This window comes from Spongiactinospora sp. TRM90649 (genome assembly GCF_029382225.1).
Lineage (GTDB): Bacteria > Actinomycetota > Actinomycetes > Streptosporangiales > Streptosporangiaceae > Spongiactinospora.
Genome location: NZ_JARLTC010000008.1, coordinates 1 through 57671, shown reverse-complemented (window position 1 = coordinate 57671; position 57671 = coordinate 1). Strand labels below are relative to the sequence as shown.

Sequence of the window (57671 nt, the reverse complement as noted above, 5' to 3'; positions counted from 1 at the left end):
TGATCTCGGCGATGTGGGCCAGGAACCGGTCGCTGATCCCGACGGGCACGCCCAGCAGCCAGCCGAAGCGGGTGACGGCGTAGACGACGGGGACGGCGACGGCGACGGCGGTCGCGTACTGCCCGACCCGTAGCGCGCCGGCGGCGCCACCGGGCCGCCCGGGCTCCGCGATCAGCGCGCGCGTCCCCAGGACCATCAGGCTGATGCCGGCCGCCACCAGGATGAGCAGGTTGACGCTCGGCCACGTGAGCATGGTCGCGATCATCGAGAACTCGGCCTGGCCGGCGAGCGCGGCGACCAGCATCACCGGCAGATACCCGGCGGTCATCATGATGCGCACGTCAGGCAGGAGCACCGCCAGGCCTGCGCCGACCGCGACGGCCACGACGGCGGGGGCCCGGCTGAGCGGACCTCTGACGGCGAGCACGGCGACGACGCCGGCCACCAGCGCCGACACCGCGAGCGTGACGCCGCCGGCCGCCGCTGGAAGAGGGTCGAGCAGGGTGTTGCCCACGCCCCCACGGCCGGCGTCGAAGGGATATGCGGGCCCGCCGATGGCCCAGAGCAGGCTGAGGGGCAGGTAGCCCACCGACCAGGCGGCGATGATCAGGGTCGGCGCGATCGCGGGGCGGTTCCGTGGGGGAGAGGTGTTCACCTGGCCCAATCTGCCGCCGCCGCGGTGCCCCGCACATCGTCACCGGGTCTCGCCAGGCTCCTCCGTAGGTCGCGACGGCGTCGTCCCGGAGGATGACGCTCGACCGTCCGGGACACCCCGGGGCCGCCCGGCCTCAGCATTGACATCTGATATATTAGAGTTTACGTTGCACATGCAAGGAGAGGGGCAGGCATGGGTCAAAGTCGAGTTGTCGTCATCGGCGGCGGTAACGCCGGCTTGTGTAGCGCGCTGGCCGCTCTCGACGGCGGGGCCGAGGTGACAGTGCTCGAAGCCGCGCCGGAGCCCGAGCGCGGTGGGAACTCCGGATTCACCGCGGGGGCCATGCGCTTCGCCTACGACGGCCGGGAGGACATCCTCCAGCTCGTCCCCGACCTGTCAGAGGGGCAGCTGGCGAACACCGACTTCGGCAGTTACCCGAAGGAGCAGTTCTTCGACGACATGGCACGGGTCACGCAGTACCGCTGCGACCCCGACCTGGTCGATCTGATGGTGAACAGCAGCTTCGACACGTTGAAGTGGATGCGCGACAAGGGCGTGCGGTTCCTGCCGATCTACGGCCGCCAGGCGTTCCAGGTGGACGGGAAGTTCACCTTCTGGGGAGGCCTGACGCTGGAGGTCAACGGCGGCGGCCCCGGGCTCGTCGACTCGCTGTTCGACGCGTTCGAGCTGGCGGGCGGCAAGGTCTTCTACGGCCACCGCGCCATCGGCCTCACCGAGGACGGCGGCAAGGTGACCGGCGTCGTGGTCAGGGCCGGCGGGGAGATCCGCACGATCTCCGCTGACGCCGTCATCCTGGCCTGCGGCGGATTCCAGGCCAACACCGAGTGGCGCACCCGCTACCTGGGACCGGGGTGGGAGTTCGCCAAGGTCCGCGGCACCCAGTTCGACGTGGGCGACGGGCACCGCATGGCGATGGACATCGGCGCCATGTCGTGGGGTAACTGGTCGGGCGCCCACGCGGTGGGCTGGGACAGCAACGCGCCCGCGTTCGGCGACCGTGTGGTCGGTGACGGCTTCCAGAAGCACAGCTATCCCTTCGGGATCATCGTCAACAGCCGCGGCGAGCGGTTCGTCGACGAGGGCGCGGACTTCCGGAACTACACCTACGCCAAGTACGGCCAGGAGGTCCTGCGCCAGCCGGGGCAGATCGCCTGGCAGGTCTTCGACAGCAAGGTGACCCATCTGCTGCGCGACGAGTACCGGATCCGGCAGGTCACGAAGATCGTGGCGCCGACTCTGGAAGAACTCGTCCAGCGGATGGACGGCATCGACGCGGAGCAGTTCCTGCGGACGGCCCGCGAGTACAACGCGGCGGTCGACCAGTCGGTCCCGTTCAACCCCAACGTCAAGGACGGCCGGGGCACCTCCGGGCTGGCGGTGCCGAAGTCGAACTGGGCCAACACGCTCGACTCGCCGCCGTACGAGGCCTACGCGGTGACGTGTGGAATCACATTCACCTTCGGCGGCCTGAAGATCGACACGTCGGCGCGCGTGATCGACGTCACCGGGCAGCCCATTCCCGGGCTGTACGCGTGCGGCGAGATCGTCGGCGGGATCTTCTACTTCAACTACCCGGGGGGCAGCGGGCTCACGGCGGGCTCGGTGTTCGGGCGGATCGCGGGTTCGGCGGCCTCGGGCGCGCTCGGCCGCTCCGCCGCGTCCTCAGTGAGCGCGTGAGGTGGCCGTGCCGGGCGGAGTGATCGTTACTGGTGCGGGTGGGGGCATCGGAGCCGCGGTGGCCGAGTGCGTCGCCGCCGCGGGCTACGGCGTCGTCGTGAGCGACCTGGGCGTGTCCGTAGACGGCCACGACCCGGACCGGCAGGTGGCGGAGTCCGTGGTCGAGCGGATCCGCTCCCGAGGCGGCCGCGCCGTGGCCCACCAGCACGACGTCGTCTCCTTCGACGCGGCGGCCGACCTGGTGCGGCGCGCGGTCGAGGAGTTCGGCTCGCTCGACGGCCTGGTCACCTGCCACGGCATCCTGCGCGAGCGCATGATCTTCAACATGACCGAGGACGAGTGGGACTCGGTCATCGCCGTGCACCTCAAGGGCACCTTCAACTGCGTGCGCTTCGCCACTGAGCAGATGCGCCGCCAGCGCGCCGGAAGCATCGTGCTGCTGAGCTCGGCGGCGGGCATGGAGGGCAGCCCGGCGCAGGCCAACTACGCGGCGGCCAAGGCGGGCGTCGTGGGCCTCGCCCAGAGCACGGCGCTGGCGATGGGACGCTACGGCGTCAACGTCAACTGCGTCGTCCCCTCCGCGGCGACGCGCATGACCTCGCGCCTCAACGACCGCATGCAGGGCAGCAGGCCGGACGGCGAGCGGCAGGGCCCCGAACTGATCGCCGCGCTCATCCGCGCGCTGCTCGACCCGGCCAACCAGCACATCACCGGGCAGACCTTCACGGCGGCCGGCCGCCGGCTCGCCCGGTGGGAGCCTCCTGCGGAACAGGAGAGCGTGCGCCTCGCCGACGAGTTCACCTACTCCGACGTGACCAGTGCGATCCAGGAGCGGCTCGGAGCCACGCCGCTCCGCCGGTTCGCGGCGCTCGGACTGCCGATGCCGGAGGCGTCCGACCACCAGGCCACGGAGATCCTCGGATTGGGAGACGGAACATGACAGCTCGGCCGACAGCGAGCTCCCCGCACGGTCCGCACGATTCAGCCGTCACGCGAGCCGAGGAGATGTCGCGGTGAGCGGGCGCAGCGTGCCGCTGGAGATCGGCACCGCGGTGGGAGCGGCGGACGAACACCACGTACAGGTACGTGGACTGGATCTCGTCGACGACCTGATCGGCGAGCTGACCTATACCGAGGTCACGCTGCTCGCGGTGACCGGCCGCAGGCCGACCCCCGCCGAGGCCAAGGTGGTCGACGCGGTGCTGGTGAGCCTGCTCGACCACGGGCTGACGCCCAGCGCGCTCGCCGCGCGGCTGACGTTCTGGGTGGCCCCGGAGGCGATCCAGGGCGCCGTCGCGGCCGGCCTGCTCGGCGCGGGAAGCGTGCTGCTCGGTTCGATGGAGGGCTGTGGGCGCCTGCTCTCGGACATCGCCGGCGACGTCGCCGCAGGCGCCGAGGCCCGCGACGCGGCGGACACGCGGCTGCGCGCCCTCGTGGACGCGGGCGAGCGGATCCCCGGTCTCGGCCACAGCCTGCACCGTGACGGTGACCCGCGCGCCGGGAAACTGCTCGCCGTCGCGCGCGACCAGAAGGTCGCCGGACAGCACATCGAGCACCTCGAACTCGTCGTCGAACGGGCCGCCGCGCTCACCGGCAAGGCGCTCCCGCTCAACGCGACGGGCGCGGCCGCGGCGCTGCTGCTCGAAGCGGGCGTGCCCTGGCGACTGCACCGCGGGTTCGCCCTGATGAGCCGTACGGCCGGCCTGGTCGCGCACGTCGGTGAAGAACTCGAATCGCCCATCACCCCCGCGGTGCGCGCTGCCCTCCGGGCCGCGAGCCGCATCGAACCGGAGGTGTGAGCGGTGTCGGACGCCGTGGAGCCGGAACCGGGGTGGGAGATCTTCGTCTGTGACGAGTGGCGGGCGCGGGTGCTGCAGGAGATCACCGGCCTGCAGGGCCCGCCGTACACCGACGGTCACGTGCCCTGCCCCACGTTGCTGCCCCCGACGTTCCTGGTCGCCCACCGGACGGACCCGGCGGCCATGGGCGTCCCGGACGCGCCGGTCCGGCTCAACGCCGGCAACTGGTGCCGGTGGGAGGCGCCCGTGACACCGGGCGAGATCCTGGAGCGGCGCACGGTGGTCGAGTCGGTCACCACGAAGCAGGGCCGGGACAGCGACCTGACGTTCTACGAGCTCGCGACGACGTACCGGCGCCGCATGACGCACGACGTGGTGGCGCGCACGTCCACGACGACGATCCGCACGGGCGCGCGGCAGGGGGGCGGCGGCGGATCCGGGCATCACATGGAGTCGCCCGCCGACGCCGTGCCGGTCATCGAGGTGACCCCGAGCAGCCGCGAGGTCGTGCGGTACGCCGCGGCCACCGACGACTTCTACGAAGTGCACTACGACCACGCGTTCGCGCAGGCGAGGGGCCTGCCGGGGACGATCACCCACGGCCTGCTCAAGCTCGCCTACCTGGCGCGCGCCGCCGTCCAGTGGGGCGGCAGCGGGACGTTCGTGCGCGAGCTGAGCGCCTCCTACCGGGGGATGGACCGGGTCGGCGCGCCGTTCCGCGTGCTCGCCCGGGCGGACGACGGCGCCGGGGACGGGTCCTCGCGCCATCTCACGTTGTACGGCGTCTCCGCCGACGGCGCGGTCAGCACCGTCGGCCGTGCGGTGATCGAGAAAAGCGAAGGAGAAGACGGGCAGTGGCTGAGGGACTGACGGTCCAGACCGTACGCGGACCGGTCGCGGTGTCCGAACTCGGACGCGTGCTGCCGCACGAGCACGTGGCGTGCGACCTGTTCCGGGTGACCCGGCAGATGGGTCTCGCCGCGTTGAACGACCCGGACGAGGCGGTCCGGGACCTGAAGGTCTTCAAGGAGCTCGGCGGCGGCTCCGTCGTGGAGGCCACCAGTGGTGGGCTCGGCCGTAAGCCCGGCGTGCTCCGCTCGGTGTCCGAACGCGCCGACGTGCACATCGTCATGGGCTGCGGGTGGTACCGGGAGCCCTACTACGAAGAGGACATGAACAAGGCGAAGACCGCCGAGCTGACCGAGCGCCTGCTGATCGACATCGCCGAGGGCGAGGACGGCGTGCGGCCGGGAGTGATCGGCGAGATCGGTGCCGACCGCGAGTGGGTGTCCGGGGTCGAGGAGCGGGTGCTCCGCGCCGCCGCCCGCGCCCAGCGGGAGACCGGGCTCGGGCTGATCCTGCACGCCGTCAAGAGCGAGGTCGGCGCCTGGCAGCTCGACGTGCTGGAGGACGAGGGCTGCGACCTGAGCCGGGTCGCGGTCGGTCACTGCGACACGTATCCGGACGTCGACTATCACGAGCGCCTCGCCGAGCGCGGCGCGATGGTGATGTACGACGGCAACGGCCCGGGTGACCGGCTGCTCCAGGAGCAGCGGATCGCGAACGCGGCCGAGCTGGTCCGCCGCGGATGGGGCAAGAGCCTGCTGATGTCCCACGACGTATGCGTGCTGGGAATGCGCGAGCGCCGTGGTGGCCCGGGCTATTCGTACGTGCTGCGACAGGTCGGGCCGGACCTGATCGCGGCCGGGGTTCCAGAGGACGTCGTGGAGACGATCTTCAGCGAGAACCCCCTGCAACTGCTCGTCGGGCAACGTCCTGGCGGCAACTGAAGAACGCCTATTCTCCCGGCTCGAACGTGTGGGGACGACCGCTGCCGGATGCATTGGCTTCTGTTCTGTCAAGTTCGAGAAAGTGTGAGGAAGCGATGAACGACAGGACCGGTCGTACCTTGAATCGACGCAACATACTCGCCGGGGTGGCGGGGGCGAGCGTCGCCGCGCTCGCGCCGTCGGCCGCGTTCGCGGCGGTGGAGCAGGCCGGCGGCCCGAAGGGCGGGCGCGAGAAGGTGCTGCCCGCGCAGACCTCGTGGGACCCGCTGCCCGCGATGACAGGCCGCAAGCTGGTGCAGATCCCGGACGTGCGTCTGGCGGTCTGGGACACCGGCGAGGGCCGCAGGGGTCCGGGTAAGGGCCAGACCGTGGTGCTCATGCACCCGCACACCGGCAACGGCGGCTCGTGGGGCTACCAGCAGGCCGTGTTCGCCGCCGAGGGCTACCGGGTGATCAGCTACTCGCGGCGGGGATACCACGGGTCGGATGCCGGGCCGTCGGACCGCCCCGGCACGATGGTCGGCGACCTGCTCGCGCTGATGGACGCGCTCGGCGTCGGGAAGTTCCACCTGGTCGGCCTGGCCGCGGGCGCGTTCGCGGCGTTCGACGCCGGCCTGTCGGCCCCGGACCGGCTGCTGAGCTGCACGGTCGGCGCGACGCTGGCGGGAATCCAGGAGCCGTCGTGGAACGCGGTCACCACGGAGCTCCTGCCGGAGGGCTGGTTCAACCTGCCCGAGACGTTCCGCGAGCTCGGCCCGTCCTACCGGGCCGCGAAGCCGAAGGCCATGGCGACGTGGATCGAGCACACGGAACTGCCGGTCACGACCGTGACGCAGCCCCCGCAGAACAAGCTGCTGTGGCCGGCGATCGAGTCGATCAGGACGCCGATGCTCCTCCTCACCGGGGACTGCGACCTGTACCTCCCGCCGACGCGTCTGCGCGAGCTGGCGCGCCATGTCCGTAACTCCGAAGTGGTGATCTTCAGCGAGGCGGGGCACGCCCCGCACTGGGAGTCTCACCGCGAGTTCAACTCGACGCTGCTGTCGTTCATCCGGAAGCACCGGCGGTAGACCATGGAGACGGCAGGCACCGGGGCCGACGAGCCCGTGGACCTGAGCATCGAGGGTCACGTCGCGTACGTGACCCTCGACCGGCCCGACGTGCTCAACGCGGTCAACTCGCCGATGTACCGGTGCCTGCTCGGGGTCTTCGCGAAGATCGAGGACGCGGCCGACGTCCGGTGCGTCGTGGTGCGCGGGCGGGGCAGGGCCTTCTGCGTCGGCGCGGATCAGACCGAACGCGCCAAGATGTCGGTCGAGGACCTGCAGCGGCGGCGCAGGCTCGTGCCCCGGGTGTTCTCGGCGATGTACCACTGCTCGCGCCCCGTGGTCGCACAGGTGCACGGGTACGCCCTGGGCGGCGGCCTTGAGCTGGCGCTCAGTTGCGACATCGTGGTCGCCGCCGAGGACACCGTCATGGGGCTCATCGAGACGACCCTCGGCAGCATGCCGGGGGGCGGCGGCACGCAACTGCTCCCGAGGCTCGTGGGCATTCCCAGGGCGAAGGAGCTGATCTTCACCGGCCGCCGGTTCACCGGCGTCGATGCCCGGCAGTGGGGGCTGGTGAGCCACGCGGTGCCCGCCGCCGACGTCGAGGCCAGGGTGGACGCGCTCGCCGCCGAGATCAGCGCGGCGGCGCCACTGGCCGTCGTGCAGGCTAAGCGCGCCATCGACCTGTCCACCCAGTTGGAGATCGACAGCGGGGTCGAGCTGGAGGCCGAGCTGTACAAGCGGCTTCTCACGAGCACGGACCGGCTCGAAGGACTCGCCGCGGCGCGCGAGGGCAGGCCGCCCCGCTTCCGCGGCGAATGACGTGGCAAGCGACGAGGCCGGTAACGGGGCCAGAGACGAAAGGAATGCATGGTGATCAACAGGTTGGGATGCGCCATCGGCGGGCTGGCCGACCCGGAACACCCGGGGGACGTGGCCGCGACGGTGCGGGCGATCGAAGGCGCGGGCTACGAGTCGGCGTGGTCCTATGAGGCGTTCGGCGCCGACTGCTTCACGCCGCTGGCCTGGTGGGGCTCGCACACGACCACGATGCGGCTCGGCACCGACATCGCCCAGATGGCCGCGCGCCCCCCGACAGGGATGGCGATGGCCGCGATGAGCCTCGACCAGCTCTCCGAAGGGCGGGCCGTGATCGGGCTCGGGCTCTCCGGCCCGCAGGTCGTCGAGGGGTGGTACGGGATGCCCTTCGAACGCCCGCTGGGCTGGACCCGGGAGTACGTCGCGATCATGCGCGCGACCATCGCCGGGGAGCGCGTCGCGTACGAGGGCAAGACGTACCGGTTGCCGGCGGAGGGAGGCTCGGGAATGGGCCGCCCGATCCGCTCCACGCTGCGCGGCGGCCGTACCGACATCCCGATCTACCTGGGCGCGGAAGGGCCGAAGAACGTCTCGTTGTCGGCCGAGATCGCCGACGGCTGGCTGCCGACGAACTTCTCGCCCAGCGCGGACGAGTGGTACCGGGAGCGGCTGGAGCTGGGCTTCGCCGCCAGGCCCGGCGGCCGGCCGGAGAACTTCGAGATCGCGCCCGCGGTGTCGGTGGCGTTCGGCCCGGACCTGGAGACCGCCGCCGACCGGATCCGCCCGTTCATCGCCTACCAGATCGGGGCGAACGGGGCGGCGAACATGAACTTCCACCTCAACGCCGTCGCGCGGCTCGGGTTCGAGGAGGCCTGCCGCGAGATCCAGGCCAAGTGGCTCGAACGGGACCGCGAAGGCATGGTGGCCGCGGTGCCGACCGAGATGGTCGAGGCGGTCGCGCTGGTCGGGCCGCCGGAGAAGATCCGGCACGACCTGGAGACGAAGTGGAACAAGTGCGTCGCGACCAGCCTGATCGCCCGGGCGCGCCTGGACGACCTGCTCAAGCTGGCCGAGGTGTTCCGCACGACCGCGGGGGCCGGGCAACCGCAGCCCGCCTGATTCGTACGACTGGTTTGATCGGGGAGGAGTTCGCAAATGGTGGTTAGGTACGAACATTGGATCAACGGCGAGCCGACGCCGTCGACGGGTGGCGAGCGGTTCACGTCGACCAGGCCCGGCACGGACGAGGCCGTGTGCGAGATCCCGCTGGGCAACAAGGAGGACGCCGACCGGGCGGTGGCCGCCGCGAACGCCGCCTACGCCGAGTGGGCGGCGGCGAAGCCGATCCGCCGCGGCCGGGTCCTGATGGCCATCGCCGCCGGGTTGCGTCGTGAGCGGCAGCGGCTCGCCGAGTTGGAGGCCGGTGAGACCGGCAAGCCGCTGCGGCAGGCGGACGTCGAGATCCGGGGCGCGGCGGCGTTCTTCGAGTTTTACGCGGGCCTGGTCAACCTGCCGGCGGGGGAGATCCTCGATCTCGGCGAGGGCTACCACGGCTACACGCGGCACGAGCCGTTCGGCGTGGTCGGGGTCATCACCCCGTGGAACGTCCCGATCAACCAGGCGGCCAGGTCGGTGGCGCCGGCGCTGGCGGTCGGCAACGCCGTGGTCTGCAAGCCGTCGGAGTTCACGTCCTCGACCACGCTGGAGCTCGGGCGGATCGCCGCCGAGGCCGGGCTGCCGCCGGGCGTGCTCAATGTGGTCACCGGCGTTGGCGACGTCGTGGGCAGCGCGATCGTCGAGCACCCGCATGTCCGGAAGGTCGCGTTCACCGGTTCGGTGCGCGCCGGCCGCATCGTCGGCAGGGCCGCCGCCGAGAAGATCATCCCGATCACGCTCGAACTGGGCGGGAAGTCGCCGAACATCGTGTTCGCCGACGCCGACCTCGACGCCGCCGTCGCGGGCGCGACGAGGGCGTTCGTCGGGAACGCCGGGCAGGTCTGCTCGAACGGCACCCGTCTGCTGCTGGCCCGCGAGATCCACGACGAGTTCGTGGCGCGGATGGTCGAACGGGTGAAGACCCTGAAGCCGGGCGAGGACTACGGGTCGCAGACGACGAAGGCCCAGTTCGAGAAGGTGTTGTCCTACTTCGAGGTCGCGCGCGAGGAGGGCGCCACGCTGGTCGTCGGCGGTGGGGCCACCGGCGACGGGTGGCTGATCGAACCGACGATCTACACCGGCGTGACGAACGACATGCGGATCGCCCGCGAGGAGATCTTCGGCCCGGTCCTGTCGGTCATCCCCTTCGACGACGAGGACGACGCCGTCGCCAAGGCCAACGACTCCGACTACGGTCTCGTGGCGGGCCTCTGGACGGCGGATCTCGGCCGGGCTCACCGCGTCGCGGCAGCCCTTCAGGTGGGACAGGTCCACATCAACGAGTGGACGGCCGGCCTGATCGAGGGCCCGTTCGGCGGCTTCAAGAACAGCGGCCACGGCCGGGAGAAGGGCGTCGAGGCCCTGCGGCACTACACCCAGGCGAAGTTCGTGTCGGTCCGGATCGGGAAGTAGCGCCGGGTAGGCGCCATTGGCAGGCGGCGGGGCTTCGCGAACGATGGATGCGGGGGCCCGCACCGCCTGACGCGGATCTACATCATGACGCGGGGTCTACAACGAGGTCGAAGACGAGCGCTTCCTGGGCGCTCGCTTCGGCCTCTGCGTTCCACGGCGGCCCGCCGCGAGCTGGGCGATCGACGGCGTGTCGCTGTCGGTCCCCGGCATCAGCGCCTGGACCTTCGCGGTCGATTGCGCCATGTGGGCCTGCATCGCGTTGTACGCCGCCTGCGGGTCGCCGGAGGCGATCGCTTCGGCGACCGCGCGGTGCCCCGCGACGGATTCGGCGAGACTGCCGGGCTGGTGGAGGTCGCGGAACCGCAGCAGGCGCACGCGGCCGTCGAGAACGCCGAGCGCGTCGCGCAGCCCGCCGCTCCCGGCCATCGTCAGCATCTCCTCGTACCGTTCCTCGATCATGCGCGCGTACGTGGGGACGTCCTCGGCCGCGGCCGCCCGCTCCAGATCGGCCACCGACCGCAGCAGGGCGCTCCGCTGCTCCGGGGTGCCGCGCACGGCGGCCCACGCGGCCATCATCGGTTCCAGCGCGGTCTTGATCTGGTAGACGTCGTTGATCTCCTGCGGGCTGATCTCCCGGACGAAGACGCCGACGCGCGGGGTGATGGTGACCAGCCCCTCCACGCTCAACTGCTGCAGGGCGTCGCGCACCGGGGTCCGGGACACGCCGAACCGCTCGGCGAGTTCGTCGGTCGAGATCCGCTCACCAGAGGTGATCGTGCCGTTGTGGATCAGCGCGCGGATCTCCTCGGTGACCACATCTTTGGCCGAGAGGATCCGGAACTGTGAATCCAACGATGTCACCTACTCCATTAGCGCTGATGTACAGAGCCCCGAGGTAATCGTAGCCGCACGACAGGGCCGTACAGGTGTGATCGGGGCGGCATCATCGAGCGGCGCTGAGATGCTGATCCTTGACATGTAGTATATCAGCGCTCATACTTGAGCGCGTGGGCACTTCCCTGAGACTCCGTGTTCTCTCGGCGAAGGACGTCGTCATCGAAGAGATCCGTGCACTGATCCACAACGGCACGGTGGCCTCCGGTGAGCGGATCTCGACCGACGAACTCGCCGAGCGGTTCGGCGTGTCCCGGACACCGGTTCGCGATGCCCTCCAGCAGTTGAGCGTGGAGGGTCTCGTGACCATTACCCCGCGCGTCGGCGTCTTCGTCCGGGAGATCAGCCCGCAGGAGATCACCGACGTCTACCAGATCAAGACCGCGCTGGAACCGATGATGGCCGCGTGGGCCGCCCAGCGCGGCACCCCCGAACAACGTGCCGCGTTTCACGGGACCTTCGACGAGCTCGAACGGCTGGCTCGCGCCAACGACGTACAGGGGTACGTACGGGCGCTGGAAGAACGCCGTGAGGCCCTGCTCGCGATGGCCGGGAGCGACGGGTTACGCGACTCGTTCGCGGTGCTCGACGGGCGGGTGCGCCTGCTGCGGTTCCGCAACCTCAGCCAGCCCGGCCGGCTCACCGTGTCCGCGTCTCAGCATCGTCCCATCGCGGAGGCGATCGAGGCCGGTGACGCCGAGGCCGCCTACACCGCCATGCAGAAGCACATGCTGGACGCCACCGCACGGGTGCGCCTCCTCGTGGTGACGGCGCAGCCGAACGGCAACCCGACGCCCATCACGTACGCAAAGTCGTCCAAACGCACGGAAGGTGACTGATGATCAATAAGGTCGTGGAGTCGGCGGCCGAGGCCGTCGCCGACATCGAGAGCGGTGCCATGATCGCTTTCGGCGGCTTCGTCGGCGTGCCCGGTGTCCCGAGCACGCTGATCAAGGCAATCGCCGATCGCGGCCTGCGCGACCTGACGATCATCGCGTGCGAGGCCGGCCGCGGTCGCGCCGGCGCGCAGACGTACGGGATCGTCCGCGGTGACCAGCCGTTCATCCCGGAGCCGGAGGGCGGCGTCTACCCCGTCGGGTACCTCGCCGAGCTCGGCCAGGTGCGCAAGGCGATCACCACCTTCTCGTCGATCAACAACCCGAACATGGACGGGCCGCTGGAGGCGGGCGTCCGGCGGGGCGACGTGGAGATCGAGCTGATCGGGCAGGGCAGCCTGTGCGAGCGGCTGCGCTGCGGGCGCGCGGGACTCGGCGGCGTCTACACTCCGGTCGGCGCGGGCACCAAGATCGGCCAGGGCAAGGACGTCCGCTACTTCGACGGCGTGCCGCACATCCTGGAGACGGCGATTCGCTCTGATTTCGCCATCATCTCCGCATACCAGGCCGACCGGTTCGGCAACCTCATCTACCGGCACGGCGCCCGTACGACGAACCCCGTCGTGGCCGGCAGCGCCAAGGTGACGATCGTGGAGGTCGAGGAAGTCGTCGACTATCTGGACCCGCAGCACATCGTCACCCCCGGTCCGTACGTGGACCGGATCGTACTGAGCGACAGACGTCTCATGGTGAAGTGATCAGCGGTCAGGCGAGTTCCAGGACCGGGGCGGTCGGGCAGCCTCGGGTGAATCCATCCTCGGAAAGGAGTTCGGGGGACACTGCGCCCGGGCCCCCGGCCAGGCTATGACGCCAGCTCAAAACCCCTCCGTGCCAACCCTGAGCAGGGTCGGAATCGCGCGACGCATCTCACAGGACTTCCGTGAGGGAGAGGTCATCAACCTGGGCGTCGGCGTGCCCCTGATGTGCAGCCTGTTCATCGAGGAGGATGACGACATCCTGCTGCACAGCGAGCACGGCGTCCTCGGACACGGCAGGACGGCCCGCACCCAGGACGAGGTCGACGCCTCGCTGGCCTCGGCGGGCCGGCAGCCGCTCATCCCGCGTCCCGGAATGGTCGTCATGGATCACGCGGAGTCCTTCGCCCTGATCCGGGGCGGCCACCTCGACGCGACGATCCTGGGCGCGTTCCAGGTGAGCGTGCAGGGCGACATCGCCAACTTCTGGCTGCCCGGCGCGGTGGCGGGCGCCGTCGGCGGCGCCCAGGACCTCGCGTTCTGCGCCCGGCGGGTGGTCGTCGCCCTGCAGCTACTGCCGCGCCCGCGGCGGCTCGTCAACCGGCTCGACCTGGAGATGACCGCCCCGCGGTGCGTCGACCGGCTGGTCACCGACATCGGCGTGATCGACCTGGAGGACGGCAAGGCGATCGTGCGCGAGCTCGTGCCCGGCTGGACCCTGGAGGACGCCCAGCGGCTCACCGAGGTGGAGCTCTTGGCCGCGCCGGAGGGCATCGCCGAGGTGACGCTCAAGAGCGACAGGAATGATCTGTGGAAAGCGGCGTAGCGGGCGGCCGGACCGTCGAGACCGTGCGCGGCCCGGTCCCGGTGTCCGAGCTGGGCCGGATCCTGCCGCACGAACACGTGGTCTGCGACCTCATCAAGGACCGGCCGCGGCCCGATCCCACCCTGGACGAGTCCGAGGACGCCGTGGCCGACCTCAAGGAGTTCAAGGCGGCGGGCGGCAGCACGATCATCGACTGCACGAACAACGGCCTGGGGAGGAACCCGGGTCTGCTGCGTTCGGTGTCGGAGCAGACCGGCGTGCACATCGTGATGGGCTGCGGCTGGTACCGCGAGTCCTTCTACGAGGAGGACATGAACAAGGTCAGCGTCGCGGAGCTGACCGAGGTCCTGCTCGAAGACGTCAAGACCGGGGTGCACGGCATCCGGCCGGGCGTGATCGGGGAGATCGGGGCCGACCACGGCTACCTGTCCGCGGTCGAGGAGCGGGTGCTCCGCGCCGCGGCCAGGGTGCAGAAGGAGACCGATCTCGGGCTCGTCCTGCACGCGGTGAAGAGCGACGTCGGGAGATGGCAGCTCGACGTGCTCGAAGAGGAGGGCTGCGACCTGCGGCGGGTCGCGGTGGCCCACTGCGACATGTATCCCTACCTCGACTACCACGAACAGCTCGCGAAACGCGGCGCGCTGGTGAGCTACGACCGCAACGGCCCCCGCAATCCCCACCAGCAGGAACGGCGCATCCGCAACATGGTGGAGTTCATCCGCCGGGGCTGGGCGTCGCATCTGCTGATCTCTCATGACGTGTGCATCCCAGGGGACCGCGCCAGTGCGGGCGGACCCGGATACGCCTACGTGCCGAAGCAGGTCGTACCCGATCTGCGTGAGGCCGGCGTGCCCGACGAGGTCGTCGAATCCATCATGGTGGACAACCCCGTGCGCCTTCTCGTCGGCTCCTGACCGCATCTGTCCATCCGATTCCCGATTCCAGCCGTGTCCCATCGACGTCAGGAGAAAGCGAGTGGCTGACAACGCCGAAGCAGCGGTGCTGTGCCGGACCGACGGCCGGGTGCGCGTCATCACGCTCAACCGTCCCAAGGTCCGCAACGCGATGAACAGCGAGTTGAGGCGGCTCTTCCACCAGGCGGTGGACGACGCCGTCGCCGACCCGGAGATCGGCGCGATCGTCCTCACCGGTAGCGGCCCCGCGTTCTCTTCGGGCCAGGACCTCAAGGAGGCCGGGTCGGGCACCCCGCCGGAGGACCTGTGGGGCCGGTACTTGCAGGCGATCGACCACGACCGGATCTACGAGCAGATGTCGCGGTTGCCGAAGCCGGTGATCGCCGCGGTCAACGGGTTCGCCGTGGGCGGCGGCTGCGCGCTCGCGGTGTCGTGCGACGTCGTCATCGCGGCCGACACGGCGCGGTTCGGCTATCCCGAGACCAACCACGGGATCGCGCCGGTCACGGTGGCGGTCGGCCTGAGCCGCCTGGTCGGGCGCCTCCAGGCCCTCGACCTGCTGCTGTCCGGCCGGTTCATCGACGCGGCCGAGGCGCACGCGATGGGCATGGTCACCCGGATCGTTCCCGCCGACGACCTGATGAAGGAGGCCATCGGCTACGCGCAGGCTCTGGCGGAGAAGTCGCCGACCGCGATCCGCCTCACCAAGCGTGTCTTCCGTGCCGTCCAGGAGCTCGATTACGACCACGCCTTCGAGTACGCCCGTGACATCAGTTTGATGACCCGCGAGGCGATGTCCCGGCCCTGAGGCATTGCATATGTGATATTTCAGGTGTAACATCCAACGTTAAATTGCAGTTATTGCAGGCGAAATCAGCCCAGCGCGATTTCCATCATTCGGGGACGGGATCGCAGCCGTCTCGGCACGGCCCTTATCGGCAATTCCTTGAAGAACTTTCGAACATCGGGTCAGTGCCCGGGACATGGGAGCGAACGATGAAGATATGTGGGATCCAGGCCCGCATGGTGGCTCCGGCCGCGCTAGTCGTGGTTTTGGCGGCCACCGGCTGTGGCAGTGGCGACAGTGGCGGTAGTGGCGGCGGCGCGGCGACGAGCGAGCGGCCGACCATCCGATGGGGCGTGGCCACCGAGGGCATCACGTCGATGGACCCGGTCCGTGCCGTACAGCCGACCGACCGCACCCTTTCGATGATGTTGTTCGACGGCCTCGTCCGGTATGTGCCGGGGAACTCGACGGCCCCCTTCGAGCCGGGGATCGCCAAGGAGATCCCCCAGTCCGCGACGGAGGACGGCAAGCAGGTCTGGACGATCCCGCTCCGGCCGGGCGTGAAGTGCCCCGCCGGCCAGAAGACCCCGGCGTACGACCTGACGTCCGACGACGTGGTGTTCTCGCTGAAGCGGGCGGCCAACCCCGACTCGTCGACCTTCGCCTCGGTGTTCGGCGCCTATGACAAGGTCGAGGCGGTGGACGCCGGGACCGTGAAGGTGACGATGAAGCACCCGGTGTCGCCCGCCGCGTTCCTGCCGACGATCTCGAACTGGCAGGGCGGGCTCGTGGTGTGCAAGAAGGCCGCCGAAGCGGAGGGCGAGGACTTCGGCAAGCGTCCGGTGGGACCGGGTCCGTTCAAGTTCGAGAACTGGACCCCGGGCCAGCGCGTCACGCTGAAGGCGAACGACGACTACTACCTGGGCAAGCCGCTGGCCGCCGGGTGGGAGATCCGGTTCATGGCGGACGACACGGCCCGCCAGGCCGCCTTGTTCGGGGGTGACCTGGACATCGCGTCGCCCACCGCGACCGGCGACAAGGGCCTTGAGGTCATCGACTCCCGGCCGGGGTTCAAGGTCGTCGAGACCCCGCTCTTCGGCACCTGGTACCTGCTGTTCAACGCGAAGAACGGCCCGACCGCCAAGCCGGAGGTGCGCAAGGCGCTGGCGTACGCGGTGAACCGCGCCGACTACGTGGCCTCGGCCGGGCAGCGGACCGCGAAGCCGACGCTCAGCGTGTGGGGCGCCCAGCTGCCGGGCGGCATTCCCGACGCGCACGTGCAGGAGGCCGGCCTGGCGTACGACTTCGACGTGGCGAAGGCCCGTCAGATGCTCGCGGACGCGGGATACCCCAACGGCTTCGACGTCACCATCACCACGCCCAGCAACGCGACCTCCTCCCAGATCCTGCAGGCCCAGATGAAGGAGATCGGCGTCAACGTCAAGATCAAGAGTGTGGACGTGCCCACCTGGCAGACGGCGATGATGACCGGCCAGGAGCCGCTCATGCTCACTCTGATCTCGTACCGGCCCACGCCGCAGATTCCGTTCACGGACTTCTTCTACGGACCCTCGTACGTTCGGGGCGGCAAGAGCCCGGTGCAGAACTTCGGCGGATACGACGGGGCCGACGACCTGATCGAGAAGGCATCCCTGGCGTCCGACTCCAAGGAGCAGGCGCAGCTGTGGCAGCAGATCAACGACAAGATCCTTGAGGACGCCGCCGCGAAGCCGCTCTACGTGTCCTACCAGGCGTACGGCGCGGTCTGCGGGTTCACCATGGGCGGCGTCGAGCCGATGGTCGCGATTCCCGGCAACTTCCAGCCGAGCTACCAGGCCACCGTCGATCCCAACGCGAAGGACTGCTGATCCCGTGCTGTGCGAAGGAGAGGTGCTGTAGTGGCAGAGGTCGAGTTCAAGGTCGTGTCCGATGGCGTCGGCGTCATCACGCTGAATCGGCCGGAGAAGCTCAACGCGTTCAACTTCGAGATGCACCGGCAGCTCGCGGCGGTGCTCACCGGCGACGAACTGCAGGACTGCCGCGCGGTCGTGCTGCGGGCCGAGGGCCGGGCGTTCTGCGGCGGCACCGACCTCAGTGAGCTGGGCGACCACCTGGGAGAGAGCCAGGCGCCGTCGTTCGAGGTGTCCACCGGAACCGAGCTGTCGCACAACTTCCGGTACGCACGGCCGGTGATCATCGCGGCGGTGCAGGGCTACGCGCTGGGTCTCGGGACCCTGGTCGTGAACCTCACCGACCTCGTGATCGCGAGCGAGAACGCCGTGTTCGGGCACCCGGAGGTCACGCACGGCCTCGTCCAGGGCAACGGCATCCCGCGGCTGCGCGAGGTCGTCGGCACCCGGGCGGCGATGTCGATGCTCGTCACCGGCCGGCGCGTGCCGGCGGACGAGGCCCTGCGGATCGGCCTCGTGAACGAGGTCGTGTCCGCCGAGCGGCTGGAGGCGCGGGCCATGGAGCTGGCGCAGGAGGTCGCGGCGAACCAGGCCTACGCGGTGCACATGGCGAAGAGGTTCTTCTACGAGTCCGCCGAGATCCCGTATGGCCCCGCCGTCCAGGCGGGCTACCGGGTCATGCGCACCGCGCAGCTGGCGAGGCGGGCGAACGGGGCGAACTTCCAATGGTGACCACGCCCCGGGTGGTGGGTCGGGCCGGAGGGAGCGCCAAGTGATCGATAAGCTCGCCTGCTCGATCTACACGCTGGGTGCCGAGGCCGCCGAGGTCGCCGAGGCCGCGGGTTACGAGTCGGCGTGGACGTCGGAGTCGTACGGCACCGACGCCTTCACCCCCCTCTCCTGGTGGGGTGCCAAGACCCGGACGATGCGGCTGGGCACGGGCGTCGCGCAGATGGCCGCCCGTGCCCCGACCGCGACCGCGATGGCCGCCATGACCCTGGACCGGCTCTCCGGCGGGCGTGTGGTCGTCGGGCTGGGGTTGTCCGGCCCGCAGGTGGTCGAGGGCTGGTACGGCGTACCCTTCGAACGGCCGCTGCGGTGGACCCGCGAGTACATCAAGATCATGCGCGACACGTTCGCGCGGGAGCGGGTCGCCCACGACGGCGAGGTCTACCAGCTCCCGGTGACGGGCGGAACCGGGCTGGGACGCTCGATCCGCCCGGGCATCCGGGACGCCCGCACCGACATCCCCATCTACCTGGGCGCGGAAGGGCCGAAGAACATCTCGCTGTCCGCCGAGATCGCCGACGGCTGGCTGCCGACGAACTTCTCCCCGGAGTTCGACGACTGGTACCGGGAGCGTCTTGAGATCGGCTTCCGTAGCCGGCCCGGCGGGCGTCCCGAGAACTTCGAGGTGGCTCCCGGCGTGATGGTCGCGTTCGGGCCGGACGTCGAGACGGCCGCCGACGAGCTCCGGCCGGGTGTCGCCTTCCAGATCGCGGCCAACGGCGCGGAAGGCATGAACTTCCACTACAACTCCATCGCCCGGCTCGGCTTCGAGGAGCCCTGCAAGGAGATCGTCGACCGGTTCAAGGCCCGCGACCGCGAGGGCATGGCGGCCGCCGTGCCCACGGAGATGGTCGAGGCGATCGCGCTGATCGGCCCGCCGGAGAAGGTCCAGCGGGACCTTGAGACGCGCTGGCACGACTGCGTCGCCACGACGCTCATCGCGCGGACCTCCGTGCAGAACCTGCCCATGCTCGCCGACGTGTTCGCGGCATCGCGAGCCACCCGCGGCGCGACCGTGGCCTCACGAGCGGAGAACGGCTGATGGGGCGCTACTTCGTGAGGCTGGCCGGGCGGCTGCTGCTGACCCTGGCCGTGGTCTCCACCGCCGTCTTCTTCCTGATCCGGCTCACCCCCGGCGGCCCCGCCGTGGCCATGCTGGGCCAGGACGCGTCCCCGGACGCGGTGGCGCGGCTCAACGAGAAGCTCGGGCTCACCGACCCGGTGCTCGTGCAGTTCTGGAAGTTCTTGACCCAGCTCGCCCAGGGCGACCTGGGCGAGTCGCTCACCAACGGCCTGCCGGTGAGCGAGTCGATCCTGAGTGTGCTCCCGCACACGCTCGAGCTTGCCGTGGCGGGGCTCATCCTCGGCAAGCTCGGCGGGATCACCCTGGGCATCGTGGAAGCGGTCTGGAAGGACAGGTCGCCCGACATCGTCGGGCGGGTCCTGTCGCTGATCGGGCTGTCCTTCCCGAGCTTCTTCGTCGCGGTGCTGCTGATCCTGTTCATCGCGCTGCCGCTCGGTCTGCCGACGAACGGGGTCGCCCCCTTCACGGAACTCGGCTCGAACCTGCAACGCATCCTGTTGCCCGCGCTGGCCATGGGAATCGTGAGCACCGCCTTCACGTCCCGGGTCACCCGCTCGCTGATGGTCGAGATCATCGGGGAGAACCACGTCCGTACGGCACGGGCGAAGGGAGTGCGGGAAGGCCGCGTCCTGGTGCGCCACGTGCTCCAGCCCGGCTCGCTTCCGCTCGTCTCGATCACCGGTATCTCGTTCATCACCCTGGTGGGGGACGCGGTGCTCATCGAGATGGTGTTCGCCCGCCCGGGGCTGGGCAGCCTGATGGTCCACGCCATGCAGGCACGTGACTACACGACCGTGCAGGGCTGCATCATCGTGGTCACCACGGTGATCGTCCTGGTGAACGCGGCCGTCGACGCCTTCTACCACGTCCTCGACCCACGAACCAAGACGGCGTGAGGACCCGCCCATGGATCCGATAAGCCTCCGGCCGCTCTGTATCCACAGCCCTCGGCGCCCGAGTGACGTCGAGACGACACGAATGCCGGTGCGAGCATGACGATGAACGACTCGGGAGCGGTGGTGACCGCAACCGTCCCCCCACCGGGCAAGGGTGACTCGCGAGATGCATCGAGGCCCCGGAGACGGGGCCGGGGCCGGTTCAACCCGCTGCTGATCATCGGCGGGCTGATCATCGCCTTTCTGGTGCTCGTCGCGCTCTTTCCGACCCTGTTCACCTCCGCGGACCCGGCGCAGCAGGATCTGACGGCCCAGCTTGAGCCGCCGAGCGCCGAACACTGGCTCGGCCGCGACCAGTTCGGCCGGGACATCTACGCGCGGCTGATCCACGGCGCTCAGGCCTCGATGCTCATCGGGGTCTCGTCGGTGCTGATCGGGATGGCCATCGGAATTCCGGTCGGGATGATCGCCGGCTACTTCCGGGGCAAGACCGAGCGCGTGATCATGTGGGTCGTCGACGTGCTGATGGCCTTCCCCGGGCTCATCCTCGCCCTGCTCTTCGTCGCGTTGTTCGGGCAGGGAACCTGGAACATCACGCTGGCGATCGTGATCGGGATCGTCCCGGTGTTCGCCCGGCTCGCGCACGGACCCGCCCTGGCGTTCCGGGAGCGGGAGTTCGTGAAGAGCAGCATCGTGTTCGGCGCGCGGGCGCCCTGGATCCTGTACAAGCACATCTGGCCCAACCTGCGCAGCGAGATGGTGGTCATCGCCAGCATGACCGCCGCCGTCACGATCCGCATCGAGGCGGGCTTGAGCTTCCTCGGCCTTGGCCTGCCGCCGCCCACGGCCACGTGGGGTGGAATGCTCCGCGACGGCACCGCCTACCTGCAGACGGACCCGTTGTTCTCGCTGCTGCCCGGACTGGCGATCTTCGCCGCCGCCCTGGGCTTCAACCTCCTCGGTGACGGGCTGCGCGATGCCCTCGACCCCCGGACCGCGAACAGTTGACCCGCCGGAGACCGGCCGACCCGAAGGTATGTCGATGACCGACGTGACCGAGTCAGAAATCCACGAACGTCCGCAGACCCCGGCGTCGGACGGGTGCCTGTCCGTCCGGAACCTGACGACGGTGTTCACCACCAAGCGCGGGACCGTTGCGGCGGTGACCGACGTGAGCTTCGACCTGCGTGCCGGGGAGACGCTGGGGATCGTCGGCGAGTCCGGGTCGGGCAAGAGCGTGACCGCGATGTCGATCCTCGGGCTGATCCCGAAGCCGCCGGGCAAGGTCGTGTCCGGCGAGATCCGGGTGGCGGGGAAGGATCTGCTGGCGCTGGATCGCCGCAGCCTGCGGGCGGCGAGCGGGACGGACGTAGCGATGATCTTCCAGGACCCGATGACCTCGCTCAACCCCGTCCACCGGATCGGAGCGCAGATCGCCGAGGGGATCCTGACCCACCAGCGCAGGCCGTCGAGGGCCGACAGGGAGGCGGCCCGGCAGCGGGCCGTCGAACTGCTCGCGGCCGTCGGGGTGCCCGCGCCGGAGCGGCGCGCCCGGCAGTATCCGCACGAGCTGTCCGGCGGTATGCGGCAGCGAGTGATGATCGCCATGGCCATGAGCTGCGACCCGAAGGTGCTCATCGCCGACGAGCCGACCACCGCGCTCGACGCCACGATCCAGGCGCAGATCATGCGGCTGCTGCGCGAGGTGCAGCAGCGCACCAACGTCGGGATCATGCTGATCACCCACGACATCGGCCTGGTCGCCCAGAACGTCGACCGTGTCCTGGTCATGTACGGCGGGCGGGTGGTGGAGATGGGCACCGTCCAGGAGGTGCTCGAAAACCCCAAGCACCCCTACACCGTCGGCCTGCTCCAGTGCACGCCGAGCCGGCTGCCGGCGGACTCCGTCCGGCGGCGGCTCACGCCGATCCCCGGCCTTCCCCCCAACCCGACGGACCTGCCCCCCGGATGCTCTTTCGCGCCCAGGTGCGGCCTTCGCGGCGACCGGGAGCGGTGCCTCCTGGAGCAGCCGGAGCTGCGCCCGGCGCCGACGGACGACCACCGGTCCGCATGCCACTTCCTTGAAGAGGTTTCTCCCTGAGCGTGCCCCACGCTCGTGCTCGACGGTGAGGAGTCGGAGCTCATGTTGCACAGCGCCCAGCAAGACGTGGTGGACCCCGCGGAACCGGTCGGCGAGGAACTGCTGCGGATCGAGGGACTTAAGATCCACTTTCCCCTCGGCAGGCGCAGGCGCGGCCGGTACGCCGAGACGGTGTACGCCGTCGACGGGGTGGACTTCACGCTGAACAAGGGCGAGACCGTCGCGCTCGTCGGCGAGTCGGGGTGCGGCAAGTCGACCGTCGCACGGTCGCTCGTCGGGCTTGCCCGCCCGACCGCCGGGAACATCTGGTACAAGGGCATGGACCTCAGGACCGCCAGCCGCAGCCAGATGCGGATGCTGCGGCGGGAGGTGCAGATCGTCTTCCAGGACCCGTTCGCCTCGGTCAACCCGCGGATGCGGGTGCGGGACATCATCGAGGAGCCCCTCCGCGTGCAGGGGATCCCCCGGGAGAAGCACGTGGCCGAGGAGCTCCTGGAGCTCGTCGGCCTGCAGCCCATGTACGCGAACCGGTTCCCGCACGAGTTCTCCGGCGGGCAGATGCAGCGCATCGGCATCGCCCGCGCGCTCGCGCTGAAGCCGCAGGTGCTGGTGCTCGACGAGCCGATCTCCGCGCTCGACGTGTCCATCCAGGCTCAGATCATCAACCTGCTCATGGACCTGCAGGACGAGCTGGGACTGTCCTACCTGCTCATCGCGCACGACGTGGCCGTGGTGCGCGCCGTCAGCCACCGCGTGCTGGTGATGTACCTGGGCCGGATCGTCGAGGCCGGCCCGGAGGTGCTGTCCGACCCCAGCCACCCGTACACGCAGGCGCTGCTGAGCGCCATCCCCTCGGCCGAGGTCGGCTCCCGCGGCCGGAAGAAAGAGATCATCCTTGAGGGCGACGTCCCCAGCCCGACCGATCCGCCGAGCGGCTGCCGGTTCCGCACCCGGTGCTGGAAGGCCGCCGACGTGTGCGCGGAGGAGGAGCCCGCGCTGCTCGACCGCGCCGGGATCGGCGCGCTCAACGCCTGCCACTTCCCCGCCCGCGAGTAGAGGGGGCCGCCCACCCCCGGGCGGCCTTTCGTGCCGCGAGCACAATGGCGAAGGCCCGGAAGCCGTAAGGCTTCCGGGCCTTTCTACTTGCCACGATCTTAGTGGCGGTAGATGTGGTACACCTTCTGGAAGGTCTCGTGGACGGTCCAGGTGCCCTTCCAGCCGATCGGGAACACCGCGCTCGCCCCGGCCGTGAGCTTGACGGGCTCGCCGCCGTCCTCCTGCACGGTCATGCTGCCGGACAGCACGAAGATGGACTCCTCGCGGTTGGGGTACTCCCAGCGGGACGACCCCGGCGCGCACTCCCAGTGGCCGATGATGAACTTCTTGTCCTCGCTCATGTGCAGGACGCGGTTGCGGGTGAGAATCTCGGCCGGCTCGATGGGCGTGGCGCTCGGCGGCACCAGCGGCCGCTGCTTCGCTTCGCTCAGATCAAGCTCCGCGGGGCGGTAGTTCATCGTCATGGATCGCTCCTCACTTCGTCTGAATCGCCGGACGGCCTGACCCCGATCCTCGCCGGGGCCGATGACGACGGCGCTACGTGACGTCCTCTACTACCCTGAATTCTACCCTTGATATATTACATGTCAAAGCTGGTGTATATCGGAGGACGGCCGTCATCATCCGTGCACGCCGTCGAGCGGCGTGGCGGCCGGCCCGCCGCCTTCGACCTTCCCGGCGGTCGCCGGGGGGAGATCGAGGACGCGTTCGAGCCAGGAGCCGCGGGCGGCCTTCGACGCCCGGCTGACCGTGGTGTCGGGAGCCTGCTCCGTGAAGCCGTGGAACGCCCCCGCCCAGATGTGCAGCTCGGCCTGGCCGCCGACCGCCCAGATGCGTGTCGCGTAGTCGACGGCCTCGTCGCGGAACACCTCGCAGGCGCCCGCGTCGATGTAGGCGGGCGGCAGACCGGACAGGTCGGTAGCCCGCGACGGCGCCGCGTACGGGGACACCTCAGGGCCGCCCACGGCGTCACCCAGCAGGAAACGCCAGCCCCAGAGGTTGCTGTTACGGTCCCACCAGCCGATCCCGTCGTACTGGTGACTCGACGGCGTGGTGTTCCGGTCGTCGATCATCGGGCAGTACAGCCCCTGCCCGGCGATGGCGGGCCCGCCCCGGTCGCGCGCCAGCAGCGACACGCCCGCGGCGAGGCCGCCGCCCGCGCTGCGCCCCATCACGACGATGCGTCCCGGGTCGAAGCCCAGCTCGCCGGCGTGCTCGGAGAGCCAGACGAGGCCCGCGTAGCAGTCCTCGACCGGCGCGGGATCCGGGTGCTCCGGCGCCAGCCGGTACTCCACGGAGACCGCGACGAGCCCGTAGACGTCCACGAGCTCCACGAAGCTCTCCATGGACCAGAACCGGTTGCCCATGCACATCCCGCCGCCGTGGATGTTGTACAGCGCGGCCGGGGTCGTGACCCCGCCCTTCGGGCGCAGGATGGAGACGGTGAGGTCCGGGGCTCCGGCCGGGCCCGGGATCACCCGGTCCTCGAACTCCACCGGACGGCCACCGAGGATGTCCTCGATGGGCTTGGCCATCAGCCCGGCGCCGCGCTGCGCGCGGATGACCTCCGGGCCGAGCGGCGGGCCCCCACCGCTGGTGAGGGCCTCGTAGACGGGCAGCAGGTCGGGGTCGAACGGGACGGGTGTCACGGTCATCGGGTGGCTACTCCTTTGGATCTTTGACAGGGGAGGCGAGCCTCAACAGCCCTTGGCATTGCGGTCGACCGTGGCCTTGTGGCCGGCCTGCCAGTTCCCCGGGATCGCCACGGGCGGCTCGACGCCGCCCCAGGTGAACCCGCACGCCGCGCCGTAGGTCCGGTAGGCCAGCATCAGCGGCTTCGCCGCGGCGTCGCGGAGGATCTGGTCGTTGATGTCCTGCCACAGCCGCGTCTGGCGTCCCGGGTCGGACTCCCGCGTGACCTGATCGATCAGCGTGTCCGCGCCGTCGTAGCCGATGTAGTTCTGCGCCGGACGGCTTCCGCCCAGCACGGAGGAGGGTCCGTAGAAGAACGCGCCATAGGTGATCTGCGGGGTGGCCCGGTACGCGATGAGCGTGACGATGATCGGTTCCTTGCCGGACAACTGGGCCTTCTGCCAGGCCGGCGTGTCGACGTTCCGGATGTCGACCTGGACGCCGATCTTCTTGAGCTGCGCCTGCAGGATCTCGTAGTACTGCATGCCCGCGGGACCTGAGACGGTGATGCGGAAACCGTCGGGATATCCGGCCTCCGCCAGGAGCTTGCGCGCCTTGTCCAGATCGTAGTCGTACGCCAGGCCCGCCTCCTTGGTGTGCGCGTCGGGCACCCCGCCCGGCATCGCGTCGCTCCAGGCGCTGAGCACGGTCTTGGCGGTGCGTGGGCCGGCCGCGGCGACGTAGTCGGCGCGGTCGATGGCGTACGCCATCGCCTGGCGCACCCGCACGTCGTCCAGCGGCTTGACCTTGGTGTTGAACATGGCGTACCAGATGCCGAACAACGGGGCCGTGACGACCTTGAACCCCTCTCGCTCGTCGATCATCCGCAGCCCCAGGTCGCCGCCGGCCGACGGGTCGGCCAGATCGATGTCGCCGCTGAACAACGCGGCCTGCCGGGCCGTGTCGTCGTTCATGAAGCGGATCGTCCACCCGGCCGCGAGGGGCTTGCCGAGGTAGTAGGCGTCGTTGGCGACGAGGTCGACCTGCTGTCCCGGGGTGTGGCCGCGGAATGTGTACGGGCCCGGTCCTACCGGGTGCAGCCCGAACTCCTCTCCCTCGGCCTCCACCGCCTTCTTGCACACCATGAGCCCGCCCTGCCAGTTGGCGATCGTCGACAGGAACACGGCCGGGGAGACCTGGTGCTTCATCGTGACCTCGACCGTGCGGGCGTCGGGGGCGTCGACGCTCTTGTAGTCGGTGTAGCTACCGGCGAACGACGACCGTTCGGGGTCGGCGGCACGCTGCAGCGAGTACACGACATCCTCGGACGTGAGCTCGTATGCCTTGGTCTTGCGTCCGGCCGGGCACATGACGCCCTCGCGGAGGTTGATCGTCCAGACCTGCTTGCCGTTCTTCGTCTGCGCCTGCGGGATGTCCTGCGCGATTCCCGGCTCGAACGGCGCGGTGGTGTCGCTGGTCCGGTAGCGGACCAGGCCGTCGAACAGCATCATCGACAGGATTCGGTCGAGCGGCTGCAGCGCCTGGAGCGGATCCATCGACGTGAAGCCCTGGGTCATGATCCCGTATCGGATCGTCGGTCGTACGTCTTCTCCGGCGGCTGCGCCGCCTCCGCTGGTGCACGCGGTCGTGCCCATCAGCGCGGCCACTGTTCCGAGGGCGAGTACGGTCTTCGCTCTGCGTCTGTTCATCCCGCTCTCCGTGCATACTAGACGTGATGTATCAGTCTCCCGATGGTGTGATGTGGGCCCCCCGGGCCGGACGGCGGATGCCGTCCGGCCCGCGGAAACGGGTCTGACGTGCCGGGACTAACGAGCCTGGACTAGCGCGCCGGGTCGAACTCGGCGGGATAGACCGTCGTGCTGATCAGCTTGCCGAACCCGTCGAGTGTGAAATGGGCGAGGGCCTGACGCGCCTCGTCGAGACCGAACAGCACGCCCCGCGAACGGATACTGCGGATGTCGCGGTGGTCGGCGACCGTCACCGCCGCGCAGGGAAGCGCTTTCTCCTGCCAAGCGAACAGGAAGATGCCGGGACGCAGTTCGTAGGCGGTGCACTCGTCGGTGTCCGCGAGCCCCTCCTCGGAACCGGCCAGGCACTGCCAGGTGTACTGACGCGGCCCGAGGTAGATGTGCTCGTACACGCGGTCGGGGCCGTACTCCCACAGCACCCGGCGGCCGGTGAGCGCGGTGGACAGCGCCGGTGGGAGCATCGTCGACTCGATGCCTTCGATCCGCGCCGTCGCGAAGCGCTGCCGGACCCGGGGGCGGCCCGGTGCGGGGTCGCTGATCAGACTGGTCACCGACAGCGCGTGCCCGCTCGTGAAGTCGAGCGCGAGGCTGATGGTCTCCTCCGGCGTCCGCGTGCGGCGGAACTGCACGTAGAAGAGATCGTCCGCGATCCGGAACGCCTCATAGTGGTCCTCTCCGGAGGCCGAGACGTCGTCTCCGCGCCCCGGGCTCCGCGTCCACGCGACGGTATCCGTGCCGAAACGGTGCGTGACGCGGGTGCCGTGGTCGTCGTAGAGCACGACCACACGGCCGACGAGGGCGGGCGGCGGATCGGTTCTGGTGAGGCCGATGTCCGCGGCCGTGAGAAGTCCGTGGATGGGTCGACGGATCGAGGCTTCGGAAAGATCGCTGATCATGGTTCTCCTCACCGGAGGAAGACGAGGCGAGGGCGAGCGGGCACGTCGCGGGCGCGGATGAGGCAGCGCCTGCGATCCCCGCTCGGCTCATCAAGCTCGGTTTCGCCCGCAGCGGCGGACTCTGGTTTGTCAGGAAGAGCGGTTATGCATCGATCATTAGGTGCGACATCGGTCATGCGGAGCGGCATGTTCGAGGCGGAGACGGCGCGGCGGAACTCGGCGGTGTCATGGCCGAACGCCGTGGTGACGTGGCCGATCCGCGTCTCTTGAACAGTTTCGTTCAAGATTTACCTCCCTTGCCTCAAGGGCAAAGCTTGCCGATCCCATATCCGATATCGGCGAGTTCGGTGCTGTCAAGGTGCTGCGAGCCCGCACTGGGTCGGGTGATCGCCGCACGTCCGGTGATCGACGACAGGCTCCGAAGCGCGCCGGCGACCGCTATCGAGTTGGGTGGAGCCGCGCACAGGCGGCGTCGTACTCCGTGACGATCTGCTCGATGATCTCGGCGGCCGGGAGCACCGAGTGGATGAGCCCGGCGGACTGGCCCGCCTCGGCCTTGCCCCAGTCGACGTGGCCGTGCAGTGCGGCGTCCCTCAGCGTCGCGGCCTGGAACGCCTTGCGGCGCACGTCGAGGTCCGCGTTGGACTCCTCGAGTTCGGTCATGCGGGCGGTGAACTCGTTCGCCAGCGCGCGGGTGAGGCCGAGGCCGTGCCCGACGGTGCGGGTGCCGTCGACGTTCGCCGCGAGGACGGCGGCCTTGTAGTTCGGGTGGACGGTCGCCTCGTGGCTGGCGAGGAACCGGGTGCCCAACTGCGCGGCGCCGGCCCCGAGGGCGAGCATCGCCGCGAGACCCGCGCCGTCGGCGACACCGCCGGAGGCGATGACGGGGATGTCGGGGATCTCGGTGACGACGGCGCGCACGAGGACCTGCGTGGTGACCATGGCGGGCGGCGGGTGGCCACCCGCTTCTGCGCCGACGACGACGAGTCCGTCGACGCCCGCCGTCGCCGCCTTGTGGGCGTGCTCGGTGCCGGCGACGACGTGCAGGCAGGTCGTGCCGACGTCGCGGAAGCGATCGAGGTAGCGCTGCGTCCCGCCCTGGGACGCGATCAGGATCGGCGGTCTGCGCCGGAGGAGGAGATCGATCACCTCGTCGGCGCCCCGCCGGTAGAGGGGCAGGTTGACGGCCCACGGCCGGTCGGTACCGGCCTCCATCTCGTCGAGCGTGCGCGTGAGATCGGGGAGCCGCATCGGGCCCACGGCGACGACTCCGAGCCCACCGGCGCGGCTCACCGCGAGCGGTAGGGCGGAGCAGGACGAGGCCCAGGACATTCCGCCCTGAATGATCGGCAGGTCGATGCCGAGCAGGCGGGTGACCGAGGTGGAGATCACGCCCCCACCCCGCTGCGCCCCTGCTCCAGCAGCTTGCGCGCGTGGGCCGCGAGCTGGTTCTTCTGCACCTTCGAGCTGGCGGTCATCCCGATGTTCTCGAACCCCTCCACGATGCGGAGGTAACGAGGGACCTTGAACCCCGCGAGGTGCGAGCGGGACCAGTCGAGCAGCTCCTCCTCGGTGGCGTCGGTGGCCTCGGTGAGCACGACGAACGCGAAGGGGACCTCGATCAGCCGCTCGTGCGGGACCCCGACCACGGCGGCCTGACGGACACCGGGGTGGCGGTGCAGGGCGTCCTCGATGTCGGCGGGGGCGACGTTCTCCCCGCCGACCCTGATGATGTCCTTCGTGCGTCCGACGAACTGCAGGCGACCGGCCTCGTCGAGGATGCCGATGTCGCCGGTGAACAGCCAGCCGTCGGCGTCGATGGTGGCGGCGGTCTGCTCGGGGTCGTCGAGGTAGCCGCGCATGACGTTCCAGCCGCGGACGAGGATCGAGCCCGGTTCGCCTGGGGCGCAGTCGGAACCGTCGTCGAGGGCGCGGATCCGGACCTCGACACCCGGCTGGACGCGCATCGCGCCGGAGACCCGTACGGCCTCGTCCTCCCACCAGGCGGACAACGAGACGTTGGGGGAGGCCTCGGACAGGCCGTAGGCGGCGACGCACTCGGTGGCGCCCAGCTCGTCGATCACGCGCCGGATCACGGTGGGGGACGCCGCGACCCAGGCTCCCCGCAGGTGCAGCTTCCGCTGGGGGCGGTCGGGGTGGTTGAGCAGCATCAGCGCGATGGTGTCGTTGCCGGAGAAGTGCGTGCACCGTTCCACCTCGAACAGGCGCAGCGCCTCGCCGGGCTCGAAGCGGGGCATGGTCACCAGCGTGGTCGCGTGCTGGATCGACGCGAGCACCGAGAGCGTGCTCCCCGCGACGTGGAAGAACGGCCGCGCGCTGTGGTAGCGATCGCCCGTGCGCAGGCCGAGGCGTACCCCGGCGAAGAACGCGTCGGCGCACATGCTGCTATGGGTGAGCAGCACGCCCTTGGGCCGCGAGGTGGTACCTGACGTGTACTGGACCAGCAGGATGTCGTCCGGACCGGCGGTGGGCGGCACGTCGCCTACGTCGCTCCCCGCGTCGACGAAGTCCGACCACGCGGTCGCCCAGCTCGGCACGTTCTCGCCGAGCGCCACGACCGACTTGAGATCGGGCAGGGCCGGGCAGGTCGGTGTTCCGGCATGACCGATGCCGAGTTCACGGAGCATCGCGATGAAGTCCACGCTCAGCACCCGGTCCGCCACGAACAGGGTGGAGATGCGGGCGTGCTGCAGCGTGTACTCCACCTCGCCGGCGGTGAACCGCGTGTTCACCGGGACCGTGACGGCTCCGACGCTTCCGATGGCGACGAACAGGGCCACCCAGCGCGGCCCGTTGCCCAGGCAGACGCCGACCCGGTCACCGTGCCCGATGCCGGCGGCGGTGAGCGCCGCGCGAATGCGGGCGACCTCCTCGGCCAGCTCGGCGTAGGTCACCCGGTCATCGGCGGTGACTATCGCCTCGATGTCGGGAGCGAGCAGCGCGGCGCGGTCCAGCGCCTCGTGCGCGGTGAGAGGACACGCAGTTCTGAGATCCATCAAGCTTCCTCCGTCCCGGATTCGGTGCGCCGGACCTGTGGTCCGCCCGGGACGACGTACGCGCAGACCGTGACCGCGTCGGCCATCGAGCCACCTCCTCTTGCTGGCTCTAGGAGTACGCGAACCTGTTGACTTTGTCAACACTCTAGAGATCGCGTTCGTGACGCTCCACATCCAGCGCGAGGTCGGCCAGCTTGTCCAGCGCCCGCACCAGCACCTGCCGTTCCTCAGGCGACAGGACGGCCAGGAACGTCGCGTCGCGCTCGTTCGCCGCGAGTATGAGGCCACGGTAGACCTCGATGCCCGCCTCGGTGAGCGCCAGCTGGTACGTCCGCCCGGACCCCGCGGTCCGGTTGACCAGGCCGCGTTCCGTCAACTTGGTCACTACCCGGCTCATCTGCGCTTTGTCAAGACCCGCGCGCCTAGCCATCCGGTTCAGAGTGAGCGTCGGATCAGACCCGATCAGGGCGATCGCCCGCCACTCGCCGAGGGTGACGTCGAACTCGCGCCGGTAGCGCAGCGCCGCGCTGCGGGACAGCGCCGCCGACGTCCGTGACAGGCGATAGGACAGCAACTCGGCGATGGGGACGAGATCCCTGACGTTCGCGCGCTCCGGCATGGGGGGATCGTAATCTGTGCGGGACGGTGTTGCATAATCAACAACAAGCGATTTTGCGGCAATCGCCTCTCCCTCCACCCGCCCCCTCCACCGCCCACCCCCCGCACGGACCCGCCCCCCGTACGGACCCGCTGACTCCCCGTGACCTCCCCTCAGTGACCCCCAGAATCACGGCCCGAAACCCGGTTGCGGCCCCCGGGCGGCTGACGCATGCTGGCGGCCATGCTGATCAGAGAGGCGACACCGGACGACTGGCCCGGGATGTGGGCGTTCATGGAGGGCATCGTGCGGGCGGGTGAGACGTTCTCCTGGGATCGCGACACCACCGAATCCCAGGCCAGGCAGATGTGGTTCCCGGCACCCCCGGGCCGCACCTTCGTCGCCGTCTCCCCGGACGAGACCATCCTGGGCACCGCCAACAGCGTCCGCAACCACCGCGGCGGCGCCGCCCACATCTCCAGTGCGAGCTTCATGGTCGACCCGGCCCACTCCGGCCATGGAGTCGGCCGGGCCCTGGGCGAACACGTCCTGAAGCAGGCCCGAGAGGACGGCTTCCGGGCGATGCAGTTCAACGCCGTCGTCGAGACCAACACCCGAGCGGTCGCCCTGTGGCGCTCACTCGGCTTCGCCCTGATGACCACCCTCCCCGAGGGCTTCCACCACCCGACCCACGGCTACGTCGGCCTCCACATCATGTACCAGCGCCTCTGACCCTCCTACGAGGTCGCCTCGACGGGTCAGACGCGGCCGAGGAGGAAGCCCCCGGCGCTGCCGATGAGGAGGAGCAGCACGGCCAGGGCCGTGCGGAGTTTCGGGCTGGAGAGGGCGGGGCGAGGCACTCCAGGGTGTCGGGTACGGGCGGTGCGGGCGGGCTGAAGCAGCGCTGCGCCCTCGGTGGTCTCCTGCTCCCCAACAGCGTCCCCCTTGGCTCTCGCCACCTGCGCCGCGCTGTCCCTGCTCTGCCTTCTCCACCTGCGGACCCTCCGCCGCCACGACTCCGCCCACATCCGGCGACCGGGCACCGACACCCTCGTTCCGGGTCATTCGGGACGAGGTTCACCATCCTCGCTCTCGGGCCCTGCGCCGACGTTCAAGGCGGCGGCCGAGCCATTGACCGATCCGTCGTCGTGACCGGTGCCGTTGAGGTTCGACTCCTCTGGTGTCCTGAAGGTCCCCTCCGACGCCGGGTGGGACCGCGGCTGATCAAAGCGCCGCCGCAGGTCGTCCGCCGCTTCCTGGCTGCCGTACCTGGTGAACAGATCGGCCAGTTCCGCGGCGAAGAACGCTTGCTGGTCCGTATCCTCGACGCCGGCGGTGAAGAGCATGGCATCGGCATGGTCGGCCGGCGTCGCATGGTATGGCGGGCGCGCTGGATCGGCTCCGTGGTCTTCGGGGAGCCTGTCATGCGCCGCGAGGGAGAGCCGAGTCAAGCGCACGATGTCGTTCACCGTCGCTTCCACCTGCTCACCGTTCCTGTCCAGGTGCCAGACGACCGCGGCGCCGGGGCTCTTCAAAACGTCCTCGCTGAGATACCGCCGTCTGCTTTGTTCGGCCTCCTTGTTCTGCTGCCAGACGGCCATCTCCTTGCGCTGGATGGCTAGCATTTCCAGCCGCTTACGGTCGTCGTCCGCGAGTGTGAGGACGACTCCCTGCGCCACGACGTGCACTTCGCGATGGCCTTCCGGCGCGCGTCCCAGCGTGCCGCCCAATTCGCATTGGGCGAGGCTCACCTGCTCCGGAGACCACCGTTCGGTCACTTCTCTGGCGCGCTCGATGACCGCCTGGACGGCGACGCCTTCCAGGTTTAAAGGAACGTTGTGCGACGTATCCTCGCTGGGGGTCCACAGCACCGTGGCCGAGAACAGGAAATTGTAATCCTTGGTAGAACTCGGTAGCGGAATCTCCTCTACCTGCTTCCGTCTCTGTTCCGGTCTAGGGGCGGGAGGGAACGACGAGTAGGCAGGGGTGGACTCCGGCCTCGGCCTACGGCCTGCCCTCCGCGTGACGAGTATCGCGCCCGCCACCAGCGCGCTGACCAGCAGGACCGATGCCCAGAAGGGCCATGGGGCGAAGTAGCCGAGGCCGAGCAGTAGCACCGTGCCGATGGCGGCAAAGTACATGTCCACCGTTCCACGTCCCTGGCTCATGTACGACTCTCGCCTTCTTTGTGGTTCTTGGTGGCCGCGGCGATCTTCTGTCGCAGGGTCTTCGCGAGGAGGGCGCCGCGTTGCCGCTCTTCCTCGGTGGTGTACGGCAGGTCGCGCGCGGTGGTGTACAGGGGTGCCAGGACCTGGATGCGGGGCGTGGCCGCTGAGACGAGCACGTCGAGCAGTGCCTCCCGGTATGTTTCGCGATCTCGTGCGGCCGTCAGCCAGTCACGTACTCGCGTGCCCTTGGCACGCTCCGCATGGTGGGTGAAGACGGCACGCCACCCATTGGTCAACCGATGTCTCATCTCCGGTTCCGCGAGCAGTCCGGGCCCGTCTGGTCCTGGGGCAGTGAGGGCGTCCGGGGCGGTGAGGTCGTGAAACAGGTCGAAGTCCACCGGCCAGCGCCGGGGGCGTTGAAGGCCCTCCTCCAGTCTTCGCAGCATGAACCGGTGATGCCTGTGCTTGCCGCAGGCAAGCTCGGTGAGCGTTTCGCGGGCGAGTATCCCGTCGCGTTCCCGGCGTGCCAGGTGGTGGAGTCGGACCATCGCTTCGTCGGGATGCCGTACGGCGATGACGTCGCTGCATGCCCGCACCAGCACGAAGCGGAGGCCGTGGGACGGTTCTCCCGCTGTGGCGGATTCATAGATCTGCCGGCGAAAGAACTGGCCGTTCTCCTCGTCCAGTAGTCCCTGCCTCAAGGTCAGGGCCGCCGCACGTAGATGAATCTTGTTCCCCCTTGCGGACCAGTCTTCGACCAGGGGCATCAACATGGGTCGGTAACGCTCATCCAGGCAGAGTTCGGTGAACCGCTCGACCAGGAGGTCGCGTTCACGCTGGTCCAGTCCGGCAATGGTGAGCGCCTTCTGTACCCATTTCCGTAGTGGATCGCGAATTTCTGGAATATTTCTCCAGAAGTGCTGTCTGACGACGTAGTCGTAGTCGAATGATCGGAACAGGACTTCCCTTGAACGTGGCTTGATATATGCGTCGATCTTCTTGAAGCGGGTGGCGAGGTCTGTTCGCTCAAGGATCGGCTGCTCGTCACCGTCGTGTTCCAGCGCTTGGAGCAGTAGGTTGCTCGCCTGGTGGATATCGTCGGCGTGTGCTCCGTGCAGCATCGCGGTGGCCATCAACAGGGCCTGCCTGCGGCCTTCCGGCTCACCGTCCGCACTGGGTAACCCAACGTCCAGCTTCGAGCGTGAGTTGTTAACGGCCTTCGACCACGCCTGCAGATCACCACGCCCGCCGCTTTTCGCCCGCGCTTCGGCCACCAGGTCGGCATAGTGCGCGACCTGGTCCAGCGACGGACCGGTACGAAGGTGGTGAAGGATGGGAGACGGCCATGGCTGCTCCGGCAGGACGATGATGCCTGCGGATCGAAGATGGCGGCGCAGCACGCCCTCGGCTCCAGGAGCGGCCATCTCCACGACCAATCGCCGAAGGTCGGACGACAGAGTTCTGGCCGCGTGATCGGAAAGGACCACCGCAAGGTGGGCGGCTCGATCCTTTACAGTCTTGCGTAGCGCCCCCAACTCGTCGCAGACCTCGCGGCAGTCCGTTCCTTGCACAGGTATGAGATCGAGCAACAGCAGGTCTCCATTGCCCACTTGTTCCAGGTCCAGATGATGGGGACGGTTCTCCTGTAGCAGTAGCTCTTGGAATGTCCGGGCCTTCTCGCGCAGTTCATACAGCAGCATGTTGGCCGCCGTCCTTCTCCCGCTCCCCGGAACACCGCGAATGAATACGGTTCTGTATTCGCCGAGGATGCTGCGCGCTCGCGCGAAACCTCGGGGATGCACGAAGTTTCGCCGCAGCCATACGAGCTGGTCATCGACGATACCCCGTGGCATTTTCCCGCTGGAATCCCTCAGGAGATCGCTGATATCGCCATTGCCGAGGAGGAAATCCCCATCGGCATGCCCGATGTTATAGATGAACTGGTCGTTCAACGAACGTCGTCCTCCTTATCCCGCATGGCGGAATCGCCAAATCGGTGATTGATGCCGCCGGAGTTGTCGCCCGCCACATGGACGCCTCCGGGGCCGGTGATGTGCGAGCCGCCGTAGGTGGTGTTGGTGTCGTGAGTGTGTTGCCGGATGTCGCCCTTGCCCATGTGGAACGTGCCGCTGAGGTCGCGCCCCTGAACGGTCGTGCCGTGAGTGTCGTGTACAGAGTTCGCCACCGTGCCCGGCTCGCTGGAACGGTCGTCGAGGCGATCCGTCTTCTTGAGCTCGGGCACGAGATCCGCGAGGAGGTTGCCGAGTGCGATGAGCTGGTCCTGAGTGTGGTTGCCGCCGAGCTCGAAGTACTGGATCTCGGCGAGCCGGGCGAGGTCCGCCGGTAGCTCCTCGGCCTTCAGCCGTTGGATACCAAGGCCGTCGAAGACGGGGACGACGTGGATCTGGCAGGCGAGCGCCTCGGCGAGTTCTCGGTGCACCCAGTCCTTCTCGTCGTGTAGGAGAGGGGAGCGGGCCCAGCCCGGGCCTATGACGGCGACGACGGCGGAGCTGCTCCGGAGCGCGTGGAGCAGCCTGGGCGGAAAGTGTTCTCCGGGCCTGATCGAGGTACGGTCCCGGAATACCTGCTCCCTGCCGAAGCGGTCGGCGAGCTTGGTTTCGATCGTGGTGGCGGTCTTGTCGCCGTCGCCGGTGCGGTAGTTGATGAAGATCTCGGACACGAATCGCCTTCCTAGAGGAGACCGGTGGTTGTCAGGGCGCCGAGGCGGGGAGCGAGGTCCCGCGTGGCGGGGTGATGCGTATATCGGGCGAGCACGCGCGCGAGCCGGGGGAGGTCCATGGCCACCGTCGCGGATCTCAGGGTCGCCACGTCGTTCAACAGACCGCTGATCAGATGGCAGGCGTGATCCACGTCTCCGGCCGCCGCGTGCGCGAGCGCCTGCCGCACGCCGTAGCGGACCCGTGTGCGCAAGGCCTCTGGCCGCACCCCGGCGAGCTGGGAGCCGAGGATCTCGGCCGCCTCGCGCGGGCGGCCCAGGTCGTACAGGCACCAACCGGTGATCATGGTCACCGGGTCGGGGAGGTTCGTCGGGCCGATGATCGGAGTGTCTTCGTCCGCACTGGGGCGATCGAGTGCGGTGCGCGCTCGATCGAGAGCGGACATACAGGCAGTGTGGTTTCCGGCCAGGGCATGTCCCTGTGCCTCGTGCATGGAGGCGAGCCCCTGGATCCTCGGCAGAACCGTGTCGCGCTGCGCGCGCCGGGCGAGTTCGATCGTTTGTCCGGCGTCGTTACGGTAGAGCGTGATCAGGGCGTGCCGTGCCATACCATAGGCGGCGAAGTCCTGGTCGCCGCCGGCCGCGGCCATCTCGACGGCGCGGCGGGTCCACCACAGGGTGGCCTGTTCGTCACCCATCTCCTGCACCAGCCAGCCGATGTACTCCGCGTACCGGGACCCCAGCAGCAGCAGAGCTCGACGGGTTCGCGGATCGGCCTGTTCGGCGTATTCGCGCAGGCTGTGGGTCTGCGCGATGAGCGCGGGCAGGAGAAGCCCGGGTTCGACCGACTGGCCGAGTCTGCGGTACTCGTCGAAGATCGAGCGAGACGCGGACAGGAGTGACTCTCCCTCCACCGCGGAGCCTGGCATCCGCCCGCCGATGCCGACGCCTGCGAGTCCCACGAGGGACGCGGCGCCCGTGGTCATGATCTGACGCCGGTTCATGGACTGGAACCGGCTTCCTCCTGTCGGCGACAGCCCCATCAGCCACACCTCCTGGGATCCGGCCGTGCCGCCGTCGTTCGTCGTGACGCCTTCCGCATCGGTGATCTCCTCATCGAGAAAGGTGATCAAAGAACCTTCCGCGGCCAGTTCCACGTCGCATAGTCCAGCCAGCAGTCGGCTTGGTCTTTTCAGACCCCGTTCCACTTTGCTGAGCTGGCCCTTGCTGTAATTGACCCTCTTCGCCAGCCCGGTAAGGGAGAGACCGGCGGCGAGCCGGCGTTTCCGTAATTCCTTACCGAACTGGGGCGGCTGCTCGACCATGTGAATCTCCGTCACCCCCGCCCGAACAGCCCGGGAGCGCTCCAACAAAGCTGCCGTATACGGCGCCGGGCAGGCAAGGTCGTCGGTGGGTTTCCTGTTTCCAACTTCGGAGGAAACAGGAAACGACTCTGCGTGTCGAGCGGAACGAGGGCAAGTGATGGAAGTCTTCCTTGCCGAGGATGCGCGCGCGCCACCGCTTCAGGCCCCGGATTGGTGGTCGCCGACGAGGCGTAAGCCGGGACGCAACATGGCATTATCACAGAGCATCTGTCGGCTTACCGGTTGGTGACCGATGGCTCGACGATCTACTTGGTCGAGCAGGGGCAGGCCACCGATCTGGTACATCGCACGGCCAACATCGTCATCCATGAGCTGGTAGGGGTGCTGCGGCCGTTCTATCGAGATGGACGGTACATTCCGGACCTGTTGCGTCCCCGCGACCACGTCACAATCGATCCGGCGGTCCGTGGCGGTATGCCGGTGATCGAAGGGACCCGCGTGCCGTACGACGAGATCGCGGCGCTGCTGCGGGACGGTGTTCCGGCCGCGCGGATCGCGGACTACTAACCGAGCGTGTCCGCCACTGCGGCGTTGGACGCCGCCGACTTCGCGGACTACGTAGACAGTTGCGAACCCCCCAGGGAACAGCGTGAGGCTGCTGCTGGATGACGACGTCCCCCGCCCGGTGCACCAGGTTCTGACGAGTTTCGTGCTGAGCCACGACATCGTCCATTCGCTGGACCTTGCCGGTTGGTCGGGTACGCGGGACGAGGCTCTGTATCCGCGTGCCGCCGCCGAGGGGTTTCACGTGGTTGTCACCAATGACGGTCGTCAGATGCAGCGAGCTCGGGAGGTGGCCGCGATCGCGGCCACTGGCCCGCATCGGATCGAGTACCCGCACAAGCACCATGGGCTGGTCGAGATGGGGTCGTGATCGCGACGGTCGCAGTTGGTTCGCCGAGTGCGTTTCCATTGCTGGAAGAGTCCGACGGGCCGTGCTTGATCACCTTGCGAGGCGTCGATCCCCCCGTGGGAAGCAGGCTTCGGATGATCGATTCTGCGGTGAACCCGCCCAAGTTCTGGTCCACGGTTCCGTAGCGGCCCCGCTGGTGGAGCGGGGCCGGTGCCCGGAGAAGGCGATCACCATCACCGGGTGAGACCGGAGATGTCGGCGGAGCCGAGCGGGATCGGGGCGAACATCGGCGGCTCCTCCTCCGGTGTCAGGGCGGTGGGGCCGTAGATCCAGTCGATGAAGGAGTAGTCGTAGGTGTCGCGGGCGCGCAGGAGGGTGTTGCGCTGGAGGCGGGCCAGGCCGTCCAGGTGCCACAGTTCGCCCCAGGCGCGGGCCGTGGTCAGGACGCGGCGGCAGTGTTCGGGGCGGACGGCCTCGTAGGCCGTGAGAGTGGCTCGCCAGTCGATCGAGCCGTCCTCGGCGCGGTGGGCGGCGGCGTGGCGGGCGAGGACCCAGCCGTCCTCGATGGCCATGATGGCGCCCTGCGCCATGTACTGCAGCGGCGGGTGGGCGGCGTCGCCGAGCAGTGCGATGTTGCCGTGGACCCACGTCATGATGGGGTCGCGGTCGAACATCCGCCACCAGCGGTCGCGCCACATCAGCGAGATGCCGTCCTTGACCTCCGGGCAGGTCGCGTCGAAGGCGGCGTCCAGCTCGTCGGGGGTGCCCCAGTCCGCCTCGCCCGCGAGGGCCTTGGGCGACTGGAAGACGGCGACCTGGTTGAGCATCTCGCCGCCGCGCAGCCCGTAGTGCACGAAGTGGCAGCCCGGGCCCACGTGGACCGAGACCTCGGACAGGTCCACGTCGCGGCCCGCCTGCTCGATGGGGACGGCGGCGCGGTAGGCGACGTAGGAGGAACTGACCGGTTCGTCGTCGGACAGGAGCCCGCGCGCCACGGAGTGCAGGCCGTCGGCCGCGATGACGACGCGGGCCTCGTCGGTGCGGCCGTCCTCCGACACCACCCGGGCGCCGGCCTCGGTGTTCTCGTAGCCGACGATCCGGGCGTCGGTCACCAGATCGACCCCCGCGGTCCGGCAGGCGCGCAGGAAGATCCCGTGCAGGTCGCTGCGGTGGATGACCATGTACGGGAAGCCGTACCTGCGTTCCAGGTCGGTGAGGTCCAGGCGGGTCAGCTCGGCGTCGTCCACGGCGTCGCGCATCACCATGCTCTTCGGCAGCACGCCGAGGCGCTTGGCCTCGTCGAGCAGGCCGTAGTCGGAAAGGATGCGGGTGCAGTTGGGGGCGATCTGCAGGCCCGCGCCGACCTCGCCGAACTCGCGCGCCTGCTCCAGCACGCGCACCCGCAGGCCCTCGCGGGCCAGGGCGAAGGCGGCGCTGAGCCCGCCGATGCCGCCGCCGACGATCAGGACGTCGGCGGGGGACGCGGACGCGGTCATGTCGCTCACAGCCACGCCGGCAGGGCCGGGGCCGGGGAGCCGTCGGCGGTGGTCAGGGCGTGCGGACGGCCGGCCAGGTAGGCGACGACCTCGGTGAGCGGTCCGGTGAGCGTGACAGGATCACCCGCACCCGGCAGTTCCCAGCGGTCACCGGCGGCGGTGAGCGTGAGCGCGAGCCCGGCCGTGGCGCCCCGCTTGGCGACGATGTCGCCGGCCAGCGCGGTCAGGAACCCGGCGGGCAGGTCGGCGAAGGTGACACCGGCCGCCAGATCGACGGCGTGCACGCAGGCCTCGCGCGACCGCAGCCAGGGGATCTCGGTCGCGGGCACCGTGCGGCCCTGGGCGGTGACGACCTCGGACCTCCACTGCGCGGGGCCGAGCGCGGCGACGCCGACGGCGAGCCGTTCCGCCGACTCGTGCAGCGAGGTGGTCAGCTCGGCGGCCGTCCTGGTCGCGCCCGCCGCGATGTCGGCGTCGCGCTGCGCGGGCGAGGAGTACATCGGGGTCTTCTCGCCGGTCGCGGCCCAGCGCACCAGGTTGCACAGGGCGTCGGCGTTGGCCGCCACGTGGGCCACCAGGTGCTTGCGGGACCAGCCGGGCAGCCCGGACGGGGCGAGGTACTGCTCCTCGCCCCACCCGGCGACGGCCCGGTGGAACAGCTCGGTGCCCGCCGCGCTCCAGCTCAGCGCGTCCTCAAGGGTGCGACGTGTCATCAGGCGGTGCCCGTTACGACGTTCTCCAGGCGGCCGATGCCCTGGACTTCGGTCACCACGCGCTCGCCGCCGGTCAGGTAGCGCTTCGGGTCGCGGGCGTGGCCGACCCCGCCGGGCGTGCCGGTGGCGATGATGTCGCCGGGGCTCAGGCGCACCACCGTGGAGATGTACTCCACCAGCGCGACCGGGTCGAAGAGCAGGTCGGCGGTGTTGTCGTGCTGCATGACCTCGCCGTCCACGCTGAGCTTCACCGCAAGCTCGGGGCGCACGCCGCCGGGCAGTTCGTCCGGGGTGACCAGGTACGGCCCGACCGGGGTGGAGGAGTCCCACATCTTGCCCTGCAGCCACTCGCGGGTGCGGAACTGCCAGTCCCGGCAGGTGATGTCGTTGAGGACGGTGAACCCGGCGATCGCGGCCTCGGCCGCCGCGCCCCTGGCCCGCCGGACCGGCGCGCCGATCACCACGGCGAGCTCGACCTCCCAGTCGAACTCGGCGGTCTCCTCCGGGCGGGAGATGTCGTCGGTGGCGCCGATCAGGCTGTCGGCGAACTTCGCGAACAGCGTCGGATACTCGGGCAGGTCGCGGCCCATCTCCTGGATGTGGTTCTTGTAGTTGAGCCCGACGCAGACGACCTTCGAGGGGCGCGGGACGACCGGCGCGAAGTCGGCGCCCTCGACGGGGTAGGTCGTCGCGGTGTTCGCGTCGGCGGCGGCGGCGCGCTCGGCCCAGCCGTCCTGGGAGAGGAGTTCGCCGAGGTCGGCGGCGCCGAGGTCGACCAGCCGGTCACCGTCGAGACGTACGGCCCTGGTCGAGCCGTCGAGGCGGAGAGTGGCGAGCTTCATCGGGTGCTTCCTTCGTGCTGGAGACGGTTGAGGCACAGGGCCTCGAAGATCGGGGAGTCGCTGAACCGGAACAGGTCCAGCGCGCCGGAGTCGGAGTCGGTGGACCCGGCCTCCGAGCGGGCGGAGAAGGGCTCCCAGGACGGCACGACGAAGAGGTCGCCGCGTGTGACGGACCAGGTCCGGTCGCCCACGGTGACGCTGCCCGAGCCGTCGAAGACCTGGTAGACCGAGGATCCGGTCTCGCGGACCGGGGCGGTCTCCGCGCCGCGCGCCACCCGGTGCATCTCCACCCGGATGGTCGGCAGGACATCGCCGCCGGTGGCCGGGTTCGTGTAGAGGACGGCCGCGTGGCCGGGCTCGACGGTGCCGCCGAAGCCTTCGGTCTCCAGGCGGAGCTGGTCGCTCAGCGCGCGGTCGGTGAACTCCCACTTGTAGGACAGCAGCGGGGTGCCCGTACCGGCTTCGCCGACGCCCAGCGGACGCAGCCCGGGGTGGGCCCACAGCCGCTCGGAGCGGGACCGCTCGGGGGTGATCCGCTCGGCGTCGCTGATCTCGTCGCGGCCGAACTCGAAGAACTGCGCCTCGTTGGCGTACTGGAACGGGATGTCGAGGCCGTCGATCCAGGCCATCGGCTCGCTGGTGGCGTTGTGGTGGGCGTGCCAGTTCCACCCGGCCTGGGGCAGGAAGTCGCCCCGGCGCATCGGGACGGCGTCGCCGTTCACGACCGTCCAGACGCCCTCGCCCTCGACCACGAAGCGGAAGGCGTGCTGGGTGTGGCGGTGCTCCGGGGCGTTCTCACCGGGCATCAGGTACTGGATCGCGGCCCACAGCGTGGGGGTCGCGAAGGGACGGCCGCCCAGGCTCGGGTTCGCCAGCGCGATCGCCCGGCGTTCCCCGCCACGGCCGACCGGCACCAGATCTCCGGCCTGCTGTGCCAGCGCGCGCAGATTGTCCCAGCGCCAAAGGTGCGGCACGGCGCGCGAACGCGGATGCGCGGGCATCAGGTCGCCGATCTCCGTCCACAGCGGCACCAGCAACTCCTGCTCGAACCCCCGGTAGAGGTCTTCGAGCGCGGGACTGACGTCGGGCTGGCCCGGGGCGTCGATCGCGGCGAGCCGCACCGGGGACACCGGGGACACCGGGAACTCTGTCCTGGTCACAGGGGTGCTCATGCCGTCAATGCTGCTACCGTCACACTGTGCAGAACATAGAATTCTGCTCTACAGAATCCAGGAGTGATGGACAAGCCCCTGAAGAACCCGCCGACCTACCTGATCAGCAGCGTCGACCACGCGTTGCGGATCGCCACCATGCTGCAACTCGAGGGCGAGCTGACCGTCTCGCAGGTCGCCGAGCGGCTGGGCGTGGCCCGCTCCACCGCCCACCGGCTGCTGGCGATGCTGGTGTACCGCGACTTCGCGGTCCAGGACGACCGCCGCTCCTACCGGGCGGGGCCGGTCCTGGAACTGGCCGCCCACTCGCCCTCGGTGGCCTCGCGGCTGCGGGCGGCGGCGCTGCCGCACATGCACCGGCTGGCCGGAGTGCTCGACGAGTCCGTCAACCTGGGGGTGCTCACCGGCGACACCTCCCGCTTCATCGCCAGCGTCGAGTCCTCGCAGGCCCTGCGGGTCGGTTCCCGCGAGGGCATGGTGTTCCCCGCCCATCGCACCACGGCGGGGCTGCTGCTGCTGGCCGAGCTGGCGGATGACGAGCTTCCGGCGATCTACCCGGCCGAGCGTTACGCCGACCATCCCGCCGACCGGCCCGACCTGCAGCGGCTGCGCGCCGAGCTGGCCCGGGTCCGGCGCAACGGCTTCGCGCTCAACCAGGGGCGTTCGGAGCGCGGCGTGGTGGCCCTCGGTGTGCCGGTGCGCACCCCTGACGGCCGGGCCGTGGCCGGTCTGTCGGTGTCGATGCCCAGCGCGCGCTACGACCGGCGCCGCCTGCCGCTACTGGTCGGGGCCCTGTCCCGCGCCGCCGCCGCCGTCGAGGCCGACCTGGCCGGCCCCGCCTGAGACCGCTCCGCCTGAAATCGCTCCATCTGAGACCGCCCCGCCTGAGGCCGGGGCCTCGGCCCCGAGGCGTTTCTGCTCCTCCTCGATGATCCGCTGGGCGAGCGCGTGCTCGGACACGTCGATCGCCTCTGGGGCGGACTCCGCCAGGTCGCTGCGGTGCGCGTACCGCTCGAAGAGGGCGGCCTTGCGGCCGAGCAGCTCCAGGAGGCGCTGGTCGAGGGAGTCGACGGCGAGCAGGCGGTGCACCTGGACGGTGCGCACCTGCCCCATGCGGTGGGCGCGGGCGGCGGCCTGGTCTTCGAGGCTCGGTTTGAGCTGCGGCTCGCAGAAGACCACCACGGAGGCCGCCTGGATGTTCAGGCCGGTGCCCCCGGCCTCGATCTGGCTCAGCAGGACGGCGTGCCCGTCCACCGCCGAGAACCTGTCCACGAGCTCCTGACGGCGCGCGGGTGAGACCGACCCGGACAGCGGCCCGTGCACGTGCGCGGGGTCCAGGGCGGCGGCCACGGTGGCGAGGACGTCGCGGAAGTAGGAGAAGACGAGCACCTTCAGCCCGTCCTCGCGGGCGTCGTCCACCAGTTCGCGCAGGCGTTTCAGCTTGGCCGAGGTCTCCGGGTGGGCGTAGGCGGCGCGGCGCATGGCCATGAAGTTGCGCCTGCGCACCGCGTCGCGGTAGGCGACCAGGTCGGCGCCGCTGAACTCTACCCAATCGCGCGACTCCACCCGCTCGGGCAGTTCGGCGAGCACGTCCTCCTGGTTGCGGCGCAGGTAGGCGGGGGCGACCGCCTTGCGGAACGCCTTGGCCCCGGCGACGATGTCGCTGGTCCGCAGGGTGGCGGCGAGGTCGGGGCGCAGGTGCTCGACGAGGCGGCGGAACTCCTCGACCCGGTTCTCCATCGGGGTGCCGGTCAGGAAGAGCACCCGCTCGACCCGCGCGCACCAGGCGGCGACCGCCTTGGAACGCCGCGCCTCCGGGTTCTTCACCAGGTGCGCCTCATCGACGACCACCATGCCCACCGGCACCTCGGCGGGGACCGTCAACTGGTGCAGGCCGCTCAGCGTGGCGATGGCGACGCCGCCGTGGCGGGCCCACTCTCGCTGGGCGAGGCCCCGCTCTGGGCCGTGCAGCGGGTAGGCGCGCAGGGTGCTGCGGGACTCGATCTCGCGGGTCCAGTTGATCAGCACGCTGGCCGGGCAGATCACCAGAAAGTGGGACCCGCCCCGCGCGCGCAGGTGCGCCAGGGCGGCGATGGCCTCGATCGACTTGCCCAGTCCCATCTGGTCGCCGAGGATGACCCGGCGCTGGGCCAGCGCGAACCGGGCGCCGAACGACTGGTAGCCGCGCAGGGAGACCCGGCGGTGGGTGTCGTCGAGCTCCTGCGCGCCGACCTTGGCCACCAGGTCGTCGGGGAGCGCCCCCCGGCCCTGGGTGAGGGGTTCCCCGGCGAGTTCGGCCAGCAGGCCGTAGTACTCGGCGGAGCGGTGCTCGAAGTCCACCCACGCTTCCAGCTCCGACACGGACGGCCGGAGCAGGTCGGTGGTGACCTGGGTGAGGAGCAGGTCGGTCTCGGCGGACCGCTCGACCACGCCGGCCAGGCGCGACAGCGCCTCGTGGGCGTCGCGGCGCTTGCCCGACCCGGCCAGCCACATCCGCCACCGGCGCCGGGCGGGACGCGCCCGCGCCAGCAGCGGGCCGAGCGTGTCGTACAGGTCGCGGGCGGCGTCGACGGCGCGGGCCAGGTCGGGCCCGGCGTTCACCGGCCGGTGCAGCGCGATCACCAGCGCGGTGCTGATCGGATCGCGCCGGTCGACGTCGATCCGGACGCTCACCGCCGCCGCGGCGGCCCTGGCGATCTGCAGGGCCGCCGCGTGCATCTGGGCGGCGGTCTGCGCGCCGATGCCGGGAAGCAACTGGAGCGTGTACGGCGTGGCGTCGCGGACGGCCAGCACCGTGGTGTACCCGGCGTCCTCCAGGGCGCCGATCCGCAGCCGCCCCTCGGTGACGTCCCTGATCCGGGCGACCGGAATCGTGGCCAGGTCGGTACGGCACAGCTCATCGCGTAACGCGTCGAGCCCGGCCCGCACGTCCGCACGGGCCGACTCGTGATCGCCGAGCAGGGTGACGGCCCGCCCGAGCAGCGGCTCGGCGGCCGCGCAGAGCGCGTCGGCATCCCGGGGTGAGTATCGCCTTTCCACCGGCCCTGCCACTCGCGCCACACCTGCCCGCCGCCGCTCTGCCTTCCGGTGAGGCTATCCGATACCCCGGCGGGGGCGGGGTTACCAGCGCAGCTCCTTCTGCTTGAGCAGGTGTTCGGCCTTCACGCCGCGGTCGGCGCAGGACTTCAGGAAGGCGTCCACCTGTTCGAGCTGGTAGGAGTCGGGGGTGTAGCTGGTGGCCATGACGTGCTGGAGCCAGTCCTCCTCGCCCATGGCGTAGATGTACGCCTCGCTCACCTTGAGGCGGTCCACGATGCCCAGGGCCTGTTCGGCGTTGGAGCCGGACAGCTTGCGGGTGATGCTCATCTTGCGGCTCACCGGCTGGGTGAACAGCGCGTTGTAGAGCCAGGTCAGCGGTGCGCCGTCGCACTCCATGCCGAGGAAGGCGACGTCGGCGGGGCCGACCGCGTCGAAGATCCGCTGGTACAGCTCCGGCTCGATGCCCGAGGAGTCGGCGTCGATGAAGACGGACCGGCCGCCTATCCGCACCCAGAAGGTGCTCTTGGCCCGGATGTCCAGGTCGCAGTGCTCGCCGAGGAAGGGGGTGGCGACGATGACGCCGCCGGGGAACGAGATCTCGTCGAAGTCGTCCACCACGCGCACGGTGAAGCCGAGCCGTTCCAGGCACAGCCCGAGCGAGGGGTCCTGGAGGTTGCCCGAGCCGTTCTTCGGCACCACGACCACGCCGATCCGCTCACGGAGCCGCAGCAGGGACTCGATCACGATGTGGTCCTGGTGGCCGTGCGTGATCAGGCAGTAGTCCAGCCGGTCGGGCAGGTCGGCGTAGGTGTACCGGTCGCCGGCGGTGGCGTCGGCGCTGATGAACGGGTCGGTGATGATCGAGACGTCCGGGCTCTGGATCACCAGGCACGCGTGGCCGTAGTACCGCACCCGGGCCCCTTCGGTCACCTCGCGGTCGGGGGTGCGATCCGGCTCGGTGGTGAGGAAGCCGCGCAGGGTCCTGGCGTCGGCCTCGGAGTCGATCTCCAGGGCGTCTCTCAGCTCGCCGAAGGGCAGCGGGGTGCGCAGCGCGCCGAAGAACCGGTCGATGCCGGGGTGCCGGATGGGCAGCGGGCGCTGCACGTGGCCCGGCTGGGGCAGGCGCGGCGTGCTGAGCGTGAACGGCCTGGTCTGGCCCTCGTCCAGGAACAGGTCGATCGACTGGCGCTCCTCCCGGTGGTAGCGGCTGTGGTAGAGCAGCGGCTCCAGGAAGCGCATCGACGGCTGGTGGTTCAGGTCGTAGACGATCTCCACGAAGCCGCGCACGGCCTCGGGCAGCCGCGGGTAGAGGCCGGACAGGTCGAAACCGGTGGCCTCCGCCCGTAGCAGTTCGTCCGTCGCGCGGATGCCCGCGGCGAGTTCCATGAGGGCCGCGTTGTCACGCAGCAGGCTCGCGCGCAGTTCGTCGATCTCCGCGACGCGCCGGCCGTCGTGGTCGATGAAGAAGCCGCCGCGCATCTTGGGATTGGCCACGGCGGCCGCGTGTACGTCGGGCTGCTGGACGTACGACTCCAGCATCGACAGGTGCAGATTGGCCAGATTCATGGCCGACGCGGCGGGCGGAACGAGATACGACCAGGCGTAGAAGCGGTCGATCAGGCCCTCGGCGACGATGTTCTGGCGGACAAAGAAGAGTTCGTCTCTGCTCACATTCGCGAACGCTACACGCGCTAAAAGCCGATTCCATCCGCTGTTCAGGTGCAGGAACCTGACTCCGATTCGCGTGCGATTCGCAGGGGTGGCAGCTTTCGGTCACCGGCCTTTCCCGGCGAATTCTACGGCCATTCCTCAGGCGCGCGAGTCCTGTTCGTCCTCGGGCCAGCGGGCCGTCCGCAGGCCCCTCGCTGCCATGGCCGCCAGCATGCACGCCGCGAGCAGCCCGCCCAGCACCAGGGTGGCGTGCGTGGCCGCCAGCCGGTCGAGCAGCAGCCCGGCGCCGAACAGCCCGGCCGAGGAGCCGACGCCCAGGATCGTCATGAACGCCGCGATGACCCGGCCGCGCTGCTCGTCGGGGACCTGGCGGAAGATCAGCACGTCGACCAGGATCCGCACCGAGGGCCCGACCAGCCCGAGCAGGAACAGCGGCACCGCAGCCCACCAGGATCCGAACGGCGCGGGCAGCAGCGTGATCAGCACCGCGGTGGACAGGCCGCAGGCCAGCATCAGCACCCCGGGCCGCAGCCGGCGTTGCAGCGGCCCGACCAGGGCGGCCCCGGCCAGCCCGCCGGCGGCCATGGCGGTCACCGTCAGGCCGATCTGCCCGGACGGCACGCCGCGATCCTCCAGCATCACCACCGTGATCAGCACCAGCGGCGCCCCCGCCAGGTTCAGCATGGTGGCGGTCAGCGTCGCGTACCGCAGCGTCGGCACCCGGTAGAGCACGCGCAGCCCGACGGCCATGCGCCGCAGCACCGGGTCGTTCTCGTCCGAGCGGGGGCCGGTGCGCCGGGCGGCGCTCGGCGGGCGGATCAGCGAGACCGTCAGCAGGGAGAGGACCTGGCAGGCCATCGCCGTCACGATCGGCACGGCCGCGGCGATCGCGTACAGCGCGCCGCCGAGCGGCGGCCCGGACAGCGCCGCGCCGTGCGTCCTGACCTCGTCCTGGGTTAGCGCGGCGGTGAGCCGCGAGGACGGCACGACGGCCCGCACGAGGACCATCCGCGCGGCCCCCGCCAGCGGCTCGGTCGCCCCGACGACCACCGCGACCGTCAGCAGGTGCGCGAACGTCAGCGTGCCCGCCGTCAGCGCGAGCACCACGGTGGCGGTCGCGGCCAGCCGGACGGCCTGCGCCAGCAGCAGCAGACGCCGCCGGTCGAACCGGTCGGCCAGCTCGCCCACGGGCATGCCGACCAGCAGCGAGGTCAGTAGCTGCGCCCCGCCGAAGGCGCCGGTGGCGGCGGGGGAGCCGGTCAGCGAGAGGATCAGCAGCGGGTAGGCCAGGTCGGTCATCTCCCGGCTCAGCGAGGAGAACACCGACCCGGTCCACAGCAACTGGAAGTCGCGGTTGCGGATCAGCGGCGCGTCGGGGACCCGCCCCTCGGCGACGTCACTCGGCCGTGTCATCGCGCTGTCCCGTCATCTCGTCGCACGGCCCGGTCAGGCCGAGCTGGGCCGCCTTGAGCCCCGCCTGGAAGCGGGAGTTCGCGTCCACGCTGCGCAGGATCCCGGCCACCTGGCGGCGGTAGGTGCGCAGCGAGATGTTCATCGCCCGGGCCGCCGCCTCGTCCTTGACGCCGTCCCGCAGATACGCCAGGACGTGCATCTGCGTGGAGTCGAGCGTGACCCGCCCGATCCCCGGCGGGTGCACGTCGGCGGCGGACCGCCACCACACGTCGTGCACCCGGCTCAGCAGGAACACCACGTCGCGGTTCCTGATGAGCACGTCCTCGATCTCGCCGGGCTGGCGCGAGGTGCGCATCACGGCGGTGTGGTCGTCGATCAGGATCATGTACGGCAGGCGCGCGGCGGAGTACCGCACCTGGAACCCCTCCGCCGGCACGCTCCGCATCAGCGGGCTCTTCACGTGGTCCAGCCCGGTGCGGTCGGGTACGGGGGGATGGCAGTGCAGCAGCAGGACCTCCGGTTTCCCCTCGCTGGCGTTCCCGCGGAGCAGCTCCGCCAGTTCCAGCTCGTCGTCCGCGGACCACGAGCCGCAAGCCACCCGGACATGACCGCCCGCCGGGTGCGCGAACGCCTCCTGTAACAGCTCGCGGACTCGATCCGGGCCGATGAGAGCCAGCGGTTCGGAGAGTTTAAGGCGATACACCGCGAGTGCTTCCTCGATGATGTGCTGTGCTTCGTCGATCGCATGCCGGTTTCGGCGACGCGTGCTCTGATCCGCCATGTGTCGTACAGACTCCTCGGCCGGATGGGGTGGATGTGACAATGTTCTGTTGGTGCCAATGGGGTAGTCATCGTCATTCCGCGTAAAAAACCCCCGTCGCGGCACGGACCGCTTCATCACTTTTAACGAGTAGTCAGGCGCGCAGTTTCGTCGTCCTTCGCCGTTCCCGACCACACCGGATCGCGTTTCTCCACGAACGCCCTGACCCCCTCGACGGCGTCCGGTCCCCGGCGGCGGCGTTCCTCCCAGACGTACTCGGCGGTGAACGCCCGTTCCAGCGGCATGTCGAACGACCGCAGCGCGGCCTCCTTGACGGCGCGCACCGACAGCGGGGCCGCCCGAACCAGGTCGCCGGTCCACTCCCGGACGCACTCGTCCAGCCGGTCGGCGGGGACGACCTCGTTGACCAGGCCGTGGCGCAGCGCCGTCGCCGCGCTCATCCGGCGGCCGGTGAGCAGGTGTCCCATGGCGACCTTCTGCGGCACCTGCCGGAACAGCCGGAAGACGCCGCCCGCGCCGGGGATCAGGCCGAGCCTGACCTCGGGGAGGCCGAAGACAGCCTGGTCGGAGGCGATGATCAGGTCGCAGGCCAGGGCGAGTTCGAACCCGCCGCCCAGCGCGTAGCCGTGCACCCGCGCGATCACCGGCTTGGACAGGGTGAACCGGTCGGTGAGCCGGGGCGAGCCGGGCAGCCCCCGGCTGCCGAAGCTCGTCGCGGGGTCCCCCTCCCGTTGCAGGCGGTCGCGTTCGCGCAGGTCCTGACCCACGGAGAAGGCGCGGTCGCCCGCCCCGGCGAGCACCGCGACCCGCACCCGGTCGTCGGCCTCGACGTCGTCCCAGATCCCGGCCAGCTCCTCGTGCGTGCGCGAGTCCATCGCGTTCAGCACCTCCGGCCGGTCCAGGGTGATGTGGGCGACATGGCCGTCCTTGACGTAGCGCACCCGGGGGCGGCTCATGAGGTGCCGAACCGGCCGGCCTTGCGGAGCACGTCCTCGCCGCGGACCCGCAGGGCCTGCTGGAGGGCGAACTCCGCCAGGTAGGCGCGCAGCACGTCGGGCGGCTCCTCGGCCAGGTTCAGCATCCGCCGGTTGGCCAGGACGGCCTCGCCGGAGAGCCGGGCCAGACCGCGCTCGATGGCCGCGTCCATCTCCTCCGGCTCCACCACCTCGTCCAGCAGCAGCCGCGCGTCGGGCTCGGTGGCCCGGATCCGGCGGCCCTGGAGGATCACCTGCCGGGACAGCCTGGCCCCGGCGACCCTGGTGAGCCGCAGGTTCGCGACGCCGGGGACGATCCCCTCCTTCGCCGCGGGCAGGCTCACGTAGGAGTCGGCGGAGGCGATGACCTGGTCGAAGACCAGCAGCAACTGGGCGCCGCCGCCGATGGCGAAGCCGTCCACGGCGGCCAGCCACGGCTTCTCGACCAGGCCGGAGCGCCAGCCCGCCGCGTCCGTGCGCAGCCCGTGCCACACCTTGCGGATGTAGCCCAGCTCGCGGCGCAGCAGGAACCCGACCAGCGGGATCCCGCCCGTGCCCAGCCGCTTCAGGTTGATCCCCGCGCTGAACACCCGCCTGCCCCGGTAACGCGGATGGGTCATCTCCCCGCCGCGCACCAGGCCGACCCGGACCGACGGGTCCAGCAGGGCGAGGTCCACGGCGGTCTCCATGTCGTCCACCTGGCGCTCGTCCTCGGCGTTCAGCCGGTCGCCCCGGCACATGGTCAGCCGGGCCACCCCCGCGTCGCGCTCCAGCCGGACGGCCTCCATCTCCACCACGCCGGTCCTGGTGAACTCGGGCAGCAGCCGCAGGGCGCGCGGGGTGGGGCGGAGCTGCGCGTCCATCAGGTGCGCCCCCGCCGACGGCGAGCGCAGCACCCCGCGCAGGAAGATGCCCTCGTCGATCTCGCGGCCCTCCTCCCCACCGGAGAAGAGCCCGGGGAAGGCCTCGGCGGCGGCCGTGACCAGCTCGCCGATCCGGAGGTGCCGGGCACGCCCGTCGGTGAGCAGGTCGTAGACCTCCTCGGCGTGCGCGCCGACGAAGCGGGCGCGCAGGTCCCGCAGTTCGTCGTGCACGGCCTCGGCCCGCGCCCGCTGCTCCGCCGTCCGGTCGCAGGGGGGCGGCAGCGCGGCGAGCCGTTCCCCGCCGCCGGCCACGGCCCGCGCGAGCGCCGCCCGCGCCGACCGCAGGTCGCCGGGCAGCTCGCGGGCGACCGTGAGGCTCATCGCCCCGCCCCTCTGCGCAGCGCCCGGTCACAGGCGGCGAGGTGGGCGCCGAGCGCGTCCTCGAACGTGGTCGTGCCCGCGTCGAGCACGAGCCGCCGCCTGATCGCCAGCTCCGAACCGGCGAGCGCGGCCGCCCGCGCGGCGGCGTCCGCGACCGCGCCGGCCAGGTCGTCGCTCACCCGGTCGAGCAGGCGCAGTGCCAGCGCCTCGTCCGCCTCGATCGGCACGCCGAGCATCGCCGCCGCGCGGATCCCGCCGGTCCCGGCCTGCTGGGTGAGCCGGTGCAGGGCCATGCCGGGCCAGGTGGCGTCGCCGTCCGTGGCGACGAGCAGGCGGGTGCCGGGCGCGGCGACCCGCAGGTCGGCGGTCAGCAGCACGTCGAGGGCCGCGCCGCCGCAGTCCCCGGACGCCACGGCGACCGTCACCATGGGCAGCCGTTCCAGCCGGAGCAGGGCGCGTTCCCACTTGGACACCAGGCCCACGCTCAGGTCGGTCGTCCACGAATGGCCGGGCGCGCCCGAGACCCGCAGCGTCACCACCCCAGGGCCGCCGTGGTCCTCGGCCGCGTCGCACATCGCCGCGATCGCCTCGACGGAGTCCGCCGTGACGGGCCGGGCGCCGTCGATCCGCAGCGTGAACCCGTCCTCGATTCCGGTCCTACCGGTCACCGGTTCCTCCTTCGCACTCACCACTGGATCAACGCGCTCTCGATGGTGGATCCCGGCCCCATGGTCATCAGGATCCCGTGGTCGCCAGGCCGGGCGACGTCCTCCTCGACCAGGCGCTCGTAGGAGAACAGGAACGAGCCGCTGGACAGGTTGCCGTGGTCGCGCAGCACCCCGGTGGTGTGCCGCAGGTCGTGACGGCGCAGCCCGAGGTTGATCGCCACCGCGTCGATGACCTTCTTGCCGCCGGAGTGGACCAGCCAGTGGCCGATGTCGCCGCGCCGCAGGCCGGTGCCCGCGAGCAGCCGGTCGATGACGCGTTCGGCGTGCGCGCCGACCACGTAGGGGATCTGCGGGTCGAGGAAGAAGCTGAACCGGCTCTGGGCGCGGTCCCAGTCGTAGCGCATGGCCTCGATCGCGTCGGTGATGATGTATCCGGCGAATTTCAGCACCCGGGGGCCGGTGGCCTGCCGTTCGCCTCCCTCGGAGATCATGGCCAGCGCCGCGGCGCCGTCCCCGAACAGGCTGTTCACCACCGCCGTGCGCATCGTGCCGTCCAGGGCGTAGGCGGCCGAGCACGCCTCGCTGCACAGCACCACGGCCAGCTCGCCCGGATGGGCGGCGGACCATCCGGCGCACACGTTGAGGGCGTTCAGCCCGGCGTTGCAGCCCATGCCGACGATGTCGGCGCGGCCGCAGTGCGGGTCGATGCCCAGTTCGCGGATGATCAGGGCGCTGAGCCCCGGGGTGAGGTACCCCGTCGAGGTCACGCAGCACAGGTGCCGAAGGTCGGACAGCGTGGCCCCGGCGTCCTTCAGGCAGTTGGTCAGCGCCTGGGCGCCCATCTCGACGGCGAGCCGCTTGTGCTTGTCCAGCAGGTCGCCCTGCGGCTCGGGGGCCCGCCTGCCCGTCTCGTCGGGCGGCGGAAGGGTCAGGTTGCGCCGCTGGATCGCGCTGTTGATGAAGATCGAGCGGACCTTGGGGTCGTCCACCCGCAGGATGTCGAGCAGTTCCGTCTGGGAGAGCGAGGTCCCCGACGTGGCGGTGCCGACGCCCGCGATGCGTGAGATCCCCGGCGGGCGCGGGGCGGCGGGCGCGCCCTCCCGGCGAACGGAACCGGCCCTCATCGGTAGGTCCAGCCCCAGGAGCGGGGCTTGCCACGGAGCGACGGCCGGATCTGGTCCTTCGTCACTGCACTCACCTCTCGTGCTGCCGGCGGCCGGGACGGCCTGCGGTGGATTCGATGAACTCGCCCAGCCGGGTCACGCCTTCCTCGATTTCCTCGTGGGTCAGGTAGCTGGTCGACAACCGGATGGCGTGGTCGCCCTCGCCTTCCAGGCGCGAACCCGGCGGATAGAAGTACGACATCGGCGTCCAGATGACGCCGAAGTCCTGCGCGGAGCGCTCCAGCGCGGCGTTGTCCGCTCGGAACGGCACGCGCAGGAAGATGAAGAAGCCGCCCTCGGGGCTGTTCCAGCGCACCCCGGCCTCGGCACGATGCCCGGCGGGGAAGCGCTGTTCGAGGCATTTCACGGTGAACCGCATGGCGTCGTCGTAGTAGGCGGCGGCGTCGCGGTTGTACTCGGAGACCCGCCCGTCGCAGGCGAGCAGTGCCCCGGCCACGACGGCCTGGCTGATCGACGGCGTGTTCACCGTGATCATGCTCTTGATCTTGGCCAGCTCGTCGGCCAGGAGTCCGCTACGGCCCGCCTCGTCCACCACCACCTGGTCGGCCACCACGTACCCGACCCGTGCGCCGGGGAAGAGCGTCTTGGAGAAGGACCCGAGGTGCACCACCCGCCGGTCGCGGTCCAGTGCCTTCAGGCTGGGCAGCCGGGGACCGGTGCCGACCAGCCGGTACGGGCTGTCCTCCAGGATCAGCACGTCGAGCCTGGCCGCCACCTCCAGCAGGTCGTGCCGCGCGGCCAGTGGCATGGTGACCCCGGACGGGTTGGAGTGGTCGGGGATCACGTAGACCGCCTTGGGACGCCGCCCGCGCGCCCGCTCCCGCTCCACGGCCGTCGCCAGGTCGGACGGCCGCAGGCCGTCCTCACCCTCCATGACCGGGACCAGTTCGACGTCCAGCAGCCGGGCCGCGCCGGTGATCCCCACGTAACACGGGCTGGAGGCCAGCACCACGTCCTCGCGGCCGGACATCAGCGCCCGCAGCGCCAGGAACATCGCCTCCTGGCAGCCGATCGTCACCACGATCGACTCCGGCGGCACGTCGATCCCCTCGTCGATCCGCAGCGCGGCGGCCAGTGGTTCCCTGATCCGCCCGGCGGACGGCCCGTACTGGAAGACGGCCTCGCGGACCTGGGCGGGCGACCGCCCCTCCCCGGCCAGGTGGTCCAGGTAGCGGCGCAGATGGCCGAAGACGTGCTCGGTGTCGAAGAAGCCGTCGTAGGGACGCCCGGGGGCGAAGGAGATCGCCTCCGGGTAGCGGAAGGTGATCTCGTTGAGGAAGTTCATCGTGTCCATGACGGGGTCGGCGAGGCTGGGGTGCAGCTCGTCCTTCCGCAGCGCCCGGGGACCGGTGGTCATGACATGCCTCCCAGGGGGGCGTCTTCGTGGGATGGGCGGGGCCGTCCGCCGGCGAGGGCGATCCGCCTGGCGATCTCGGGGCCGATCTCGTCCAGCGCCGCCGCCTTGATGATCGCGATGTGGTCGAACCGGGTGTCGCGGGACTCGAACCCGCCGTGGAAGAGGTCCTTCCACGCGGCCGAGGCCGGGACGGCGCCGACGATGTCGGGCGCCGTGTCGAAGAAGAGCGCCCGGCCGCGCGCCGGGCGCGGCGAGTGCTCGGTCATCGCCCGGTGGTTCTCGCGGGCGATGCGGGCCAGGTTCTCGATCTCGCGCTCGCCGAGCGCGCCCAGCGGGCTGCCCGCCCGCCGCAGCAGCGCCCGCAGCTCGGCCGGGTCGGCCACCGGCGCGGCCACCGCGCCGTCGAACGCCATGACCCGCAGGTCGTGCTCCTCGGCCGTCGCGTCGGAGCGGCCACCGGGGCCGAAGTAGGAGTCGAACAGGACGGTCAGCGGCACCTCCTCGCCCGCCGCCTCCAGGTCCACCGCCACCTGCTGGGCGACGGTCCCGCCGAATGACCACCCGGCCAGGATGTACGGCCCGGCGGGCCGGATCTCCCTGATCCGCCGCACGAACGCGCGGGCCAGCTCGGCCACGCCCATCGGCACGACCTCCCCGGCGACCAGCCGGGGGTCCTGCAGCGCGTGCACCGGATGCCCGGGCGGCAGCCTGCCCGGCAGCGCCGAGTAGCCCCAGCCGAGCCCGTTCACCGGCGGGATCAGGAAGACCGGCGTCAGGTCCCCGGCCTTGCGGTACGGGATCACCGGGGCGATGCCCCGCACGCCGCCGTCGTCGATCACCGCGTTCAGCTCCCGCACGGTGGCCGCGTCGAAGACCTCCCAGACCCCGACGTCCGCGCCGAACACCTCGCGGATCCGGCTGACCAGCTTCACCGCCAGCAGGGAGTGCCCGCCGAGGTCGAAGAACGAGTCGTCCACGCCCACCGAGGGCAGGTTCAGCACCTCGGCGAAGATGTCGCAGAGCAGTTCCTCGCGGGCGGTGCGGGGGCCGTCGTCGCCCGCCGTCGTCTCGTACACCGGCGCGGGCAGCGCCGCCCGGTCGAGCTTGCCGTTGACGGTGAGCGGCAGGCGGTCCAGGACCACGACCACCGGCACCATGTAGCCGGGCAGGATCGTGGCCAGGTGTCCTTGCAGGACGGCCGGGTCCGGGCGGCTCCCCGGCGCGGGCACCACATAGCCGACCAGGCGCCGGTCGCCCGGCTGGTCCTCGCGGACCACCACCGCGCACCGCCCCACCCCGGGGGCCGCCGCGAGCACGGACTCGACCTCGCCGGGCTCGATCCGATACGCCCTGATCTTCACCTGGTCGTCGGCGCGGCCGACGAACTCCAGGTTCCCGTCCGCTCGCCAGCGCACCAGGTCGCCGGTCCGGTACATCCGCTCGCCAGGCCCGCCGAACGGCGCGGCCACGAAACGCTCGGCCGTCAGCCCCGGCTGCCCCAGGTAGCCCCGGGCCAGCACCACACCGGCCACGTACAGCTCGCCCGCCGCGCCCACCGGCACCGGCCGCAGCCGGTCGTCCAGCACGTACACGCGGGTGTTCCAGAACGGCCGGCCGATCGGCACCGGCCCCGGGGGAGTGGCCGCGCCCGGCTCCAGCCGGAACTCCGTGCAGTTGACCGTCGCCTCGGTGGGACCGTAGGCGTTGATCACCCGCACGTCCGGGTGCTCCTCCCGCCAGGCCGCGAGCGCCGGGCCGTGCAGCGCCTCACCGCCCACGATCAGCGTGCCGGTCGGCGACGCGTCCGGCGGCAGCGCCCGCAGCAGCGCCAGGTGGGACGGCGTGACCTTCATGAACGACACCCCGGTCACGCTCTCGTCCAGCTCGCCGAGCAGGATCCGCCCGCCGGACACCAGCGGCGACCACAGCGCGGTCACCGTCAGGTCGAACGCGTACGACGAGTGCACCAGCGACGCCCCCGCCGCGTCCGGATACACCTCACGGGCCCGCACCAGGTACGCGCCGAGCGACCGGTGCTCCACCACGACGCCCTTCGGCTGTCCGGTCGAGCCGGACGTGTAGATCACGTAGGCGGGGGAGGAGGGGTGCACGGGGCCGGGGTCGCCGTCGTCGTAGCCCGAGGTGTCCGCGTGTGCGAGCCATTCCTCGTCGATGACCAGCACCGGATCCGCGCCCCCCAGGATGCGGGCCACCCGCGCGGGCGGGTACTCCGGGTCCACCGGTACGTACGCGGCCCCCGACTTCGTCACGGCCAGCAGCGCCACCACCAGTTCGGCCGACCGTGGCAGCCGTACCGCCACCAGCCGCCCCGGTCCCGCCCCTCGGTCCCGCAGCAGCCGCGCCAGCCGGTTCGCCCGCGCGTTCGTCTCCGCGTAGGAGAGTCCCTCCACGGCGGGCGCGTCCGGCGTGCGGCGGACCTGCTCCTGGAACAGCGCCGGAAGCGTGCCCTCGGGCGTCTCCCTGGCCGTGTCGTTCCATTCCTCGGTCAGCAGCCGCCGCTCGCCGGCCGGGACCACGTCGAACTCGCCGACGCGCCGTTCGGGGTCCGCGACCGCCGCCCTGATCACGCCCTCCAGCCGGGCCGCGATCGACCGCACCGTCTCGTGGTCGAACAGGTCGGCGGCGTAGTTCACGCTGCCGCTGATCCCCGCCGGGGTCCCGTCGTCGGCCAGATGCTCGGTGAACTGGACGGCCAGGTCGAACTTGGCCCCGGTCACCGGCATGGCCACCGGAGTGCTGGAGAGGCCGTCCACGCTGAGCGGGGGCACGTCCTCCCCGGCGTCGCCGAGCAGCAGCATCACCTGGATGAGGGGGTGGTGGGTGAGGGTGCGGGCGGGCTGGAGGTCTTCGATGAGCCGGTCGAAGGGGAGGTCGG

Annotated in this window: 54 protein-coding genes (1 of these 54 running past the window's edge); 25 read left to right on the top strand and 29 right to left on the bottom strand. The window is 70.3% G+C overall.

Going from position 1 to position 57671, the window contains the following annotated elements:
- Positions 1–655, bottom strand: the 5' portion of a protein-coding gene (locus tag P3X83_RS11285) for a hypothetical protein (RefSeq protein WP_277304905.1). 359 nt of this gene lie to the left of the window's left edge; 655 of the gene's 1014 nt are visible here — the first part of the coding sequence; its start codon is at positions 653–655; its stop codon lies beyond the left edge, outside the window.
- 192 nt (positions 656–847) lie between these two features.
- Here P3X83_RS11285 and tcuA point away from each other — a divergent pair, with 192 nt between their 5' ends.
- The 9 genes from tcuA to P3X83_RS11240 all read left to right on the top strand — a co-directional run bounded on the left by tcuA (position 848) and on the right by P3X83_RS11240 (position 10378).
- Positions 848–2353: an FAD-dependent tricarballylate dehydrogenase TcuA gene (gene tcuA, locus P3X83_RS11280; RefSeq protein WP_277304904.1), complete on the top strand. Its 1506-nt coding sequence runs from the start codon at positions 848–850 to the stop codon at positions 2351–2353.
- Position 2354: 1 nt separating this feature from the next.
- A complete protein-coding gene (locus P3X83_RS11275) occupies positions 2355–3293 on the top strand; it encodes an SDR family NAD(P)-dependent oxidoreductase (protein ID WP_346742700.1) in 939 nt (312 codons plus the stop codon).
- A gap of 73 nt (positions 3294–3366) precedes the next feature.
- A complete protein-coding gene (locus P3X83_RS11270; RefSeq protein WP_277304903.1) occupies positions 3367–4152 on the top strand; it encodes a citryl-CoA lyase in 786 nt (261 codons plus the stop codon).
- A 3-nt stretch (positions 4153–4155) separates the two neighbouring features.
- Entirely contained in the window at positions 4156–5022 is an 867-nt protein-coding gene (locus P3X83_RS11265) for a MaoC/PaaZ C-terminal domain-containing protein (protein WP_277304902.1), read from the top strand.
- Positions 5007–5942 carry a hypothetical protein gene (locus P3X83_RS11260; protein ID WP_277304900.1) on the top strand — a complete coding sequence of 312 codons (936 nt, stop codon included), beginning with the start codon at positions 5007–5009 and terminating at the stop codon, positions 5940–5942. The genes P3X83_RS11265 and P3X83_RS11260 overlap by 16 nt, the downstream gene beginning before the upstream one ends.
- A 119-nt stretch (positions 5943–6061) precedes the next feature.
- On the top strand, positions 6062–7012 hold the full coding sequence (locus P3X83_RS11255) for an alpha/beta hydrolase (RefSeq protein ID WP_277304899.1): 951 nt from the start codon (positions 6062–6064) through the stop codon (positions 7010–7012).
- 3 nt (positions 7013–7015) lie between these two features.
- A complete protein-coding gene (locus P3X83_RS11250; protein WP_277304898.1) occupies positions 7016–7813 on the top strand; it encodes an enoyl-CoA hydratase-related protein in 798 nt (265 codons plus the stop codon).
- Positions 7814–7864: 51 nt separating this feature from the next.
- Positions 7865–8929 carry an LLM class F420-dependent oxidoreductase gene (locus P3X83_RS11245; protein WP_277304897.1) on the top strand — a complete coding sequence of 355 codons (1065 nt, stop codon included), beginning with the start codon at positions 7865–7867 and terminating at the stop codon, positions 8927–8929.
- A gap of 36 nt (positions 8930–8965) precedes the next feature.
- Complete coding sequence (locus P3X83_RS11240; RefSeq protein WP_277304896.1) at positions 8966–10378, top strand: aldehyde dehydrogenase family protein; 1413 nt, start codon at positions 8966–8968, stop codon at positions 10376–10378.
- A gap of 96 nt (positions 10379–10474) precedes the next feature.
- On the opposite strand, the gene P3X83_RS11235 is transcribed toward P3X83_RS11240, so the two are convergent.
- A complete protein-coding gene (locus P3X83_RS11235; protein ID WP_277304895.1) occupies positions 10475–11230 on the bottom strand; it encodes a GntR family transcriptional regulator in 756 nt (251 codons plus the stop codon).
- Positions 11231–11385: 155 nt separating this feature from the next.
- Here P3X83_RS11235 and P3X83_RS11230 point away from each other — a divergent pair, with 155 nt between their 5' ends.
- The 12 genes from P3X83_RS11230 (at position 11386) to P3X83_RS11175 (ending at position 23226) form a co-directional block, all read left to right on the top strand.
- Positions 11386–12111 carry a GntR family transcriptional regulator gene (locus tag P3X83_RS11230; RefSeq protein ID WP_277304894.1) on the top strand — a complete coding sequence of 242 codons (726 nt, stop codon included), beginning with the start codon at positions 11386–11388 and terminating at the stop codon, positions 12109–12111.
- The gene (locus P3X83_RS11225; RefSeq protein ID WP_277304893.1) at positions 12111–12866 is read left to right on the top strand and encodes a 3-oxoacid CoA-transferase subunit A; all 756 of its coding nucleotides are present in this window, start codon (positions 12111–12113) and stop codon (positions 12864–12866) included. Before P3X83_RS11230 ends, P3X83_RS11225 begins: the two co-directional genes overlap by 1 nt.
- Before the next feature lie 130 nt (positions 12867–12996).
- Positions 12997–13689, top strand: a complete 693-nt coding sequence (locus tag P3X83_RS11220) for a CoA-transferase (protein ID WP_277304891.1) — start codon at positions 12997–12999, stop codon at positions 13687–13689.
- The gene (locus P3X83_RS11215) at positions 13674–14603 is read left to right on the top strand and encodes a TatD family hydrolase (protein WP_277304890.1); all 930 of its coding nucleotides are present in this window, start codon (positions 13674–13676) and stop codon (positions 14601–14603) included. Before P3X83_RS11220 ends, P3X83_RS11215 begins: the two co-directional genes overlap by 16 nt.
- A 61-nt stretch (positions 14604–14664) precedes the next feature.
- A complete protein-coding gene (locus tag P3X83_RS11210; protein WP_277304889.1) occupies positions 14665–15411 on the top strand; it encodes an enoyl-CoA hydratase/isomerase family protein in 747 nt (248 codons plus the stop codon).
- 188 nt (positions 15412–15599) lie between these two features.
- Complete coding sequence (locus tag P3X83_RS11205; RefSeq protein WP_277304887.1) at positions 15600–17258, top strand: ABC transporter substrate-binding protein; 1659 nt, start codon at positions 15600–15602, stop codon at positions 17256–17258.
- 30 nt (positions 17259–17288) lie between these two features.
- Entirely contained in the window at positions 17289–18032 is a 744-nt protein-coding gene (locus P3X83_RS11200; protein WP_277304886.1) for an enoyl-CoA hydratase/isomerase family protein, read from the top strand.
- A 40-nt stretch (positions 18033–18072) separates the two neighbouring features.
- The gene (locus P3X83_RS11195; protein WP_277304885.1) at positions 18073–19131 is read left to right on the top strand and encodes an LLM class F420-dependent oxidoreductase; all 1059 of its coding nucleotides are present in this window, start codon (positions 18073–18075) and stop codon (positions 19129–19131) included.
- On the top strand, positions 19131–20069 hold the full coding sequence (locus P3X83_RS11190) for an ABC transporter permease (protein ID WP_277304884.1): 939 nt from the start codon (positions 19131–19133) through the stop codon (positions 20067–20069). Before P3X83_RS11195 ends, P3X83_RS11190 begins: the two co-directional genes overlap by 1 nt.
- Before the next feature lie 96 nt (positions 20070–20165).
- Complete coding sequence (locus P3X83_RS11185) at positions 20166–21077, top strand: ABC transporter permease (RefSeq protein WP_277304883.1); 912 nt, start codon at positions 20166–20168, stop codon at positions 21075–21077.
- A gap of 34 nt (positions 21078–21111) precedes the next feature.
- On the top strand, positions 21112–22170 hold the full coding sequence (locus tag P3X83_RS11180; protein ID WP_277304882.1) for an ABC transporter ATP-binding protein: 1059 nt from the start codon (positions 21112–21114) through the stop codon (positions 22168–22170).
- A gap of 42 nt (positions 22171–22212) precedes the next feature.
- Positions 22213–23226, top strand: coding sequence for an oligopeptide/dipeptide ABC transporter ATP-binding protein (locus P3X83_RS11175; protein ID WP_277304881.1), 1014 nt, complete (start codon positions 22213–22215; stop codon positions 23224–23226).
- Positions 23227–23324: 98 nt separating this feature from the next.
- Here the strand turns inward: P3X83_RS11175 and P3X83_RS11170 are convergent, their stop codons facing one another.
- The 8 genes from P3X83_RS11170 to P3X83_RS11135 form a co-directional block, all read right to left on the bottom strand.
- Positions 23325–23690 (bottom strand): cupin domain-containing protein, encoded by a 366-nt coding sequence (locus P3X83_RS11170; protein WP_277304880.1) that lies wholly within the window; start codon positions 23688–23690, stop codon positions 23325–23327.
- 156 nt (positions 23691–23846) lie between these two features.
- Complete coding sequence (locus tag P3X83_RS11165) at positions 23847–24881, bottom strand: alpha/beta hydrolase (RefSeq protein ID WP_277304879.1); 1035 nt, start codon at positions 24879–24881, stop codon at positions 23847–23849.
- Between the two features lie 42 nt (positions 24882–24923).
- Positions 24924–26567, bottom strand: a complete 1644-nt coding sequence (locus tag P3X83_RS11160) for an ABC transporter substrate-binding protein (RefSeq protein ID WP_277304878.1) — start codon at positions 26565–26567, stop codon at positions 24924–24926.
- A 131-nt stretch (positions 26568–26698) separates the two neighbouring features.
- Positions 26699–27523 (bottom strand): MoaF C-terminal domain-containing protein, encoded by an 825-nt coding sequence (locus tag P3X83_RS11155; protein WP_277304877.1) that lies wholly within the window; start codon positions 27521–27523, stop codon positions 26699–26701.
- An 8-nt stretch (positions 27524–27531) separates the two neighbouring features.
- On the bottom strand, positions 27532–27807 hold the full coding sequence (locus tag P3X83_RS11150; protein WP_277304876.1) for a hypothetical protein: 276 nt from the start codon (positions 27805–27807) through the stop codon (positions 27532–27534).
- Between the two features lie 154 nt (positions 27808–27961).
- Entirely contained in the window at positions 27962–28915 is a 954-nt protein-coding gene (locus tag P3X83_RS11145; RefSeq protein WP_277304875.1) for a nitronate monooxygenase, read from the bottom strand.
- On the bottom strand, positions 28912–30540 hold the full coding sequence (locus tag P3X83_RS11140) for an AMP-binding protein (RefSeq protein ID WP_277304874.1): 1629 nt from the start codon (positions 30538–30540) through the stop codon (positions 28912–28914). The genes P3X83_RS11145 and P3X83_RS11140 overlap by 4 nt, the downstream gene beginning before the upstream one ends.
- Positions 30541–30685: 145 nt before the next feature.
- Entirely contained in the window at positions 30686–31159 is a 474-nt protein-coding gene (locus P3X83_RS11135; RefSeq protein WP_277304873.1) for a MarR family transcriptional regulator, read from the bottom strand.
- 222 nt (positions 31160–31381) lie between these two features.
- Between P3X83_RS11135 and P3X83_RS11130 the strand changes: the two genes are divergently transcribed.
- Positions 31382–31870, top strand: a complete 489-nt coding sequence (locus P3X83_RS11130; RefSeq protein WP_277304872.1) for a GNAT family N-acetyltransferase — start codon at positions 31382–31384, stop codon at positions 31868–31870.
- A gap of 26 nt (positions 31871–31896) precedes the next feature.
- On the opposite strand, the gene P3X83_RS11125 is transcribed toward P3X83_RS11130, so the two are convergent.
- From P3X83_RS11125 to P3X83_RS11105, 5 genes are all read right to left on the bottom strand, one after another.
- Positions 31897–32097: a hypothetical protein gene (locus P3X83_RS11125; RefSeq protein ID WP_277304871.1), complete on the bottom strand. Its 201-nt coding sequence runs from the start codon at positions 32095–32097 to the stop codon at positions 31897–31899.
- Between the two features lie 102 nt (positions 32098–32199).
- Positions 32200–33306, bottom strand: coding sequence for a hypothetical protein (locus P3X83_RS11120; protein WP_277304870.1), 1107 nt, complete (start codon positions 33304–33306; stop codon positions 32200–32202).
- Positions 33303–35258: a hypothetical protein gene (locus tag P3X83_RS11115; RefSeq protein WP_277304868.1), complete on the bottom strand. Its 1956-nt coding sequence runs from the start codon at positions 35256–35258 to the stop codon at positions 33303–33305. Before P3X83_RS11115 ends, P3X83_RS11120 begins: the two co-directional genes overlap by 4 nt.
- Positions 35255–35986 carry a toll/interleukin-1 receptor domain-containing protein gene (locus P3X83_RS11110; protein WP_277304867.1) on the bottom strand — a complete coding sequence of 244 codons (732 nt, stop codon included), beginning with the start codon at positions 35984–35986 and terminating at the stop codon, positions 35255–35257. The genes P3X83_RS11115 and P3X83_RS11110 overlap by 4 nt, the downstream gene beginning before the upstream one ends.
- A gap of 11 nt (positions 35987–35997) precedes the next feature.
- On the bottom strand, positions 35998–37308 hold the full coding sequence (locus P3X83_RS11105; protein ID WP_277304866.1) for a helix-turn-helix transcriptional regulator: 1311 nt from the start codon (positions 37306–37308) through the stop codon (positions 35998–36000).
- 285 nt (positions 37309–37593) lie between these two features.
- Here P3X83_RS11105 and P3X83_RS11100 point away from each other — a divergent pair, with 285 nt between their 5' ends.
- Together P3X83_RS11100 and P3X83_RS11095 are read left to right on the top strand one after the other, a co-directional pair.
- Positions 37594–37875 (top strand): DUF433 domain-containing protein, encoded by a 282-nt coding sequence (locus tag P3X83_RS11100; RefSeq protein WP_277305160.1) that lies wholly within the window; start codon positions 37594–37596, stop codon positions 37873–37875.
- A gap of 82 nt (positions 37876–37957) precedes the next feature.
- Positions 37958–38242: a hypothetical protein gene (locus P3X83_RS11095; protein WP_277304865.1), complete on the top strand. Its 285-nt coding sequence runs from the start codon at positions 37958–37960 to the stop codon at positions 38240–38242.
- A 212-nt stretch (positions 38243–38454) separates the two neighbouring features.
- Here P3X83_RS11095 and P3X83_RS11090 read toward each other — a convergent pair whose 3' ends face one another.
- The 4 genes from P3X83_RS11090 to P3X83_RS11075 are packed head-to-tail and all read right to left on the bottom strand — an operon-like array spanning position 38455 to position 42444.
- Positions 38455–39732, bottom strand: a complete 1278-nt coding sequence (locus tag P3X83_RS11090) for an FAD-dependent oxidoreductase (protein ID WP_277304864.1) — start codon at positions 39730–39732, stop codon at positions 38455–38457.
- A complete protein-coding gene (locus P3X83_RS11085) occupies positions 39723–40430 on the bottom strand; it encodes a maleylpyruvate isomerase family mycothiol-dependent enzyme (protein WP_277304863.1) in 708 nt (235 codons plus the stop codon). Before P3X83_RS11085 ends, P3X83_RS11090 begins: the two co-directional genes overlap by 10 nt.
- On the bottom strand, positions 40430–41272 hold the full coding sequence (locus tag P3X83_RS11080; RefSeq protein ID WP_277304862.1) for a fumarylacetoacetate hydrolase family protein: 843 nt from the start codon (positions 41270–41272) through the stop codon (positions 40430–40432). The genes P3X83_RS11085 and P3X83_RS11080 overlap by 1 nt, the downstream gene beginning before the upstream one ends.
- Positions 41269–42444: a cupin domain-containing protein gene (locus P3X83_RS11075; protein WP_277304861.1), complete on the bottom strand. Its 1176-nt coding sequence runs from the start codon at positions 42442–42444 to the stop codon at positions 41269–41271. Before P3X83_RS11075 ends, P3X83_RS11080 begins: the two co-directional genes overlap by 4 nt.
- Positions 42445–42510: 66 nt before the next feature.
- Between P3X83_RS11075 and P3X83_RS11070 the strand changes: the two genes are divergently transcribed.
- Positions 42511–43287: an IclR family transcriptional regulator gene (locus tag P3X83_RS11070; protein WP_277304860.1), complete on the top strand. Its 777-nt coding sequence runs from the start codon at positions 42511–42513 to the stop codon at positions 43285–43287.
- On the opposite strand, the gene P3X83_RS11065 is transcribed toward P3X83_RS11070, so the two are convergent.
- From P3X83_RS11065 to P3X83_RS11020, 10 genes are all read right to left on the bottom strand, one after another.
- Entirely contained in the window at positions 43222–45483 is a 2262-nt protein-coding gene (locus tag P3X83_RS11065; RefSeq protein WP_277304859.1) for a DEAD/DEAH box helicase, read from the bottom strand. The two genes, P3X83_RS11070 and P3X83_RS11065, sit on opposite strands and share 66 nt — an antisense overlap.
- An 81-nt stretch (positions 45484–45564) precedes the next feature.
- Positions 45565–47154, bottom strand: coding sequence for an MBL fold metallo-hydrolase (locus P3X83_RS11060; RefSeq protein ID WP_277304858.1), 1590 nt, complete (start codon positions 47152–47154; stop codon positions 45565–45567).
- Between the two features lie 138 nt (positions 47155–47292).
- Positions 47293–48567, bottom strand: a complete 1275-nt coding sequence (locus P3X83_RS11055) for an MFS transporter (RefSeq protein WP_277304857.1) — start codon at positions 48565–48567, stop codon at positions 47293–47295.
- On the bottom strand, positions 48551–49270 hold the full coding sequence (locus P3X83_RS11050) for a hypothetical protein (RefSeq protein WP_277304856.1): 720 nt from the start codon (positions 49268–49270) through the stop codon (positions 48551–48553). The genes P3X83_RS11055 and P3X83_RS11050 overlap by 17 nt, the downstream gene beginning before the upstream one ends.
- A 200-nt stretch (positions 49271–49470) precedes the next feature.
- Complete coding sequence (dpgD, locus tag P3X83_RS11045; RefSeq protein ID WP_277304855.1) at positions 49471–50304, bottom strand: enoyl-CoA-hydratase DpgD; 834 nt, start codon at positions 50302–50304, stop codon at positions 49471–49473.
- Positions 50301–51566 carry a (3,5-dihydroxyphenyl)acetyl-CoA 1,2-dioxygenase DpgC gene (dpgC, locus tag P3X83_RS11040; RefSeq protein WP_277304854.1) on the bottom strand — a complete coding sequence of 422 codons (1266 nt, stop codon included), beginning with the start codon at positions 51564–51566 and terminating at the stop codon, positions 50301–50303. Before dpgC ends, dpgD begins: the two co-directional genes overlap by 4 nt.
- Complete coding sequence (dpgB, locus tag P3X83_RS11035) at positions 51563–52234, bottom strand: enoyl-CoA-hydratase DpgB (RefSeq protein WP_277304853.1); 672 nt, start codon at positions 52232–52234, stop codon at positions 51563–51565. Before dpgB ends, dpgC begins: the two co-directional genes overlap by 4 nt.
- A gap of 17 nt (positions 52235–52251) precedes the next feature.
- Positions 52252–53358 carry a 3,5-dihydroxyphenylacetyl-CoA synthase DpgA gene (gene dpgA, locus P3X83_RS11030; protein WP_277304852.1) on the bottom strand — a complete coding sequence of 369 codons (1107 nt, stop codon included), beginning with the start codon at positions 53356–53358 and terminating at the stop codon, positions 52252–52254.
- Positions 53359–53428: 70 nt separating this feature from the next.
- Positions 53429–54775 carry a PLP-dependent aminotransferase family protein gene (locus tag P3X83_RS11025; protein WP_277304851.1) on the bottom strand — a complete coding sequence of 449 codons (1347 nt, stop codon included), beginning with the start codon at positions 54773–54775 and terminating at the stop codon, positions 53429–53431.
- On the bottom strand, positions 54772–57671 hold a 2900-nt coding region (locus P3X83_RS11020), incomplete at its 5' end, for an amino acid adenylation domain-containing protein (protein ID WP_277304850.1). The genes P3X83_RS11020 and P3X83_RS11025, both read right to left, overlap by 4 nt.

What these genes read in the sequence shown, in the direction of transcription:
- tcuA (WP_277304904.1), top strand. Translation starts at nt 848, where the DNA reads ATGGGTCAAAGTCGAGTTGTCGTCATCGGCGGCGGTAACGCCGGCTTG.
- P3X83_RS11250 (WP_277304898.1), top strand. Translation starts at nt 7,016, where the DNA reads ATGGAGACGGCAGGCACCGGGGCCGACGAGCCCGTGGACCTGAGCATC.
- P3X83_RS11240 (WP_277304896.1), top strand. Translation starts at nt 8,966, where the DNA reads ATGGTGGTTAGGTACGAACATTGGATCAACGGCGAGCCGACGCCGTCG.
- P3X83_RS11225 (WP_277304893.1), top strand. Translation starts at nt 12,111, where the DNA reads ATGATCAATAAGGTCGTGGAGTCGGCGGCCGAGGCCGTCGCCGACATC.
- P3X83_RS11205 (WP_277304887.1), top strand. Translation starts at nt 15,600, where the DNA reads ATGAAGATATGTGGGATCCAGGCCCGCATGGTGGCTCCGGCCGCGCTA.
- P3X83_RS11190 (WP_277304884.1), top strand. Translation starts at nt 19,131, where the DNA reads ATGGGGCGCTACTTCGTGAGGCTGGCCGGGCGGCTGCTGCTGACCCTG.
- P3X83_RS11185 (WP_277304883.1), top strand. Translation starts at nt 20,166, where the DNA reads ATGACGATGAACGACTCGGGAGCGGTGGTGACCGCAACCGTCCCCCCA.
- P3X83_RS11180 (WP_277304882.1), top strand. Translation starts at nt 21,112, where the DNA reads ATGACCGACGTGACCGAGTCAGAAATCCACGAACGTCCGCAGACCCCG.
- P3X83_RS11175 (WP_277304881.1), top strand. Translation starts at nt 22,213, where the DNA reads ATGTTGCACAGCGCCCAGCAAGACGTGGTGGACCCCGCGGAACCGGTC.
- P3X83_RS11170 (WP_277304880.1), bottom strand. Translation starts at nt 23,690, where the DNA reads ATGACGATGAACTACCGCCCCGCGGAGCTTGATCTGAGCGAAGCGAAG.
- P3X83_RS11165 (WP_277304879.1), bottom strand. Translation starts at nt 24,881, where the DNA reads ATGACCGTGACACCCGTCCCGTTCGACCCCGACCTGCTGCCCGTCTAC.
- P3X83_RS11160 (WP_277304878.1), bottom strand. Translation starts at nt 26,567, where the DNA reads ATGAACAGACGCAGAGCGAAGACCGTACTCGCCCTCGGAACAGTGGCC.
- P3X83_RS11155 (WP_277304877.1), bottom strand. Translation starts at nt 27,523, where the DNA reads ATGATCAGCGATCTTTCCGAAGCCTCGATCCGTCGACCCATCCACGGA.
- P3X83_RS11140 (WP_277304874.1), bottom strand. Translation starts at nt 30,540, where the DNA reads ATGGATCTCAGAACTGCGTGTCCTCTCACCGCGCACGAGGCGCTGGAC.
- P3X83_RS11135 (WP_277304873.1), bottom strand. Translation starts at nt 31,159, where the DNA reads ATGCCGGAGCGCGCGAACGTCAGGGATCTCGTCCCCATCGCCGAGTTG.
- P3X83_RS11130 (WP_277304872.1), top strand. Translation starts at nt 31,382, where the DNA reads ATGCTGATCAGAGAGGCGACACCGGACGACTGGCCCGGGATGTGGGCG.
- P3X83_RS11120 (WP_277304870.1), bottom strand. Translation starts at nt 33,306, where the DNA reads ATGAGCCAGGGACGTGGAACGGTGGACATGTACTTTGCCGCCATCGGC.
- P3X83_RS11105 (WP_277304866.1), bottom strand. Translation starts at nt 37,308, where the DNA reads ATGGTCGAGCAGCCGCCCCAGTTCGGTAAGGAATTACGGAAACGCCGG.
- P3X83_RS11085 (WP_277304863.1), bottom strand. Translation starts at nt 40,430, where the DNA reads ATGACACGTCGCACCCTTGAGGACGCGCTGAGCTGGAGCGCGGCGGGC.
- P3X83_RS11080 (WP_277304862.1), bottom strand. Translation starts at nt 41,272, where the DNA reads ATGAAGCTCGCCACTCTCCGCCTCGACGGCTCGACCAGGGCCGTACGT.
- P3X83_RS11075 (WP_277304861.1), bottom strand. Translation starts at nt 42,444, where the DNA reads ATGAGCACCCCTGTGACCAGGACAGAGTTCCCGGTGTCCCCGGTGTCC.
- P3X83_RS11070 (WP_277304860.1), top strand. Translation starts at nt 42,511, where the DNA reads ATGGACAAGCCCCTGAAGAACCCGCCGACCTACCTGATCAGCAGCGTC.
- P3X83_RS11055 (WP_277304857.1), bottom strand. Translation starts at nt 48,567, where the DNA reads ATGACACGGCCGAGTGACGTCGCCGAGGGGCGGGTCCCCGACGCGCCG.
- dpgD (WP_277304855.1), bottom strand. Translation starts at nt 50,304, where the DNA reads ATGAGCCGCCCCCGGGTGCGCTACGTCAAGGACGGCCATGTCGCCCAC.
- dpgC (WP_277304854.1), bottom strand. Translation starts at nt 51,566, where the DNA reads ATGAGCCTCACGGTCGCCCGCGAGCTGCCCGGCGACCTGCGGTCGGCG.
- dpgA (WP_277304852.1), bottom strand. Translation starts at nt 53,358, where the DNA reads ATGAGGGCCGGTTCCGTTCGCCGGGAGGGCGCGCCCGCCGCCCCGCGC.
- P3X83_RS11025 (WP_277304851.1), bottom strand. Translation starts at nt 54,775, where the DNA reads ATGACCACCGGTCCCCGGGCGCTGCGGAAGGACGAGCTGCACCCCAGC.